Source organism: Polyangium jinanense, assembly GCF_028435365.1.
In genome coordinates, this window is record NZ_JAGTJJ010000018.1 from 1 (window position 1) to 57671 (window position 57671).

The window sequence follows — 57671 nt, forward strand, 5'->3', positions numbered from 1 at the left end:
TCTTGCCACGGCCTGTTCGATGAACTGCGCATCGCGCAGTTCATCGACCCCGAGTCCAGCGCTTGCGCTGGTCCGGGGTGAAGGGGGCGGACAGCCCCCTTCTGGGGTGCGGGGCAAAGCCCCGCGCCGTGGCAGCAACCTCTTAGGGGTTCTTCGGTGCCGTGGAGGCCTTTTCCACGTCGCGTCCCGTCGCGTGTTCGAGTCGCGTGCGGGCCACGAGGATCCCGACGCGCGCGTCCACGCGGCGCAAGCGCGCGCGCGTGAGCTCGGCCTCGGCGTCGACGAGCGCCACGCCCGTCGCACGCCCCGCACGGAAGAGCTCGTTCTGCACACGCAGCCCTTCCTCCGCCGCAGCGAGCCCACGATCGGCAGCGTCGATGTTCGCCTCCGCGCGCTTGAGCTCCGCGTAGGCCGACGCAACCTCGACCTTGAGCCCCTGGAGCAATTGCTCCTTCTGCGCGGCGATCTGCTCCACGCGCGACTTCGCCTCGGTCACGGCAGGGATCGCCGTGAGCGTGTCGTTGATGGTCCAGGAGAGCCTGACGCCCGCATTCCATGTGAACCGGAACTCGTCGGCCTGCGGGAAGACGCGCTGGTTCGGGTTCTGGTACTGCCCCTCGGCAAACCCGTCGACGCGCGGGAAGTAACCCGCACGCGCCAGCGAGACCTGCTTCTTCAGCGAGTACTCCGTCTCGTCGAGCGCGCGGATCTCCAGCCGCCGCGCAAGCGCCTCGTCCTGCAGCGCCGCGAGCTGCACCGTGCTCGGCTCCGCCGACGCATGCAGCACGTCGACGCCGATCGTGAGCGGCTTGCCAGCCGGGAGCATGAGCGAGATGCGGATCTGCTCCTCGGCAAGCGACGCGAGCGCATCCGCGTCGGCCTGCACCTGCTGCGCAGACGCGACCTGCGCTTCGAGGCGCAGCACATCGGCCTTCGAGATGAGGCCCGCCTGGAAGGTGAGGTTCGCGTCCTTGAGATGCGCCTCGGCCTGCGCCACGGCCTCTGTCGCGACGACAGCGCTGCCCTTGGCGCGGACCCAGTTGAAGAACGCGACCTTCGCGTCCGCGGCGATCGTCAACCCCTCGGCCTCGAGCTCGATCCGCTTCGCGCTCTCGGCGTGCGAGGCGGACGCGTAGCCCTGCGAGATACGCAGCACGTAGTCCGAGATCGGCAGCGCGATCGACGCCGTGAGCGAGTACGAGTTCAGGAGGACAGGGAACGAGAAGCCCGGCGTCTGCACCGCGGTGATCGGCGTGCCCGCGATGTCCGTGACGCAGTTGCCCGAGAGCGGGGGCGGGCACGGCCTCGACACGAGGGGCCCTTGCTGCACGGGGATCACCTGCGGGTTCGCCGGGTCCAGGTTCGTGCCGACATAGGCGGTCGACGGCGCGCCGAGCACGTTCTGGACCCGGGAGAGGCGCGTGTAGCCCGCGGCGACGGTGACCTGCGGCAGGTAGTTGAGGAGCGCCTGATCGACACGCGCCGCGGCGGCGCGGAGCTCGGCCTGCTTGACGCGGAGCGACGGGCGGGTGCGAAGCGCGATGCGCGCCGCCTCGTCCGGTGTCAGGCCTCCGGGCTGGGGCGCGAGGGCCTCGGCGATGCGATCGGCCGCGGGGGGAGGCGGCGCAGGCGCGGCCGCGGGGGCGGGGGCGGCCGGCGCGGGCGGCGCGGGCTCGCGCGCAGGTTGGGGTTGCGCGAGGGCCGCGGCGGGGGCGCCGAGCAGCAGGGCGAGCGTGCACGCCGTGAAGGCGCGGTGGGCTCTCCGGGGCGAGGACGAAGACGCGAAGCGGGAGACAGAGGACGTCATGTTGACCCGCCGGTCACTTATGGGCGCTCGCCTCTCCCGTCAAGCGCCCATGCACGACTTTACATTCGCGGCATCACGCCGGGGCCACGTGGATTCGTGACCCCCGGGTCGTGACGCTTCTTCAGCGCATGTACGCCGGCGTGGCCACGGCGCTGCGGCACTGCCAGTTGAAGCTTCGCATGTGCGGCGCGCGGCCGTTTTGCTTGAGCTTCGCCACGAGCCCGCCGACGGCGTTCGCGAGCGAAGCATCGTGCGAGTAGTGGTAGGCCATGGCCATGACGTACGCGGCTTCACCCCAGTGCTCGTTGTCCGGGTCTTCTTCGCCCCGGCCCGTTCCGCCTTCGCCCATGAAGTAGTAGGGCTTGCCCGAGCTGTCCATCCCTTCGCGCGCGATGGCGCGGCCGAGCTTCACGATCGACGCGTGCACCTGGTTCTCGCGCTGGCCACCGCGCTCGCTCGCGTAGAGATCGAGGCCGTCGGCGAGGATGGCGCTCATCCAGGGGCTGCAGCCGAAGTACCCATACCCCTCGCCATGCGCGCCGGCGTGATGGGCGAAGCAGCGGGCATTCGAATCGCCGTAGCCCTGCGGATACGTCGCCTGGACGTCGAGGTAGGCGTCGACCGCGTTATCGGCGAGCTCCTGGAAATGGGCGCTTTGATCGTCGGAGACCATCATCGCGTACGTCATGTCGAGCAGGTAGAAGCCCGCATGGCGCTCGGTCCAGAGGCCCGTGTCCTTCCCCTTGTACCGGGGCTTCCAGATGGAAGCCATTCGATCGGCCACGCTCTCCGCGGCCTCGCGGAAGCGATCGTCGCCGGTCAGGAGGTAATGGATCGCGAGGTTCTGGCTATAATGATACTTCGGATCGTTCGCCTTTTTGGGAATGCCGATCTCCAGGTTCTTCCCGCTGCCGGAGATGCCGGCGCGGTAAAGCGCGGTCTCGGCGTAAGCCGTGCGGAGCGTCTCGACGTCGCCCCGCCGCGCATAACCCCGGTAAAACGTGGTGCCGCGATCGTAGAGCCAGACCGCGGGGTCGCCCTTCTTCGGGAGGAACGCGTCGACGTCGTGTTTGTTGTAATCGCAGACCTTCGCCCAGCCGTCGTACGGCGAGCCTGCGGTCTCGGATTCCGGGGCGATCGTGCCCATCACGCCACTCTTCGCGAGCCGCTGGGGCGAAAGGAGCGCATACACGCGCGGCCCCAGCGTCCCGTCCGCGTTCACCAGCGTCTGCTGCACGGGGACCATCGAAAGCGCGCCGGCCTTCGAGCGCTCGCCCACGATCACGCGGAGCTCCGTCTCGCCGGCCACGGCCACGTCAACCTGGATCTGCACGCTCCGGAGGCTCCCGTCGGCATGACGGGCGAGGCCGCGGCGCGCGAGGGGCAGGTCGCGGCCCTCGTGCATCACGCGAACCATGGATTCCTCGAAGAGCTCGCCGGGGGCGAGGGGAATCGCGAAATTGACGCGCTGGGTGCCGGTGTGGCCCTGTGCAGGGACGAGGCGCACCGTCTCGGCGCGCGGCGACGAAAGCGCGCTCTCGGCTTCGTCGGTCTCCTCGGTCTCGGCGGTCGCGACGGTGTCTTCCGCGACGTCCTCGTCGCTCGCTTCGTCGTCGGCCGTATCGCTCGTGGAGTCCACGTCGCTCTCGGCGGCCTCGATCTCGTCATCCAGGACGACGTCTTCGGAGGCGACACACGAGGCCGTGGAGGCGGCGAGGAGGAGGGCGAGCATAGAAATGCAAGAATTGGAATGATAACGGTGCATGGGTGCGCCTTTCAAAGGAGGTGTGCGAATGGCCGAGCCGGGCCGACGCGGTCGCCGCGAGGACGAGGGCCAAACGAAGGATGCCGGTGCGCGCTGGAAGAGGCCGAATGAGGCCGGCGCGTCAATCGGTGTCGGTCATGGGCAATTGAATGACAGGCAGCCGGGACGTCGTCGAGATATTTAATGGGAATGGCACGACGCTGCGGGGCTGCGCATTACCATCCTCCAGCTTTATTTTGGAAAGCGGCCCCACGTGAGCGACGTGGTTTGCCGGCACTCGCGGCATTCGTGGCTGGCAGGCGTACCCGGCGCGCGCGGGAACCGTGCGAAAACTGCGCGGAATCCCACCGGACGCGCGCCAAGGCCCCCTCCGCCCGCCCGGAGTTCTGCTTGGCGCCCTCCCCAAGACCCCTCCGGACGCGCCGACCTCTCTTTGGTGCCCCTCCAAAGACACCTCCGGACGCGCCGCCCCCTCTTTGGCGCCCCTCCAAAGACCCCTCCGGACGCGCCGACCTCTCTTCGGTGCTCCTCCAAAGACACCTCCGGACGCGCCGACCTCTCTTTGGTGCTCCTCCAAAGACACCTCCGGACGCGCCGACCCCTCTTTGGTGCTCCTCCAAAGACACCTCCGGACGCGCCGACCCCTCTTTGGTGCTCCTCCAAAGACACCTCCGGACGCGCCGACCCCTCTTCGGCGCATTCGCGCCCCTTTTTCCGCCTCCGACATATCGCGCGATTCTGTTTGCGTTTTCGCTCACCCGACGACATCGAGAAGGCGAAGCCTTGGAGGTATCGATGCCCGTCCAGACCCATCGGCGCCCGGAGCTACGCGGGTCCGTCGTGAAGTTGCTCGAAACCCTCGTTCCCGCCGTGCGGGACGGAGGCGAGGTGCCCCTCCTCTCGATCGTCGAGAGCGTCGCAGGTGATCGATTGAAGCCCGAGGTCCGCAAGCAGCTCGAAGCCCGCGGCAACGCCGTCTTCCGCCGCGAGGGCGACGCGACGCGTTTCCTCAACGAAGGCCCCGCGCTGCGCATCCCCCTCAAACGATTCGACCTCCGCATCGCCGCCCGCGTCTCCGGCGATGCCCGCCTCGTCGAAGGCGGCGCCGCCCTGTCCTTCCGCGGCGCCGAGACCCTGAGCGCGAGCAAGTTCTTCTTCTCCGTGCGCCTCGAAGGCATCGAAGCCACCGATCAACGAATCGTCGTCGACATGGAGGGCGACTCCTTCGACCAGGTCTTCGAGCTGGTGTGACATCCGCGTCATAGCGGCGCCGGCTGGCACACCAGTTCTCGCCCAGCGCGAACCCTCCTTCACGGGCGTACGCGCCTCCCCCCCGAGTGCAACCCCGCATCCCGATTGAGGTTCCGTTTCATTCACGCGCAGTTGGCGCGCGAACCGGAAGTGGCGAGAATTCGACAAGGCTTGGCTTCTTATTTGCCAAGCGAAGCGCGGAGGCCTCATGCGAACCCATCTTCGACGCCCGCTCGCCTTGCTCCTCGTCTCCCTCGCCGGCGCCAGCATCGCCGCCGGATGCTCAGGCATCGACGACACCTTCGTCCCCAACAAGGACATCGCCGTCGCCGCCGTTTCGCCGCCTGCCATCTCCGGTGGCACCCTCGCCATCGCAGATGACGGCAAGACCGCCGTCGCCGCCGACCCGGACCGCGACGTGGTCTGGATCGTCGACCTCGAAGCCCGTGCCCTGAAAGCCAAGGTCACGCTCGAAGAAGGCGACGAGCCCGGGCGCGTGGCCATCGACAACGAAGGCCGCGCCCACGTGGCCCTCCGCTCGGGCGGCGCCGTGGCGTCGATCGACGTGGCCGGCGGCAAGCTGATCGAGCGTCGCCAGGTCTGCGCGACGCCGCGCGGCATCGCCTACGAGGCCGAAAACGACCGCCTCCACGTGGCCTGTCAGACGGGTGAGCTCGTGACGCTGCCCGCGGGCGGCGGCGCAGCGACGCGCGTGCTGAAGCTCGAGCGCGATCTGCGCGACGTGGTGGTGCAAGGCGACAAGCTGCTCGTGAGCCGCTTCCGCTCGGCCGAGGTGCTCGTCGTGGGCATCGACGGCAAGATCTGGCAGCGCGAGGCGCCGGCCAAGGTGAAGACCTTCGATCCGTTCACCGGCGGGGATTCGCACTTCGAGCCGGCCGTGGCGTGGCGCATGGTGTCGCGGCCGAGCGGCGGCGCGATCATGGTGCATCAGCGCGGGACGGCGAACGCGGTGGTGATCGAGCAGCCCGGCGGCTACGGCAGCGGCGGCGGCTGCGACGGGAGCATCGTGCAAACGACGGTGACCGAGGTGGAGCCCGGCGACGAGACGGTGCCCATCGTGATCCCGCCCCTCGGCGGCGCGTCGCTCTCCGGCTCGGCCCTGCCCGTCGACATCGCCGTCTCGCCGAACGAGAGCGACGTGACGATCGTCGCCGCCGGCAACAACGCGATCCTGCGGACGTCGCGGGCCTCGATCGCGGCCAACCAGTCGACGGGCTGCGATCCTTCGTTCGCCGAGCCGGTGCCCGGGCAGCCGATCGCGGCGCAATACTGGGCCGGCGGAGAGCTCGCCGTGCAGCTGCGCGAGCCCGCGGCGATCTACCTGCCGGGCACGGGACAGACGATCGAGCTGCCCGGCGAGAGCCGCCGCGACACGGGGCACGACGTGTTCCACCAGAGCGCGACGGGCTTCAACTCGCTCGCGTGCGCGTCCTGTCACCCGGAGGCGATGGATGACGCCCGGACCTGGAACTTCAACCCGATCGGTCCGCGCCGGACGCAGTCGATCCGCGGCGGCATCCTGGCGACGGCGCCGCTGCACTGGGACGGCGACATGGAAGACCTCGGCCACATCATGAGCGAGGTGTTCGTGAACCGCATGGGCGGCCAGCCGCTCGGCCCGCGTCAATCGCGGCTCGTCGGTCGCTGGATCGACGCGCAGCCGGTGCTGCCGAAGGCCGAGGTCGCCGACACGACGGCGGTGGAGCGCGGCAAGGAGCTCTACCTCGACGCGAAGGTCGGCTGCGCGACCTGCCACAACGGCGAGAAGCTGACGAACAACGACTGGGCCGACGTGGGCACGGGCAAGGCCTTCCAGGTGCCGACGCTGATGGGCATCGCGGACCGCGCGCCCTTCATGCACGACGGCTGCGCCGCGACGCTGCGTGACCGCTTCAACCCGGCCTGCGGCGGCGGCGACAAGCACGGCGTGACGTCGCACCTGACGCCGGCGCAGGTCGACGACCTCGTCGCGTACCTCGAGACGCTCTGAGAACAGTGGGGGCTCGGCCCTCACGTCTCACGCCCACGAAGCTCCGGATCCGGAGCACCTCCCGCCCCCTCCCCGCTCGCCCAACCCCCCCTCGGAACACCGCGACGAACGTCTTTCCGGCGACCATCGCGGCGCACGTTTGTCTCGCCCACAAATGAAAACGATTTTCATTGTCATTTTCATATCGGAGCGGTAGCCTGGGTTTCCATGAGCCGCTACACAGGTCCCCGCGTTCGCGTGATGCGCGCCCTCGGCTGCGATCTTCCGGGGTTTTCGCGCAAGAAAATCGATCGACGTCCGTACCCGCCAGGTCAACACGGGCAGGCGCGGCACAAACTCTCCGAGTACAAGCTCCGCTTGATCGAGAAGCAGAAGCTTCGCTTCGGTTATGGCGTCTCCGAGGTGCAGCTCCGGCGCCTCATGGTCGAAGCCGGGCGAAGCCAAGGCGCCCCCGGCGACAAGCTCGTCGAGCTGCTCGAACGACGCCTCGACAACGTGGTGTTCCGCGCTGGCTTCGCGCGCACGATCCCCGCAGCACGGCAGCTCGTCTGCCACGGCTTCGTGCACGTGAACGGGCGGCGCGTCGACATCGCCTCGTTCCGGGTCGACCAGGGGCACACGATTTCCCTCGTGCCCAGGGTCTGGAAAAACCCGCACGTGCTCTCCTCAGTCGCAGACGAGACGATGGAGCGCGCCTCGTGGCTCAACGTCGACAAGGCCGCGTTCAGCGCCACCGTGACGGCGCTGCCAGACGCCTCCTCGGCCTTGTTCCCCGTCGATGTGCAGCGGGTCGTGGAGTTCTATTCGCTCCGTCTCTGACGGGTGGGTTATGCGCGGGGCGTTGCCCCGCACCCCAGCAGGGGGCTGTCCGCCCCCTGCACCCCGGACCAGGCACGGCCTGGACCGAAAGCGGAAAAACCGCGCGATGCGCAGTTTTTCCGACGGCCCGTGGCAAGACCACGAACCTCCTCGCCAGCCAAGACAGCAGTGCTGCCGTACGTGCTGGGGACGTTTTCCCTGTCGACAGTGCGCATCGCGCACTGTCGCCCCGCGTCCAGGGCTTGCCCTGGTCCGGGTCGAGGGGTGGATAACCCCTCGTCGGGGTCCGGGGTGAAACCCCGGCGCGGCGCCCCCAAAACGCAAGTTTCTTGCGCATCCCGTCGGATCCTCGTCAGGAGCCGCGCGATTGGGTAGACTCCCGAGGCGTGAACGTCGAACAACGAATCGCGGCGCTGGAAGCGCTCCTTGAAAAGGTCCAGAAGAACGCCGCGTTGCCCCGGCCCGAGCGTGCCGGGATCGGCTCGCTCGCGGTGAAGCCGGGGGACGACGTGGTCGGCGCCCCGATCCCCACGCTCGCTGAGGCCGCGACGCCCATCGTCACGAAGAAGCCCGACATCGGCGACGACCTCTGGGACGAGGCGCCCGCGAAGGATGCGTCGCCCGCGAAGGGCGTGGCCATCGCAACTCCGCTGGGCACGCCGAAGACGCCTCCGGCCAAACCCGCGCCCGTCACCACGGCTGCCAAACCTGCCGCCGTGCCGGGTCCGAAGCCGATCGCGCCTGTCACCACGGCTGCCAAGCCGGCCGCCGTCACGCCGGCCGCCGCCAAGCCCGCGGCCATCCCTGGCCCGAAGCCGATCACGCCCGTCGCTACGGGCGCGAAGCCGGCCGCGACGACGCCCGCTCCCACGAAGCCGGCCGCGCTGCCCAAACTCACGACGCCCACCGCGACGCCCATCGCCACGAAGCCGGCCGTGCCGGTCGACGAGCTCAAGAGGACGCTGCCCGGTGTCGGCGAAGGCGAAGAGGCCGGCGACTCGCGTCCGCCGCCGCTCCAGGACTCCGACGCGATCACCGCGCCGCTTGCCCTGGCGCCGGAGCAGATCGAGGCCCTCATCGGGACCGGTCCCGCGGCTGCGAAGAAGCCGGAGACGAGCACGGGTTTGCCCTCTGCGATCGAGGAGGACGGCGACGGCGAAGATGCCGAGCCGACGAAGCTGTTCGAGCCCGCCTCGACGTCGAAGCCGAGCGCCGCGCTCGTCGCAGCGCTCGCGAAGTCGGCCGAGCCGGAGAAGAAGCCCGAGCCCGAGCAGGCACAGGAGCCCGTCCTCGAAGCGAAGCCCGAGCCGGAGGCTGTCGTCGAGATCGAGGCTGCCGCGCCCGAGAAGAAGCCCGAATCCGAGAGGAAGCCCGCGCCCGAGAAGAAGCCCGAGCCCGAGGCCGTCGTCGAGATCGAGGCTGCCGCGCCCGAGAAGAAGCCCGAGTCCGAGAAGAAGCCCGCGCCGGCCAAGAAGCCCGAGGTGGAGACCGAGGAGGCTTCGATCGAGCTCGGTGCCGCGGAGCTCGAGCCGAAGCCGGAGCCGGAGAAGAAGCCGGTCGCGAAGCCGCCGCTGCCGACGAAGAAGCCCGAGGTCGAGAAGAAGCCCGTCGCCGAGACCAAGCCGCCGGTGGAGAAGAAGCCGGTCGTCGTGGCGAAGGAGCCGGTCGAGACGAAGCCGGAGCCGGAGCCGAAGAAGGGTTTGCCCGGGTGGCTGCTCGTCGCCGCGGCTCTCTTGCTCATCGGCGCGGGTGCGTTCGTCGCGATGCAGAAGGGCTGGATCGGCGGCCTGCCCGGTGGGACGCAGCCCGGAAACACGGGCGGCTCCGTGACGCCGACGCCGACGCCCACGCCCACGGAGACGGTGAAGGCTGCGCCGACGCCCGCCACCGCGGAGACGGCGCCGGCGCCGTCGGACAGCGCTGTGGCCGCTCCGCCCGGGAGCGCGTCGGCCGCGCCCGCGGGCAGCGCTTCGGCCGCACCCGCGACGAGCGCCAGCGCCGCGCCGACCACGGAAGCTCCGCCGGCGAAGGATCCGGCGACGCTGCCGGCGACGCGCGGAATCCTCACCGTGAGCTCGAACAAGCAGGCGCTCGTGTTCTTGACCGGCAAGCTGGTCGGCAACACCGGCGAGGCGCTCGAGGTCGACTGCGGTCCGAAGTTCATCCGGCTCGCCGATATGGGCGAGACGAACCCGACGAAGGCCAAGTGGCTCACGCCGGGTCAGTCGGCCGTGATCAACTGCCAGAAGGCGAACACCGTCACCATCAACGTGCCGTGAAGGTCGCCGCGAGAGCGGCGCACCATCGAGGAAGCCTCGAGGCCCCACGCCTCGGGGCTTCTTCGTTTCGAACGCGGGTGGGGCAGAGCCGCAGATGGAATGGTAGGCTCCGCGCCGCATGGACGTGCAGCAAGATGGGCAAGCGGCCGAGGCGCAGGCGGACGCCCCGGAGACGAACGAGACGAACGAGACGAGCGCAACGAGCGCGCCTCGAGCGACGCCGGCGACGGACGGGGCGAGCGGCCCCTTCCCCACGCAAAGTCCGCTCGATGGATCCGCCCTGCCGGCCGTGACGGCGACGTCGCCGAGCGAGATCCCGGCGCTCGCGCGCAAGGCGCGTGAGGCGCAAAAGGCGTGGGCCGCGAAGACGGCGCGCGAGCGGGCGAGCGTGATCGCGCCCGTGAAGCAGCGCATCCTCGCGCGCGCCGAGGAGATCGCGAACCTCGTGCATCGCGAGTGCGGCAAGCCCGTCGAGGAGGCGGCGCTCGCGGAGGTGCTGCCGAACGCAGACCTCGTCGAGTACTGGACCGACGCGATCGAGGAGCTGCTCGAAGGCACGATGGTCGAGTTCGATCCGCTCGCGTATCCCGGGAAGCTCGGCCGGATCCACAAGGCGCCGCGCGGGCTCGTCGGGCTCATCACGCCGTGGAATTACCCCGTGGCGATCCCGCTGCGGACGATCGTGCCGGCACTGCTCGCGGGCAACGCGGTGCTGTTCAAGCCGAGTGAGATCACGCCGCGGGCCGGCGCGCTCGTGGCGTCGTTGTTCGAAGGGCTCCTGCCGGACGGGCTCCTTTCGCTCGTGCAAGGCGGCGGAGACGGGGGCGCGGCGGTCGTCGATGAAGCGGACATCGTGGTGTTCACGGGCAGCGTGGCGACGGGCAGGCGCGTGGCAGTGCGCTGCGCGGAGCGGCTGATCCCGTGCTCGCTCGAGCTCGGCGGGAAGGACGCGGCCATCGTGCTCGCGGACGCGCCGATCGAGCGGACGGCGAACGGCATCGTGTGGGGCGCGTTCACGAACGCGGGGCAAAACTGCGCGTCGATCGAGCGCGTGTACGTGGATCGGAAGATCGCGGACAAGCTCGTGCCGCGCCTCGTGGAGCTGACGAAGAAGCTCGAGCCGGGCCGCGATACGGCCGTGCTGACGACGTCGCGGCAGTGCGACATCGTGCGGCGTCACCTCGCCGAGGCCGAGGCCGCCGGCGCCGAGGTGCTCGCAGGCGGCGCGCCCGAAGCGGGATCCCTCGCGTTCGCGCCGACCGTCGTGAAGCTCGATCGCGAGGACACGCCGCTGCTCCGGGAAGAGACGTTCGGGCCGATCCTGCCGATCGTGCTCGTGGACGGCGCCGAGGACGCGATCACGCGGGTGAACGCGTCGACGTTCGGCCTGACGACGAGCGTGTGGACGCGGCGCGTGGGCGCGGCGCACGATCTCGCGCGGCGTCTCAAGACAGGCGTGGTGACGATCAACAACCACGGGTTCACGGCGGCCGTGGCCGCGGCGCCCTGGACGGGCACGGGCGAGAGCGGGTACGGCATCACGAACAGCCCGCACGCCTTGGCCGAATTGACGCGCCCGCAGTTCGTCCTCGAGGACCGCAACAAGGCCGCGCGCGAGCTCTGGTGGTACCCGTACACGCCGGTGCTGCGCAAGATTGCCTTCGCGATGGCGCGCGCCCGGGGCGGCGCGGGCTTGTTCGGCCGCATCGCGGCGGTCTTCGAGCTCGTCGCCGCACTGCCGAAGCGCCTGCTCGGAGGATGACCCGTGGAGGACTCTCGCCCGCTGATCCTGCTCTCGAACGACGACGGCTTCGCCGCGGAGAACCTGCGCGCGATGCACGAGGCGCTCGCCCGGCACGGTCGCGTGATCGTGTGCGCGCCCGAGGTGAACCAGAGCGCCACGAGCCACTCGCTCAGCCTGCACCGGATCCTACGGCTTCGTAAGGTCTCGGAGGACGTGTTCGCGATCGACGGGACGCCGGCGGACTGCGTCTACGTGGCGATGCACTCGAACGGCCGGGTCTTGCCGCGGAAGCCCGATCTCGTGGTGTCGGGGATGAACCACGGGCTCAACCTGGGCGTCGACGTGTTCTACTCGGGCACGGTCGCGGCCGCGCGCGAGGCAGCGATGCGCGGCGTTCCGGCGGTCGCGGTGTCGGCCGACGCGAAGGCCGATCGCGCCGCGGCCGCTGCGATCGGAGCGCGGATCGCGATGGAGACGCTCGCAACCTTCCGGCGCACGCCCACTCCGCGCGCGCCGCTCTTCAACGTGAACGTGCCGCCGGGGAATGCGTGGTCCGTTCGTCCCACGAAGCTCGGCGCGCGGCTCTACACGGAGAGCGTGATCTTCCGGGAGGATCCGCGCGGGCAGGAGTACCTGTGGATCGGCGGCGGCGGCGTGCGGCACGATCACGTGCACGGCTCGGACACCGAGGCCTTCGACGAGGGCGCGGTGGGAGTCACACCGCTCACGCTGGATCTCACGTCGCACGAGCACCGCGACCTCTGCGTGGCGACGTGCGCAGCCGTTTCCCTCGGAGAACGCGAAGGCTAGTCTTCTCCGCAATGACGACCACGTTCGATCCCGACAAGCTGCCCGGGGCGCATGCGCTCGCGTACCTGCAATCGAAGCTGCGGGACGTGCCCGACTTCCCGAAGCCCGGCATCCTGTTCAAGGACATCACGCCGCTGCTCGCGGATCCACGGGCGCTGCACATCACGATCGATCTGCTCGCGGAGCGATTCATCGGCGAGCGCATCGACATCGTCGTGGGCATCGAGTCGCGCGGGTTCATCTTCGGCGGCGCCGTCGCGACGCGGCTCAACGCAGGCTTCGTTCCCGTCCGCAAGCTCGGCAAGCTGCCCTGGAAGACAGATCGGCTGACGTACGCGCTCGAATACGGCGAGGCCGAGCTCGAGATGCACATGGATTCGATCCCGAAAGGCGCACGCGTGCTCGTAGTCGACGACGTGCTCGCCACAGGCGGCACGGCGAGCGCAGCAGCCGAGCTCGCGCGCAGGCAGGGCGGGACCGTCGAGGCATTCGCATTCGTCGTGGAGCTCGATTTCCTCGCAGGACGATCGCGGCTCGACAGCGAAAACACGCGGCCAGCCGTGTACTCACTCGTGCACGTCGACGGCTAGGCTGAGGGCCGCCGCGCCGGGGCGCTGCCCTGAGGCGCCGCCGCGCCGGGGCGCTGCCCCGGACCCCGCGGGGGCTATCCGCCCCTCGACCCGGACCAGGGCAAGCCCTGGACCTTTGGTGGAAGAACTGCGCTGCGCGCAGTTCTTCCAACGGGCCGGTGGGACGGCGTTGCCAGTTGAAATGGCAGCGCGGCTGTCTTGGTTGGCAGGGTCGTCGCTGGTCTTGACTCGGCCTGTTCGATGAACTGCGCGCAGCGCAGTTCATCGACCCCGGGTCCAGCGCTTGCGCTGGTCCGGGTCCAGGGGCGGACAGCCCCGGTGGGGCCTGGGGCAACGCCCCAGCGAAACGCCCCCAGCTACCGCCGCCCGATCGCCTCGAAGAACCGACCGAGGATCGCGCGACCTTCCACGAGCAGTGGGATCGACGTCCACTCGTTTCGCTGGTGCGCCTGCGCGTTCACGCCTGGGCCCCAGTTCACGGCGGGCACGGAGAGCGCGGCGAACCGCGCGACGTCGGTCCATGCCTGCTTTGCCTCCACGCCGGCTACGCCTGCGTCCTTGAGTGCGACGACGAGCGGGTGCGAGGCGTGCGGCGGCGCGGATGGGGAGAGGTCGGTCCACTCGATCTTTGCGCGGCCTGCGACGAGCGCTTCGATCTCGCGTTGCGCTTCGGCGATCGACGTGTCGGGCGAGAACCGGTGGTTCAGGTTGAGCGTGAATGCGTCGGGCACGACGTTCCGGCCGCGGCCGCCCTCGGCGAGGGTCGCGGACGTCACTGTGCGGTAGACGAGACCATCGAGGATCACCGTGCGCGGCTCGCGCGCGCCGAGCTCGGTGAGGAACGGGCCGGCCTTGTGGATCGCGTTCTCGCCTTGCCACGGCCGCGCGCTGTGCGCGGTGCGCCCCTCGAACGTGAGACGCGCGTGGATCGAGCCTGACGCGCCGAGGCTGAGCTTGTTGTCCGAAGGCTCCATGCAGACGGCGAGATCCACGGCCGTCGCCTCGGGATCGTCCGCGAGCACGCGGCCGAGCTCGTTCTCCGCGTATGGGCCTTCTTCACGTGCGTAGAAGATCAACGTGAGATCCGTGCCTGCGATCTCGCGCGCCCCGTGCTCCAGGAGATCGAGCATCAGCGCCAAGCCCGACTTCATGTCCGAAGCGCCGGGACCGTAGAGCTTGTCGCCCTCGACGCGCGGCGGACCATCGTGCGACGTGCGCACGACGTCGAGGTGCCCCGCGAGCGCGACACGCGGCCCGCCCGTGCCTCGCGTGACGGGCACGACGATCGAGTCGCCGTGACGGCGCGGCGGCGCGGCGAGCGACGCGCGGGAGACACGCTCCATCACCGCGTCGGCGATCAGGCGCTCCTCCCCGATCGGCGAGGGAATGTTGCAGAGCCAAAGAAGTGTCTCGACGAGCCTCGCCTCGACCCCGCTCATACCGCCACCGCGAAGTCCCGGAGCGCTGCGTTCAGCGACACCTTGCGATCGGTCGACTCGCTGCGCTTTCCGATAATGAGCGCGCACGGTACGCCGAACTCGCCCGCCGGAAAACGCTTCGGCCGCATGCCGGGGATGACGACGCTGCGCGCGGGGACGCGGCCGCGGTGCTCCACGACCTCGGAGCCCGTGACGTCGAGGATCGCCGTCGACGCCGTCAGCACGACACCCGCGCCGAGGACCGCCTCGCGCTCCACGATCACGCCTTCGACCACGATCACGCGCGACCCGACGAACACGCCGTCCTCGATGATCACCGGCTGCGCGCTCGGCGGCTCGAGCACGCCGCCGATCCCGACACCGCCCGCGAGATGGCAATCGCGGCCGATCTGCGCGCACGATCCCACGGTCGCCCACGTATCGACCATCGACCCCGCGCCCACGCGCGCGCCGATGTTCACGTAGCCCGGCATGAGGATCGCGCCCGGCTCGAGGAACGCGCCGTAGCGCACCGTGCCCGGCGGCACGACACGCACGCCCGCGGCTTCGAGGCCACGCTTGAGCGGGATCTTGTCGTGGAACTCGAGCGGCCCCGCCTCCATCACCGACATCTTCTGCACGGCGAAGTAGAGCAGGATGGCCTGCTTCACCCACGCGTGCGTCACCCAGTTGCCCTCGGAGACGGGCTCGGCGACGCGGAGAACGCCACGATCGAGCGCGTCGATCGTCTGCAGGACGGCGCGCTCGTGCTCGGGATCCTTCAGGAGCGAACGATCGGCGAAGGCGGCCGAGACGAGCGGCGCGAGGGAATCGGCGAGGTTCATCCCGGCCGACTTAGCACGGATTTCAGGGCGCCTCGCGCTCGCTCTCCATCGACACGATCCCCGCGGCCACGTCGATCGTGAGCCCGAGCTTCGCGCGACGTGCAGCCACACGGGCGATCCCGAGCGAGCCCGGCACTTCACCCCGCGCCGTCACGGACAGCACGATCCGCGTCGCCGGGGCATTTCGCGGCGCCGGGCTCAAGCGAACGAGGAGCCCGCCCCCGGACGAACGCGCGACGCCGAGCCGCGCCGTCACCGTCCCGCGCCGCGAGGCGATCGGCGCTGCGAGCTCCACGAGCCCGCCGAGCACGTGCCGATCTGCCACGAGCCACGAAGGCCGCGGCGCATCCACCGCGATCCGAACCACCCCCTCCTCGGCGGATCGATTCGCGCCGAACCGTTGCTCCAGCACGTCCACGAGATCGAGCTCCGTGGGCGTGGGCGCGACGGCCGCGGCGAAGAGCTCCGCGACCGCGAACGCGTCCCTTAGCTCCGCTCCATGCTTGCGAACGGCGGCTTCCAGCGCGAGGCGTCGCCGCGCATCGGAAAGCGAACCACCGTCAGAGAGGGCGGACGAAAGGGCAGCGACACACGCGCCTGCGTGCGCGCCGAGGGTACGGGCTTGCGCCTGGGCCTCTTCGTCGGAGGCGAACGATGCGACGAACGCTTGTTCGAGCGCGGAAAAGGACTCGCGGAGCGCCTCGCAGGCCGGGACCATCTCGGTCCTCGCTTGCGCGAGGGCGCGTGGCCCGATGCGGCGCGAGCCGAGCAAATCGGAAAAGCCTTCGAGCGCGGCGAGGCCCTCACGGACCGCGCCGCGCGCGATGGCGAGCGGGGTTTCTCCGCGCTCCGATCCGGTCACGCGCGAGGCGAAACCTCGTAGCCGGCGAAGAAGTAGGCGATCTCGCGGGCCGCGGACTCGGGCTTGTCCGAGCCGTGCACAGCGTTCTCGCCGACGCTCGCGGCGTACAGCTTGCGGATCGTGCCTTCGGCGGCGTTCGCGGGGTTCGTCGCGCCGATGACCTCGCGGTACTTCGCGATCGCGTCCTCGCGCTCGAGCGCCATGATGACGATCGGGCTGCGGGACATGAACGTGACGAGCTCGTCGAAGAAGCCGCGTCCACGGTGCTCCGCGTAGAAGCCTTCGGCCTCGGCGCGGCTGAGGTGGACCCGCTTCATCGCGCGAACGATGAAGCCCTCCTGTTCGAGGCGGGCGATGATCGCGCCCGTGTGGTTCTTCTCGACCGCATCGGGCTTGACGATGGAAAGAGTGCGCTCCAGAGCCATGAGGCGCCCCTACTAGAAGAAAGAGAGCGTGCGCGCAAGGAAAGCTCGCGCCGGACCGTCGTTATTGCCTCGGCGGTAGGGACGCGTCCCCCCATGGCTCGGCTCGCCCCCGTGCTGGACCCGACTCCACACGCCTGTCACACAAGGCTGCTAGAGGTGGGGCCCACGCATGCCGACGAACGTTCTCATCGTCGAGGACGAGCGCGACCTTCAGCGCGTCCTGTCCTACAACTTCAAGCAGGCGGGGTTCGACGTCGTCTCCGCGATGAACGGCGAGACTGCGCTCCGCGCGGTCAAAGAAGAGCCGTTCGACCTCGTGATCCTCGATCTCATGCTCCCCGACATGCCGGGCACCGAGGTGTGCAAACGCCTCAAGCAAAGCCCGGAGACGGCGAGCATCCCGGTCATCATGGTCACGGCCAAAGGCGAAGAGGTAGATCGCGTGGTCGGCTTCGAGCTCGGCGTCGATGACTATGTGGTCAAACCTTTCTCCGTGCGCGAGCTCATCCTGCGCGCACGCGCGATCCTTCGCCGCGCCGAGGGCACGCCGACGGAGGGCGCGAAGATCGACTTCGGCATCCTCCGCGTCGATCGCGCCGCGCACCGCGCCTGGGTGAACGGCGAGGAGATCTCCTTCACCGCGCTCGAGTTCAAGCTGCTCGTCGTGCTCTTCGATCGCCGTGGCCGCGTCATGACCCGCGACGTCCTGCTCGACGAGGTCTGGGGCTCGCACGTCGACGTCACGGCCCGCAACGTCGACACGCACGTCAAGCGCGTGCGCGAAAAACTCGGCCTCGCCGGTGACTACATCGAGACCGTGCGCGGCGTCGGATATCGCTTCCGCGCCGAGCCCGGCGAGCTCTCCGCGCCCTCGGACGAATGATCGGCCGCCTCGGCATCCGCGCGAAGCTCATCATCGCGTCGGTCGTGCTCATGCTCGCCGCGGGCTTCGCGATCGAGCGGTTCGGCACCCGCTCGCTCGAAACGCTCATGATCGAGCGCACGATGGTGCAGCTCACGGGCGAGCTTCGCCTCTGCGAGGACATCGTCCGCCGCCGCTGCGAGGCCGCGCCGTGCGCCGAGGGCGCCACGATCGATGCGCTCGCGGACGAGCTCGGCGCGCTCTCCGGCGGACGCGTCACGCTCATCGTCCCGGGCGGCGCCGTGCTCGGCGACTCCGAGCTCACGCCGGGCGAGATCTCGCGGACCGAAAACCACGCCTCGCGTGAGGAGGTCGCGTCTGCGCTCGCGACCGGCACCGGCAGCGCGTTCCGCTACAGCGGCACCCTCGGCCAGCGCATGATCTACGCCGCGCGGCGCTACCCGAAGCCCGAGCACGGCGTCTCCGTCGTCCGCATCGCCGTGCCGCTCACGGGCGTCGACTCCGCCATCGGCAGCGCGCGCCTCTTCTTGCTCGTGGGCATCGCCGTCGCGATCGCCGCGGCCGTGGCGATGAGCGCGTTCGGCACGTACTTGCTCACGCGCCCCGTCCGCAGCTTGACCGAGGCTGCGCTGGCGATGGCCGGCGGCAACCTCGCGATCCACGCGCCTGCGCAGGGCACCGACGAGACCGCGCAGCTCGGCCGCGCGTTGAACCGCCTCTCGAGCGAGCTGCTCGCCGCGATCGAAGAGCTCCGTGACGAGCGTGATCTCCTCGCCTCGATTCTCGACGGCATGAACGAGGGTGTGCTCGTCACCGACGGCGACGCGCGGATCGTCCTCGCGAACCGCGCGCTGCGCGGCATGACGCTCGTCGGCGAAGGCACGATCGGCAAGAGCGTCATCGAGGTCATCCGCAACGCCTCGCTCCAGGAGGCGCTCGATCGCGCCGCCGCGAGCAGCGAAGCCGTCGTGCGCGAGGTCGAGCTCTCGGGCCTGCTCCCGCGCAAGCTCCTCGTGCGTGTCTCCAAGCTCCCGACCCGCAAGGATCGTGATCGTCAGAGCACCAACGATCGTGGCCTCATCGCCGTCTTCCACGACGTCACGGATCTCCGGCGCCTGGAGACGATCCGCACCGACTTCGTGGCCAACGTCTCGCACGAGCTCCGCACCCCGGTCACGGCCATCAGCACCGCGGCCGAGACGCTCTTGGCTGGCGCGCTCGCCGAGCCCGAAGAAGCTGCCGAGTTCGTCGACGTCATCGATCGTCACGCCAAGCGCCTGCGGCAGCTCGTCGACGACCTGCTCGACCTCTCGAAGATCGAAAGCAAGAACTACCGCTTGAAGCTCGTCGAGCAGGACGTGATTCCCGCCGTCACGCACGTCGCGCGCCTGCTCGACGAGGCCGCGCGTCGCCGCAAGGTCGAGCTTCGTATCGAGCGGCCCGAGAGCCCGCTCCCGGCGCGTATCGATCGCCGCGCCATGGAGCAGGTCCTCATGAACCTGTGCGACAACGCCACGAAGTACGCGGGCGAAGGCGCGCACGTCGTCGTCGCCGCGCGCCCGAAAGCCGGTGGCGGCGTGGAGCTCAGCGTCAAGGACGACGGCCCCGGCATCCCGCCGGCGCACCTTGGCCGCATTTTCGAGCGCTTCTACCGCGTCGACGCGGGCCGCTCGCGCGACCTCGGGGGCACGGGCCTCGGCCTCAGTATCGTCAAGCACCTCGTGGAGCTCATGAACGGCACGATCGACGTGGAGAGCCAGCTCGGAAAAGGCTCGACGTTCACGGTGCGGCTCCCGCCCACGGGTGAACGGGCGTCGCGCGACCGCATCTAGCTTCCCAAAAAGAATCCGTTCGGGCTTTTGCTGCGCCCCCCGGCTCTGGCACATTTCGATCATGCTGAGCCGTAGAAGCTTCCTTCGCGCAACCGTCGTCACCTTGGGCGCCGCCTTCGTTCCTGGATGCGGCGATGATCCCTCGAGCACCGCGGGCAATCGCGAGCTCGTGGAGGGCAAGGGTTATTTCCCGCAATCCGTCGCCTCGGGGGATCCGCGCCCGAAGAGCGTCGTCGTCTGGACGCGCGTCGTCGACAGCGAAAAGGCTGGCTGGGACCTCGACGTCGAGCTCGAGGTCGCGCTCGACGCCGCATTCACGCAGCCCGTCTCCGAGCCCATCAAGCTCCGCGCCCTCGCCGCTTACGACAACTGCGTCAAGGCGCGCATCGTCGGTGACCCCGGCAAGACCTACTACTATCGATTCGTCTACGAGCGCGGCGGGATCTATTACGTCTCCCGTGTCGGTCGCACGAAGACGGCGCCCGAAGAGGACGCGGACGTGCCGGTGCGCTTCGCCTTCGTCTCCTGCCAGGACTTTATCGGGCGGTATTACAACACGCTCCTCGCGCTGGGGGACGAGGAGCTCGATTTCGTGGTGCACCTCGGCGATTACATTTACGAGACCACGGGCGACCCCTCGTTCCAGACGCCGGACGAGGCGCGCAAGGTCGTCTTCCACGACCCGGCCTCGGCGATCGAGCTCGGGGCGAATGGCGAAGAGAAGTTCTACGCGGCAAAATCGCTCGACAACTACCGCGACCTCTACCGGACGTATCGCTCCGACCTCGCGCTCCAGGCCATTCACGAAAAGTTCCCGATGATCCCGACCTGGGACGATCACGAATTCTCGAACGACTGCTGGGGCGCGAACGGCAATTACCTGAGCGGCCGCGCGGACGAGCTCGACGTCGCGCGCCGGAAGGCCGCGAACCAGGCCTGGTTCGAGTACCAGCCCGTCGACTATGCCGACGACCCCGAATTCAAGTACGACCCCGCCGCCGACTACCCGAACGACATCCGCATCTATCGTGATTTCACGTTCGGCAAGCACGTCCACCTGGTCGTGACCGACCTCCGGACCTACCGGCCCGATCACCTGATCCCCGAAGACGCCTTCCCCGGCGCTGTCATCTTCGATCAGGCCACGCTCACGGCCTCGCCCGGCGGCTTGCCTGGCCCCACGATCGCCACGCCTTACGTCGACATCGAGACGTACGCGGGCGGCCTTTACAAGGGCGTCCTCTCGCAAGCGGCGACGGCCGCGGACTATGACGCCACGAAGGTCACGGGCAACGTGAGTGTCGATTACATCAACGCCGTCGTCGCGCAGATCAACGGCGGCGCGAATCCGCCGGATCCGGCCATCCCGACGATCGACCCCACCGGCCTGCCGCGGGGCCTTTCGTATTTCGACCTCAACAAGGTCAGCTTCTACGCGCAGATCGGCACGCGTTATTTCGTCCACAAGGACGCGTTCGACGTCTTCAGCACGCTCCGCTACGCCGCGGATCCCAAGACCCAGGACGTCATGGGCGAGGCGCAGGAGACCTGGTTCCTCGAGACGCTCACGGGCTCCACGAAGACGTGGAAGGTGTGGGCGAACGAGTTCAACATCGTCCCGGTCCAGGTCGATCTGCGGCAGATCCCGGGCATTCCGGCGAACGTGCAGCGCCGCTTCTACATGGGCGTCGAGGGCTGGGACGGGTTTCGTGACAAACGGAACGAGCTCCTCGGCAAGATCGGCGGGCTCGGCAACGTCGTCGCATTGACCGGCGATTTGCATACGTTCATGGCCGGCACGCCCTGGGCCGAGCAGGATCCCACGAAAAAGATCGTCGAGTTCATGACGGGCGCCGTCTCCTCGACGCCCTTTCGCGACGAGCTCAGCTCGCAGGTGAAGTCCGATCCCGTCCTGAGCCAGGTCCCCGCGGCCCCGCTGCTCGCGCTCCAGATCGACGATCTCGTGCTCGACACCGAGACGAAGGTGAACCCGCACCTCGCCCACGCCGAAAGCAACACGCACGGTTATGCCGTCGCCGAGGTGAGCGGCGCGGAGATCGTGGTGACCATGCACTCGGTTCCCGGGAAGGAGGTCACCACGAGTTACGCGGGCAAGACGGCCGATTTCGTGGCCAAGATGCAAAAGACGCGCTTCAAGACGGTGGCCGGAGGCAGCGACCTCTTCAAGGAGATCGACGGCGCGTGGAAGCGCTGGGATGCGGAAACGCTGATGTGGGTGTGACGGTCACGGGAGCCGCTGCGCTGGGGCTTTGCCCCAGACCCCACGGGGGCTGTCCGCCCCTCGACCCGGACCAGCGCAAGCGCTGGACTCAGGGTCGATGAACTGCGCGATGCGCAGTTCATCGAGCAGGCCGGAGCAAGACCGGCGAGCGACCCCGGCTCCGGCTCCCCACGAGACGCAACAAGCGGCAGAGGACGTCGACGCCGCATGTTCCGCCGCCGGACAGGTGATATCGCCGGGCAAGGGCGCGTGGGACGGCGCCCGCCCGGCGACGCTCGCCCGGATGCGGGTCGGTCCCGGGGCGGAACACGGCCCGTGGAAGGTCGACGCTGCTTGTTCGGCAGCTCGACAAGGAACATCCGACGTTGAGGGTTCGTGTTTGGAGGTTCGACCTTCCCGGGGGAACACGCCCCGCCCCGTGCTCGGCGGCGAGACGATCGCGTCCCGACGCCGATGAGCCTCGTTCGGCTTCGTGCCAGAGGTCCCGCGGCGGGGACGTGGGTTGTCGGCGCGGAGAACAGGCGGGAACGAGGGTGGATGTCGTGTGTCAACGGCCGCCGGGGGTAATGATCCTATTTCGCAAGAATACAACGCGCCTCTCCAGCAGATCTGCATTTGTGGGATTGGGCTCCGCCAACACAGGAAACGCGTCTCGAAGGTCGCCACCGCGTCGCACCACGCGAATCCAGTCCTCCATCAGCTCGCAGTAGACTTCGAGCGCTTCCGTGGGCGATGCAGCTCTATCGGTAACCAGATACGCAGATGGCAAGTCGCCGGCGATGACCCAGAGCCATTCATCGATCGCACCGACGGGTCGAATTCGGAACAAGAACACTCCGACAATCCCGCCAATGCCCAAACCGAAGAACTCCTCCTCGATACCATCGCACCAGCCAAAACTCGTGACGTAACTACGAGCGGTTTCAAGCATTACCTGCAGTTCGCTCGTTTCAGCATCATCCTCCCCGCGCATTTCAGTTGTTGGCCGAATCGTCGAGCGGTCGACATGGCTGTTCATTTCGTTCCTTTCGTTTCGGCTCCCTGGGCTCCCCATCTCTTGAAGTCGCCTGCTTGGCTGTGCTGACGAACATGCTCACTGTGTGGCATGGGCTCTACGTTGTCCGTGCCATTTGAACCGCCATCGGCGAGCGGTTTCTTATGTGCGACGTCTTGGTTTCTGCCAGTCTTGGGGTCCTTTGGCCAGGGCTGCCCGGTTTCGGCATCCCACTGCTTGCGAAGCGTTTTACTTGGCACCCGTGGCGTAGCCTTTGCTGCATTCGCGCTGGCTGCCGGTACGCTCGCACTTCCCCCACCTCCATTCGCCGGCGGCTGCGTCGTCAGTCTTGGTGGTGGTGGTCGTCTTGGTCGTCGTCTTCGGCGCGGGCTGCGCCGCGGGCTTCGGCGTGGGCTGGGCCGCAGGTTTCGGCTGGCTCGCGCCCCCGCCGCTGCCGCTCCCCGTGGACAACGACTGCCCGTTTTTCCCGGCGGCGAGCCTCCTCTTGGCGTCCTTCCGGAAGTTGGGATGCCGCGCATGGCAAGGTCCTTGGCACTGGTTGCCTCGATCTTCCAGGAGCGCGGCGATCTCCTCGGGGCTGAGCCCCCAGAGGTTCTCCGCTTGCGCCACGGACTCGGGCGGTTTGTCCTCGTGGACCGGCGGCGGCGCGGGCGTGGGCGCCGTTTGCCCGATGAAACGCTGTTCCGGAGGCCTCTTTCCTGCCCGCCGAGTCGCGATGCGGACGGTCGTGCGTGTCGTGCCGCGCGGCTCCTCCGCTTTCTCGGCAGGCGCGGGAGCCGGGGCTTTCGCGATCAGCTTCTTCGGCAGAGGTGGTGGCGGCGGAGGTTTGTCGCAGGGCAGATCCTGATACGCGATCCCCAAAAGCTTCCGGCTCTCGGAGGGCGCGTGGGGGTCATAAAAGTAAACGGCCTTGACCGAGCGACTCTCCAGGAGCGCTCGATCGGCTGGAACGTCGTTCGAGGGACCCCGTCGCCGAGGTCATACCAGGCGCGCGCATGCGGTTCGACGCGGGGATGGCGCCGGCACACGCGAAACAGGTGCTTTCCGTCCGCCGTCGCTTGCGCCCACGCCTGCGTGTTCACGTGCGTCGCGCCGCACCCGAGGAGCAACGCCGGCACGCAAGCAGCAAAGAGAATGAGAAACCCGAGCCGAACGAAGCGCAGCGCGGCAGCCACGAGCATCCGTGCGGCCTCCGTGAGCAACCGAGGCGCGTTCGGAAAGCGAGATGGCGCGCGATGAGATGTCACGGCAAGGCCGCCAGCGCGACCGGGTCGGTGGTCTCGATGGGCGCCCGTAGGCGAGCCCGTTCCCGAATACGCGAGCGGGTCATGCGGCCCTCCCGATGACGGGCGTCGTCACGACCATCTTGCCGCCGAGAAGGACCTCCACGAGGACCTTCGCCACTGCGGCGAGGTGGATCGCGAAGGTGCCGGTGGGCGGCGAGCCCTTCGGGTTGGCGAAGCGGCGGAGCGTGTTCGCCGGGACGTCGAGCATGGCGGCGAGCGCGTTGAAGCTCCCGAACGCGCGGCGAAGCTTCCGGACCGCGACCCGGACCGCCTTCACCTCCTCGTCGGAGAGCTTCAGCGCGTCCGAGCGGCGGCGCCTCTCAGGCGTGGCGGGAGGATCGGGCGGGCAGGGCGGATCGTTCTTTTGGCCGTAGCTACCGGGCCATGACAGATCGTGCATGGGCGTGACCTCGTGACAGCGTGGTTGCGTCAAGTCGCCCCGGTGGTGTGTCTAGCGCCATCGGGGCGGCGTCTTTCGGACGACGCACATCCTACGCGGTCGCGGTCACGAATCGGTCGAATGACCGCAGTTTCGGCCAAATGACCGCACTACCCGTGGACGCGAACCACCTCTCACGCCCTCGCCCTCGGCGTTCGCTCCGACGCGAACACCGCTCGCATGCACGCGAATCCCTCTCACGCCCTCGGCCTCCTCGTTCGCTCCGACGCGAACACTGCTCGCGTGGACGCGAACCACCCTCGCGTGCACGCGAATCCCTCCCGCGCCCTCGCCCCTCCACGTTCGCTCCGACACGAACACTGCTCGCGTGGACGCGAACCACCCTTGCGTGCACGCGAATCCCTCCCGCGTGGACGTGAATCCCTCTCGCGCCCTCGCCCCTCCGCGTTCGCTACGACGCGAACCACCTCTCCCGTCCACGCGAATCACCTCTCCCGTCCACGCGAACCACCTCTCCCGTCCGAGCCCGAGAAAGCCGCTCCCGCTCCCGCAGACCCTTTTTTTCACCGCTCCACCCCTCTGTCACGGTCCTGTCACACAGCGCAGGTACGACGGCCCTGTGGGCACCCGCGTCACGCGTTCGCTCGCGGACGCCGTCGTCCCGAAGCTCCTCTTCCTCTGCGCGCTCTCGAGCGTCCTCGCCACGCTCGTGATCGCCGGCCTGCTCGCCGCGGAAGCCCTCGCGTTCGTCCGGACCCTCGGCACGTCCGCGGGTGGTGCAGGCGCCCTCGCGTCGCTCCTCGCGGGCACCGTCCTCGCCACGTTCGTCGCCGTCCTCGTCGCGCTCCCGATCGGCCTCGTCGCCGCGATCTACCTGAGCGAGTTCGCCGGACCACGCGCGCGCCGCGTCCTCGCGCCGGGGCTCGACGTGCTCGCCAGCCTGCCCACGGTCGTCCTCGGCTACCTCGCGATCGCCCTGCTCGGGCCTGCGTTCGCCGAGCACCACGTGCTCCTCTCGGGCGTGGCCCTCGGCGTGATGATGCTTCCGTACTTCGCGTCGCGGAGCGAGCGCGCCATCTCCGCCGTCCCGCACAACCTGCGCGAGGGCGCGTATGCGCTCGGCGCAGGAAAGATCGCGGTGAACCGCATCGTCCTCAAGGCAGCGCTCGGCGGGATCGGCGCCGCGCTGCTGCTCGCCGTCGCGCGTGCGCTCGGCGAGGTCATGATCCTGATGATCGTCACGGGCCACGCGTCACAAGGCGGGTGGGACGCGTGGGTCCTCGCAGCGTCGAGCCAGCCTGCCCGCGTGTCGCTCTCTGCCACGATCGAGGGCGCCCTTTTGCTCGTCGCCCTGGCCCTCGTGATCGCCGTGCCCACCGCGGTCGGCGCCGCGTCGTGGCTCGAAGAGTACGCGCCTCGCGGCCGGCTCATGTCGCGCGTCGAGCGGATCACCCGAACGCTCGCCGCGGCCCCGCCGATCGTCTACGGCCTGCTCGGGCTCGTGATCTTCGTGCATGTGCTCGGCCAAGGCGAGAGCACGCTCGCGGGCGCGGTGATGCTCGCGCTGCTCCTCTTGCCGCGGATGACCACGGCCTTCCGCGAGGCGCTCCGCGAGGTGCCCGCGTCGCTCCGGGAAGCCTGCCTCGCGCTCGGCGCCGATCGGCTGCACACGCTGCGCGAGGTCGTGTTGCCGGCGGCGACGCCCGGGATGTTTCGCGGCGCCCTCGGTTCGCTCGCTCGCGCCGCCATCGAGACGGCCCCGCTCGCGTGGATCGGCGCGGCTTCGCTCTCGGCGTTACCCTGGACGCTCCTTGGCGCGGCGTAGCGCCCGCGACGAACCCCATGGAAGCCCCTATGACCTCCGACCACCCGCACGACAGCGAGCCTCCGGTGAAGATGACAGCCGAGGATCTTCGCGCGTGGACCGACCGCGAGGAGGTCATCCGCGGGATCACGCTGCGCATCGCGGACAAGCGTGTCACGGCGTTGATGGGCCCCTCCGGCTGCGGCAAATCACCGCTCCTCCGGTGCTTGAACCGCATGCACGAGATCACGCCGGGCAGCCGCGTCGAGGGCCGCGTGCTGCTCGACGGCGTCGACATCTACGCCCCCGGCACGAGCCCCACGGAGGTCCGCCGCCGCGTCGGCATGATCTTCAAGAAGCCGAACCCGTTCCCGCACATGTCCGTGCGGGACAACATCCTCGCCGGCCTCCGCTTGAACGGCCTCCGCGCCGAAAGGCCCGACGAGCTCGTCGAGCGCTCGCTCCGCCAGGCCGCGCTCTGGGACGAGGTCGCGGACGACCTTGCTCGCCCCGGCACGAGCCTCTCGCGTGGCCAGCAGCAGCGCCTCTGCATCGCGCGCGCGCTCGCGCTTGGCCCCGAGGTCCTGCTCATGGACGAGCCGACGAGCGCGCTCGACCCCGTCGCCACGAGCCGCATCGAGGACCTCCTTCACGAATTGCGCGAGCACGTGGCCGTGGTCATCGTGACGCACAACATGCAGCAGGCCGCGCGGGTCAGCGACTACACGGCCTTCATCCACGAGGGAGATCTGGTAGAGTTCGATCGTACGGATCGGATCTTCACGAACCCGCGGGAAAAACGAACCGAGGACTACGTGACAGGGAAGTTCGGTTGAGCTGAAAGGATTTTTCGAGGTCGATGCCCCAGGGTCAGCACACGAGCCGCGTCTACGAGAACGAGCTGCGCACGCTGCGCGATCGGCTGCTCCTCATGGGCAGCCTCGTCGAGGAGATGATCGGCAAGGCGATGCAGGCCCTCGCCACGCGGGACACGGCCCTCGCGCGCTCGACCATGAAGATGGACCGGCGCATCAACCGGCTGGAGTGCGAGATCGACGACCTCTGCATGCGCATCCTCGCCATGCGTCAGCCCGTCGCCTCGGACCTGCGGTTCGTCACGAAGGCGCTGAAGATCGTCACCGACCTCGAACGCATCGGCGACCTCGGCGTGAACATCTGCGACCGCGTGGCCGAGCTCAACGAAGAGCCGCCGCTCGACGCCACGTTTGATCTCGTGGCCCTCGCCGACGAGGCGACGCTCGTCGTGCACGAGGCGCTCGACGCGCTCGTCGAGCGTGACGTCGACCGCGCGACGGAGCTGCTCACGCGGGACGAGGCGATCGACGAGCACTACAGCGAGATCTGGAAGCGCTTGCTCGAGCTCATGACCTCGGACCCGACCACGATTTACCGGGCCACGCGCATCCAATCGATCGCGAAGTACCTCGAACGTATCGGCGATCATGCGATGAACATCGCCGAGACGGTGGTTTTCCTGGTCACCGGCAAGGACATCCGGCACCGGAATCGGCGCTACGAAACCGGCGCCCCGCCGGCGAACGACGGCGCGGAAGTGAAGCCTGACTGAGGGCGTTTCGCGCCCCGTGTCTCGCGCAAAACTTGCTGAGAGCCCGGGAACTTGTGCTACGGCACGGCGCATGGCGAAGTCAACGCGCCCCGTCACGATCGAGAGGCCCTCGCCGGCCGACGAAAGGCCCGCCTGGTCCCGGGTCGGGATCGTCGCCGCGGTGGGCTTCGTGCTGGGCATCGCCTGGCCCAAGCTCGCGGGCGTGAAGGTCGGCCCCAACGTGCCGGGGGATCTCAAGGCCCAGGCCGAGGTCACCGCGCCCCCGACCGCGTCCGCCCAGGCCGCGCCCGCCGCGCCTCCGCCCACGGCCGCCCCCACGGCCGAGCCCGCCGCGGCGCCCCCGCCGAACAAGCAGACCGTGGTCGTCGGCCCGGGCAAGATCAGCCGTTGCTGGGACAAGAAGAACAAGAAGGTCACCGATTGCGGGGCCCTCCAGCTCGACCCCGTCGCGGTCCCCAAGCTCCAGGGCCTCGCCGAGTGCCCCTCGGCGGTCGGCCTCGCGGGCAAGCTCACGCTCGGCCTGGAGATCGATTTCGAGAAAAAAGAGGTCCACGTCGTCAAGAACAAGAAAGACAAGACGACGATCCCGACCTCGACCGTCACCGGCATCGTGCAGTGCGCCTCGCGCGCCTTCGCGAACCTCCCGCTCGAGGACGTCCCCAACAAGTACCGCCATTACACGGTGCAATACGGCCTCACGTTCTACCCGCCCGGAAAGGCGCCCGAGGAGGCCGAGGCCCCCGCCACCGGCGAGGGCGAAGACGCCGCCGGCAGCACCACGAGCGAGGCCGAGGCCAATGGCACAGGCACCGTGAGCTGGGATACGGCGCTCGTGCGCAAGGATCCCAAGGACGGCGAGGTCGTGGTGCGGCTCGTGCGCGGGACGAAGGTCAAGATCGTCGGCCGCCGGAACGATTGGTTCAAGATCGAGACCAACGGCAAGACCGGCTGGATCTACCGCGGCGCCATCGGACTCTGATTTTCCACGCGGATCTGGAAATCGAGCCCGCTCGGACGATAAGCTCGGGCCCGAGGCGTTCTCGGGTCGATGTCACACGCAAGCGCGCTCCCCTCGTCCACCACGCGACGCCCCCGCGTGAACTTCCTCCTCCGCGGCGCCCTCGCCGTGCTCGTCACCGGCGCCGCGGCGCTCGCGGCCTCGGCCGCTTGTCGATCTCTCCTGCCCGCTGAAAACGCGGTCGCGAAGGGCGTGCGCATCGGCGGCGCCGAGGCCGGTCCGGGGTCGCCGCGCGAGGTGGCCGAGAAGCAAGCACGCGCGCTGCTCGATCGGCGCGTGACGCTCGTCCTCGGCGAAGACGTCGCCCTCGAAACCTCGCTCGCCGAGCTTGGCGCGACCGTCGACGAGGAGCGGCTCGCGGCGCGGCTTTCGTCCGTGGGCCGCGAAGGAGACCTCTTCACGCGCCTCGCCGACGCGCTCACCGCGCGGCGCGGCGACGTCTCGGTCCCCGTCTTCGTCACGCTCCCGATCGAGCCCCTCGCCGCCGCGCTGGAGCGCCGCAAGGACGAGGCCGACACGCCGCCGCGTGGCGCGCGCCTCGATTTCGCCACGGGAAAACCCACGCCGCACGTCGCCGGAAAATACCTCGACCTGTATGCGGCCGCCTCGGCGATCGAGCGGGCCGCGCAGAACGGCGAGACGCGCGTGCCCGTCCCGACCTTCGAGATCCTGCCCGACGCGTCGAGCGAGGTCGTCGCGTCGATCGACGTCTCCCACGTCGTCACGAAATACGAGACCCGCTTCGGGTACCTCGGCGGACAGGCGAACCGCGCGCAAAACGTCGCGCGCGCCGCGGCCGGCATCGACGGCATCGTGCTCCTCCCGGGCGAGATCAAGAGCTTCAACACGGAGGTCGGCGCCCGCACGAAGGAGAATGGCTTCACCACGGCGCCCGAGATCTTCAAGGGCGAGATGCGCGAGGGCATCGGCGGCGGCACCTGCCAGGTCGCGAGCACGCTGCACGCCGCGGCGTATCTCGGCGGGTTCGAGATCACCGAGCGGATCAACCATTCCCGGCCGAGCGGCTACATTCCGATGGGCCTCGACGCCACGGTCGTCTACCCGCACGTCGACCTCAAGCTCAAGAACCCCTACACGTTCCCCGTCGTCGTGCATGCCGTCGCGGACAAAGGCATTCTCACGATCGAGATCCGCGGCAGCGGCACGCCCGCCGAGGTCGAGTGGTCGAGCGCGACGATCGGCGTCTCCCCCTACAAACGCAAGATCGAGGAGAGCGCGTATCTGACCGAGGGGCACGTCGTCCTGAAGCAAAAGGGCATTCGTGGCTACCAGATCAAGAAGACCCGCGTCGTGAAATCGGACGACGGCCGGGCGCGCGTCGAGGAGAAGACCGACGTCTATCCGCCGACCTTCGAGATCCTGATCGTCCCGCCCGGCCTCGATCCCGCGACGTTACCTCCGTTGCCCGGCGAAGAGGCCCAGCGGCAATCGAGCGGATAACCACGCCGCGATCCCGCACCGCTCTTTCGCTTCCAGCGCCGCCACTTTCGCCATCGCCAGCGTCGTATCGTACGCGACGCGCCGGAACCACACGACGCCCTGATCCATGTCGAGGATCGCGAACGCCGCGCGTGGATCCGAGTCCCGCGATTGTCCCACGCTCCCCGGGTTGATCAGGTAATGCGCCCCGTCGTCGAGCTTCACCATCTCGCCCGGCGCCGGCCCGAACGCGCCGTCCCGCGCGCGCCACGCCCCCGCGTGGTGCGTGTGCCCGAAGAGCCCGATCCGCGTGCCGTACCCGCCGTCCCGAAGCGCGCGCAGGCTCTTCTCCAGCCGCGACAAACTCGACAGATGCAGATCGTCGTTCGGCACCGGATGCAGCGCCGCGTGAAACAGCAAGAGCTCGGGCGACGCCTTCCGGAGGAGCGGCAGCGACGCGAGCCAATCGTGCGCCGGCCCGCCGAGCATCCGCTGCGTCCATCGCATCGCCTGCTGCGCCTTGTGGCCGAAATGCGCCGTGTCCCTGAGCCCGAGCGCGGCGCGATCGTGATTGCCCACGACGCACTTCGCCCCGGCCGAAGCGAGCATCCGCGCGCATTCGTTCGGGTTCGCCCCGTATCCCACGACGTCGCCGAGGCACAGGATCGTATCGACCCGCTCCACGTCGATCGCCGCGAGCACCGCGGAGAGCGCCTCGAGATTCGCGTGCACGTCCGAAAGGACCGCGTATCTCACGGCCGACCTGCCTTCCCCACCCCGCGCAGGGCCCGCTGCCCCACGCGCTTCGCCAGCGTCAGCACGAGCGGCCACGGGTCGTCCCAGGCGAACACGTCGAACACCTTCCGCCCGCGGTACGAGGCCACGAAGTCGCGGAGCGAGATGGCTCCCGAGGGCCCGTAATCGAGCAAAAACGCCCGCAGATCCTCCTCGACCGAGGCCCAGCGCAATCCCGGACGAACCGGCCCCGCGCTCGGCAGGGGCAGCCCCGCGAGCTCGGCATACGCGAAGAGCGGCAGGTTCACGCCCGACGCCGCGCCGAGCCGGTTCCACAGGTTGAACCGCGGATTCGCCTCCAGCAAAAAGAGCTCGCCCGTCTCCGCGTCTCGCTTGAAATCGAGCTTCACCACGCCCACGAGCCCGAGCGCCCGCACGACCTCGAGCCCGACCCGCGTCACCTCGTCATCTTCGACGATCTCGATGAACGTGCTCTCCCCCGAGCCCGCAGGGTACGTCCGGATCTTCTTGCCCACGTGATGCGCGACCGGCTCGCCGCGCGCATTCATCCACGCGTGGAAACTCGTGATGTGATCGTCGCCGCCGCGCACGTACCGCTGCACGACGAACGCCGTCCCCGACCGCTGCATCTGTTCGAGCCGTTTGTCGAGCTCCTCCGGCGTCCGCGCGAAAAGCGCTTTGCGGGGCAAACCGCCTTCCTCCCGAACGGCCGCGGACTTGCGGAACGACGTGTGGTTCACGGGCTTCAGGGCGCATGGCAGGGAAACGCGCGAAAGCACTTTTTCACGCGTCTTCGCCTCCTCGGACGTCACCGTCGCGGGCACGGGCAGGCCGAGCCGCCGCGCGAGCTTGGCGAAGCGCGCCTTGTCGACGAGGTCCTCGATACGCTCGGCCGGCGGCATCAAAAATCGGTAATGCTGCGCGAGCATCTCCCGGTGCCGCGAGACGCAGAGCAGCATGGAGTCCGTCCCGTAAAACAGCACGGGCCGCCCGCCCGTCCGCTCGGCCACGATCCGGAGATCCTCGGTCGTCTGGTCCGGGTTCGTCGCGGGATCCGAGATCACGGCCGTCTGCTCCACGTGCCGCGATCCGAACGTCGGATCCCCGGCGCGCGTCGAGGCCACGACGAACGGGATCTGCCGTTGGGACAGGCCCGCCTCGGCCGGCGCATTCCCGGAAAAACACCGGACCATGTTGAGATCCCCGCAAAGGACGGCCGGGACAAGCGATTCTTCGGGCATCATTCCCTCCCCTGTCGAATCAAGGTTCTTCTTCGGCGAACGCTTCCACCGGACGCCGCTTCGTCTCCGGATGCCCGCGCAGCCGTGCGATCTCGCGCGCGGCGCGCTCGGCATGATCGCGCAAGGCCTCCCGCAGCGTCCGCCGCGCCGCCCGGATCTCCACGATCGGCCGCGAATCGAGCGCCAGATCCAGCTTGTAACGCACGTCCCCGCCGAGAAAATCGTATTCACGCCGGCCCGCGTCGATCGCCATTCGAATGGCGAGCGCGTGCGCGGCGATCCCCGGGCGGAGCTTCGGCGGCAAATCGGCGCGCCGGCCGCTCTGATAAAAATACACCTTGTCGTTCCAGACCAGGTTGTACAGAGCCGCCACCGGCTCACCGCCGGCCCGCAGCACCGAAAGCTCGAGCGCGCCCCGTTCGAGCAGCGCGGGCATGACGGCGTCGTGAAACGCCGTGAATTTCGCCGAGGAAAACACCCCGCTCCGCTCGTCTTTTTGCCAGCGCGCCTCGTGCAAGGAGACGAGCGTCGCGCGGGCCTCGGAGAGCTCTTCCGGCGTACGCGCGACCGAGAGGACGAGCTCGCCCCGCCCGAAGCTCTCCAGATCCCGCATCGATCGCCGCACGAGGTACCGCCGCGACGAAGGCAACGCCGCGAGATACGCCTCGAACGACCCTGGCAACGTCACGTACGGACTCCGGCCGCGCTCCGTCAGGGTCACCATCAGATCCCTGCGCCCGAGGGCGTCCGCGAGCGCGAAGGGCGCGCGCTTGCTGCCATCCATCGCCGGGAGCACGACCTCGTCCCAGCCCCCCAAAAGGCCCCCCGCGAGCGCCCGCGCGGCCGCCTCCGCGACGGCCTCCTCCGCGCCCCGCTCGGCCACGAGCCCGATGTATTCGGAGACGATTTCGTCCGCCTCGTCCTCCCCCGACGGGAGCGATTCGAGCCGCCGGAACGGAAACCCTCGATGCCACACGCGCCGCGCGACGAGCGGCAAGAGGCCCACGAGCCGCTCCCCTTGCGTGATCCGTAGCGCACGGAGGCTTCTCCCGTCCGTCCCGCCGAACACGCGCCACCAGGCGAGAATCCACAAAGGGGAAAGCGTGGGCTCGTTGCAATCACTGCGATCGAGCAGCGCCTCCCAGTCACCCTGCATTGCCTCGAGCCCGGCGATATCGGAGACGACGGTGCAGCAGAGTTCCATGGCAAATGCCTCCCACGCCGCGCGGCCATTTCGAGCATCCCCCGAAAAACCGCGACCTTCGCCGTATGGAGATCCCGCGCGCGCCCCACGCGCGCCGCGCGAGCCACGTGTAGGCACGGACTGCGCCCCACCCTGCCTTCCGCCCACACCGATGTCCCCCGCTCGCTCGCTCCCCACTCGCTCGACCCGGGACGGCCCTCACGTACCTGCCGGACACTCGCCTCCGTCCGCCTTCCCAACGGCCCGGAAAATCCGCCGCGGCGCTCGCCCAACCGTGCGTCCGTCCGCGTCGACGAGGGCCCGACAAACTGCACGCTGCCGTGCGGCGCGAGCACATCGCCGCGCACAGGAGCGGTCTCGCGAGCTCGGGGGTTGTCCCGAAGAGCCCCGGCGCGTGCACTCGCCCCTTGACGCGGGCAGCACTTCCTTGTCCCATCGAGCCCCCCCGTAACCGGTCCGAGAGAGCCGTGGTCGACAACCTGAAGAAGCGAATATTCTCGCGTGATCGGCTCCCCGACGACATCCGGATCATCCTCCAGAATCAGGAGATGCGTGGCGAGCGGCTCGTCAACTACGTGAGGAGCGTCTTCTCCGCATTCTCCTTGGGCATGATGTTCGTGTCGTCGGAGGCGCAGGCTCCCGAGGCGCTGCGCACCTTCCGGCTCGTATTGGGCGCCTGGTTCGCCTACTCGGTGATCGTGTGGCTGCTGCTACGGCGGCGAGATCGCTACTTCAAGTGGCTCACGTACCTCAGCATTACGGTCGACATCTCGGCGGTTTGCCTCGGGATGATCGGCGGCCTGCAGAACCATTCGGGGGTCTACGAGGTCTACCGAGCCCCCACGGCGTGGCTCGTCCTCGCCGCCTTCAACGTGATGGCGGGGCTGCGCTACAGCGTCTTCGCGGGCCTCTACTCGTCGTTCCTCGGCGTGCTCTACGCCGCCGCGATGCTCGTCTACGTGCGCATGCGGCTCGATGTCCCCTGGGTGGACAAGGCCGTCTACCTCGGCCCGGGCCTGAACATCGACGAGTGTGTCATGGCCCTCGTGTTCAGCGCGACGAACGGCGTCTTCGCGGCCGTCATCGCCTGGAACTCGCGCAAGCTCATCCTGCAGGCGGCCACCGACTCGCTCGCGCGCGAGCGGGTCGAGCAGGACAAAGACCGGCTCGCCAAGTACTTCTCGAAGGACGTCGTCGACCTCGTGCTGAACAACCCCGAGAGCCTCGCCATCGGGGGACAGCGGATGACGGCCACGGTGCTCTTCGCCGACATCCGCAATTTCACGCAGCTCTCCACGATGATGCAGCCCGAGGAGATCGTGGAGCTCCTGAACCGCTACTTCTCGACGATGGTCGACATCGTCTTCAAGAACGGCGGCACCCTCGACAAGTTCCTCGGCGACGGCTTGATGGCCCTCTTCGGGGTCCCCTACCCGATCGACCACCCGGAAGAGAGCGCCGTCCGGACCGCGCTGGAAATGCTCGACGCCCTGCAGGTCATGAACCGCGAGCTCGAAGCCAAAGGCATGCTCCGCCTCGACATCGGCGTCGGCATCAATGCAGGCCCCGTCGTCGCCGGCAACATCGGCTCCTCGCAGCGCCACGAGTACACCGTCATCGGCGACACGGTGAACCTCGCCGCGCGCCTCGAAGCGCTCAACAAAGAAACACGCACGCAGATCCTCGTGTCCGCCACCGTGCACCACGCCGTCGAAAAAATCTTCCGCACGCGGCAGCTCGGGCCGCTGCGCATCCGCGGCAAACCCGAGCCCGTCGAGGTCTTCGCCATCATGCCCTCCGACGTCGTGCCCGAGCCGACGCGTATCTCGCTCCTCCCGCCCTCGACCACCTACCCGTGAACCTCCTCGACACCGCCTTCCCGAGTTACCTCGCGAAGCAGGCGGAGATCGACGCGGCCTGGGATCTCTGCGAAAAACGCCTCGCCGGGCTCCCGTCCCCGCTCGACACGCTCGCCACGCGATTCCTGCACGCCATCGCGGAAGGAACCCCCTCCCATCGCAGCTACTTCTCCGGCCCGCTCGCGCCGCCGCTGCTCTACATGCCGCTCTGGCTCGCCGATCGCCTCGCCTCCGAGGGCGCGCTCCCCGCGCGCGCGCAGGCCTCGATCGTGCCCATCCTCGCGGCCACCATGCAGGGCTACTTCTACGTGCGCATCCAGGACGATCTGCTCGACGATCCTGCACGCGCCGATCCCGAGCTCCTGCTCCTCGGCAACGCCTGTTTCGCCGGCATGGCCCTCGCCTACACGGAAGCCCTCGGCCCGCGCGCCCCGGCCTTCTTCCAGGCCTTTGATCGAGCCATCGCCGCCTTCTCCCGCCTCACGCTCGCCGAGCTGCGTGTCGTTCGTGGCGAAGGGCCCTACGCCGAGGCGCTCTTCGAAGAGCACGCCGGGAAGGTCGCCTTCGCGCGCGTGCCCCTGCTCGCCATCGCTGCACTCGCGGACGCGCTTCACCTCGAGGCCTCGATCACGACCCTCGTGGATCGCCTCGGCGTCACGTACGGCCTCGCGAACGACGTGCTCGGCTGGCCCCGTGATCTCCGCGCAGGTCACCGCACCCACCTGCTCGCCCAGGCGCACCTTTCACGCGCCGACCTGGATCACCTTGCCACGCTCGCGGACGAACACGCGAGGGCCGAGGCCCACGAGGCCCTCGCCGAGCGGCTCCGCGTGACGCTTTACGAGGGGATGCTCCTGCACCGTACGATCGAGCGAGCCATCGCGGAACAGGCGCGCGCCGCCGAGGACGCCCGAAAGCTCGGCCTCCACGGGTTCGACGTGTACACCGCGGATCGCCTCGCGTGGCTCGGCGCGCTCGACCGGGAGATCCTCGCGATGTCGATGAAGCGCGCGCTCGGGGCGCGATCCCGCTGATCAGCCACGCGCGAGCCGCGCCCTCGTCCGGACGAGGGCATCGAGGCAAAGCGCGGCCGTGATCGAGCGTGCCCCGTGCGCCGCGAACGCGAAGTCCTTGCCCGGCGTGCGGTAAAACGGCTCACGCGGAAACAGCCCATCGTAGTCCTGACGGGACGCGAGAAACGTCACGGCGGGCCAGGGATCAAAGGGCTCTTCTCGCCCACACGCGAGCACGCCGAGCTGGCACGCGGTCGCCATCACGCCCCCGAAGCCGCCGTCGGCCCGCCGCGAGGCCACGATCTGCCGCTCGATGTCGGTCACGAGCGCGCGCAGATGGGCGCGCGGCGCCGGCTCGCCCGGCGTTTCCTCGGCGACGTTCGCGAGCCGCGCGAGCAAGTACCGCGCGAACGGAGCGGGGTAGAAATGCACGGCCTTCGCCCCCTCCGCCTCCCAGACCCGCGCGATCCAGGCGAGCGTGCGATCGAAGTACCCCTCGGGCAGGGGCGCATGGGCCTCCGCGAGCCCGATCATCGCGTTCGCCGCCACCGCGACGCACCGCGATCCGAGCCACTTCGGCGCTCCCTCGGACATGGGCTCGTGCAGGTGCCGCTCGAGCCACACCGCCATCGCCCCATCCTCGGCCGTGTTGCGCACGAGCACCTCGATCGGCCAGGCGAGCGCCTGTGTCCGCGCGGCCCCGTCCACCGAGCGTGCGATGAGCTGAAGCGCGAGCCCTAGATCGTCTGCGTCCGGCGGGATGCCCGCGAAACCTTCGAAGTAGCGGAACCCGTCGACCCCGCGCTGCGCGACGAGCGCCTCGACACGCGGCGTGATGTCCTCGCCCGCCCCCGAGAGCGCGAGCAGGCAAAGCCCCACCGGGAACAGCCGCGCCACGTACGTCGCGTCGAACGGCCCTCCCCAGCGCTGGATCTCCCACGACTCGCGCAGCTCGGGGTCGGCGGCGAGGGCGTCCCGGGCGAGCGTGATGGCCCGGTCGAGCGCCTCGGCGGGGGTGGGTCCTCGGGGCGTGAACCCGAACAGGCGGGCGGCCCGCGACGCACGCGTGATCTGCGCGGTCGTCAACTCCACGAGGGCCCGCGTGTCCTCTCCGTCGAGCCCCTCGTGCACCTCGTTTGCCCAGGCGGCGCACGTCGCTTCGAGCGGCGCCGCGAGCCTCGGGTCTCCGACGAGCCGAAGCAGCGGCGTCCGGTCTGGCGCGGGTTTGGCCGCCTCGGCGATCGCCTGATCGAATGCGGGACCGAGCTCCCCTCTGCCCTGCGCGATCGAGCCGAGGAGCTGCGGCCGGGGCGCGCTCGCGCCGGCGAAGGTGAGCGAGCGGGCTTCGAGCGCGAGGCGAACGAGCCTCCCGAGGGCGCCTGCTGCGCGACAGAGGCCGGGCTCGTCCGGACGACCGACCAGGGCGGGCAGGAGGTGGGACAAACCGTAGTCTGCGAGCGGCGAGGACGGCAGGATCACGGCCGCGTCGCCGGCCTCCGCGAGGGCATCCCCCACGGCGACGATCACGGAATCGATGACCTCACCCATCGAGGCATCGATCGAGCGGCGGGCCCCCTCGCGTGATGCGAGCAGAAGCCATGCGGAGGGGGAAAACGGCGCCACCGCGTCCTCGGCCGGCATGGGATCGTGCGGCGCGGAAAAACCTGCCGCGGCGTGGATGGCTGCGGCGAGGAGCAGGAAGGTACGAACGAGGGGGGCGTGTGCTTCGGGCCTATGTTCGTCGGCGATGCGGCCGAGCAGCGTCGCCGCTGCGCGAAGCGCGGCTTCTTCGTGGCCGAGCGTCTGCAGGGAGGCCCTGGCCCGCTCGGCCTCGGCGCGAGGCAAACCCTTCCAGACAGGGTTCAGCGCATCCACGAAGCAAGGATCCGAAGAAGAACGTTGGGGCGCGTGGGGTCCGATGGACCGCCTCGCATGCGGGGCTGCGCGACGTCGCGCGTCCCCGCGCGACCGTTTTGGGAACCGCTCAGCTCGCGGCCTTGCGGTTGGCCATCTGGCTTTCGAGGCCCTGCGCCATCGCATTCACCTCATCGGGATTGGCGTTCTTGATGGCTTCGATCACTTCGGGAACGGCTTCGTATCCCTCGGCGGTCAGCGTGGCTTCGGGTGCCGCGAGCAACTTCTTCCGGAACTCCACATCCGTCAGCGCGCGACCGATGAGCTCTTCAACGCTCTTCTTCGACATGACAACACCTCACGTTTGCTCCGCGGCCCGAATCAATGCTGGACGCTGGAGATCGAATGTACAATCGGATACAGCGGGATCGACCCTGCTGTCAAGGAGTGGCGGGCGCGGATCTTTGCCCAGCAGGGCCTCCATGGTAGTCTGGGGCTTACGGGCCGTTGTGCCGGAGCTCATGAGCGACAAAGCGAAGCCCGAGCTCGAGCTCCTCATTCGGTCCCGACCCGGCGGCTCTGGATCCGCCACTGGATCCGGCGGTTCGAGCGGCGGCTTCGTCACGCGGCGGTACGTCGCGAACCAGGTCGCGCTTACGGTGAGGCCTCGCCGCATCCCGGAGGAGAGCTACGAAATCCAGGCGCAGTCGAGGAAGGATCGCAAGCTTTTTTACGTCATCCGGCAGCTCGAGGCCGACAAATACCTCTTCCTGAACGAAGAAGAGTATTTCCTCTGGCAGAAGATGGACGGTCTCCACACGCTGCGCGACGTCGCGACGGCGTACTTCCTCAAGTTCGGATCGTTCGACTTCCGCGTCATCCAACGGTTCCTCTCTCGCGCCCGCGAGAACAAGCTGATCGTCATTCCGCAGACCGATCTCGTCCGGCGCTCGCTCGCGGACGAGCCCGTGTCGATGCGCTCGCATTTTCTCACGAAGCTCCGCGGGCTCGACCTGCGTTTGCCGAACGTCGATCAAAAGCTCGCGGTCCTTTACCAGCGGATGCGTGTCTTCTTCACGCGCCCCGCGTTCGCGTGTTACGCGCTCCTGCTCGTGCTCGGCGGCGTGGCGTTCGTAAAGCAGTCGGGCCGCGGAGCGGGCGCCGAGGTCCTGCACGCGGGGCACGCGCTGCTCGTGCCCGTCTTCCTGCTCTTCCACGTCATGGCCGTCGTGGTGCACGAGCTCGCGCACGCGCTCGCGTGCAAGCACTTCGGCCGCGAAGTGAAGGCGTTTGGCTTCACCTTCATGAACCGGCTCATGCCGAGCGTGTATGCGGACGTGACGGACATGTGGATGTCGACCCGCAAGGCGCGTATGGCGGTGAGCTTCGCGGGCCCCCTCTCGGGCCTGCTCCTCGGCAGCGCGAGCGCGATCCTCGCGTGGATCCTGCCTGCCGGCATCCCCTCGTCGTTCTTCTGGTTCGTCGGGATCACGATCGTCGCGTTCTCGCTCGGCAGCCTCTACCCTTGCCTCTTCATCGAGTCCGACGGCTACCACATCCTGAGCGATTGGCTCCGCATGCCCGCCCTGCGCGAGCACAGCCGCCGTGTCCTGCGCGACAAGCTTCGCGATATCGTACGCGCCCGTAGAACGCGGCCCATGACGAGCGACGAACGCACGTACTTCCTGTATGGATTGGCTTCGGTCGTCAGTCTCACCGCCGTCGCCACCACGATCGTGGTGATCGCCGCGCACCGCCTGACGCGCTAATCCGAGGCCAGACCTGATGAAGTTCACCCCGCGACCGCTCCGCAAGGACCAAATCAAGGACTGCGCCCGCATGCTCCGGCGCGTCACCTTGTTCTCCGCCTGGTCCCCCGACGAGATCGAGGAGTTTGCCGCGCACGTCCAGCTCTTGCCCTTCCCCTCGCAGGAGGTCGTGCTCTGGGAGGGCGACGCCGGCGACGTGCTCTACATCATCGCCGAGGGCAGCGTCGTCGTGTCGCGCCGCCTGAAGGGCGACGTCGAGACCGTCATCTGCCGCTTGCACGCGGGCGACTTCTTCGGCGAGCTCGACGTCATCGACGACCAGTCGGCCTCGGCGAACGTGCAGACCGAGACGCAGTGCCTCTTCTACACGATCGATCGCGACACGCTCTACCGCGAGCTCGAGGCGAACCCGCGCGTCTATTCGAAGTTCCTGCTCGCCCTCCTCAAGGAGGTCGCCAAGCGCCTGCGCACCACGAACCAGCGGCTCATCGACGCGATCCTCTGGGGCATCGACGCGACGTCGCTCGACACGGGCTGATCGTTCAGAGACGAACGGTCCCGAGCGCGGACGAACGGCTGCTCGGCGCGCTCTCCTGCCCGCGCCGAAAGCGCAAGAGGAGGAACGTGATGAGCACGGTCGAGGCCGCGACCAGCACGCCCCCTTCGCTCGCCCAGAGCGGCGCGTGTTCGCCCGTGGTCGAGGCGCCGAAGAACGAGACCACGATTGCGTTCCACGCCGCGTGCATCACCACGGGTGGCCAGACGCTCCCCGTGTCGAGCCGGAGCCTCGCCGCGAAATAGCTTTGCCCGCACATGGACACGACGAAGAGCAGAAGCGCAAGGAGCGGCGACGGGCTCGGGTTGTAGTGCCCGCTCAGGATGAGCGGCGCGTGCCACAACCCCCACACGACGCCGGTCACGAGCGCCGGATACGGCACGCCCGCGTCGATGAGGCGCGGCAGGAGGTAGCCACGCCAGCCGATCTCCTCGCCGATCGCAAGCACCGCCATCGCGGCCGGGCCGATCGTGAGCGCGATGATGCACCCCGCGACGAACCGCTCGCCGGGTGTGCCCCCGGGGATGGGGAACCCGAGCGGGTGCACCGCCGCGGGCTCGAACGCGGCGATGCCCGTGCCCCACGCGAGCCCATACGCAGGCAAGGCGATCACCACCGGATAGATCAGCGCCGGCACCATGGACCACGCCACGCGTCGGTCGAAGCGGAACGATACGTCGCCAAACCCCTCGCGCAGGACGAACCGCGCGACCACGGACGCGAGGCAGGGGACCCATACGAATGGGAGGAACCTGCTCGGCGCGAGGCCGTGCAGCGCAATGTCCACCTGGAACGGCGCGCTCGCGAGGAGGAGAACCCCGAAGTAGATCGCGAGCCCTCTGCGCGCGCGCCGAACCTTGTCCATCGCCTCGTGCACCGACGGCGAGCTTATACGGGGTCGAGCCTCGCGGATAGGGACAAGGCAGACCTCGCGCGGTGTTCCGTCGCGGGCCGGGGCGTCGGCGTCCCGACACCTCTGTGGTATCGCGTGTTTGTCCGGCGCATCCGGGAAGGCGGCCCGGGGACGCATCGGCCTAGGGAATCGGGCCAAACCCGTACGAGGCGAGGATCCGCTGCCCCTCGGGCCCCGCGATGAAATCGAGCAGCGCCTCGGCATCTGCCCGTACCCGCGCGCGGGCCTTCGTGGTGACGGCAGCCCAGACTTCGGGCCTCGGCGCCCATTCTCCCTTTCCGCCATCGAGCACCTCGATCCCCGCCGCGCCGGGGACCTCCGTACGATAAACGATCGCCGCCGCGACCTCGCCCCGCTCGACGTAGGCGAGCACGGCCGCGACGTTCCCGCCGAGCACCACGCGCCCCTCGAGCGCCTTCCACACCCCGAGCTTCTCCAGCGCCTCGCGCGCGTAACGACCTGCCGGCACCGCGCCCGGCTCCCCGATCGCGATCTTCTCGCCCGACGGTAACGCCGTCCCGAGCGTCTGGAACGTGAGCTTCGGCCCGCCCTTCGGCCCGACGAGCACGAGCTCGTTCGTCGCCACCACACGCGCCCGTTTGGCGTCCACGTGCCCGCCGGCCGCGAGCCGGTCGATCGGATCGCGGGCCGCGACGATCACCAGATCGACCCCGGCGCCGCCCTCGATCTGCCGCGCGAGCTCGCCCGAGGCCCCGTACGTCGCGCTCACGCGGACGCCTGGATGCGTCGCGGCATACCCCTCGCTCAGCTTGGGGAACACCTTCCGCAGGCTCGTCGCCGCGGCGACCGTCACCTCCCCGCCCTCCGCGGGCTCGCGCTTGCAGCCTGCGACGACGAGTGCACCGAGGGCGAACGCGAGGACGAACGCCCTCCGGCCTAGGGCTCGCAAAGCCCCTGCTTCCACCGCGCGTACGACAGCAAAAAGAAGTTTTCGACCGCGGTCTCCATCTCCGGCGACAGCAAGAACATCGGATGGCAGGGCTCCTGGTCGCACATCTGACTCTCCTTGCCCTTGTCGATGTGGCGCCGCGCGGGCACGAGATCCATGAACGCGCCGGTCTCGTCGACCGTGCCGACGGCGATTTTCAGAATGTACGGAAAGAGCCGGTTTTTCTCGAACGTCGCGGCGGAGTCGCCGGAAAGCCAATTGCCGCCCATCCCCGCGAAATGGCACGCTTTGCAGGCGCCGGCCGCCGTCGGCTGATCGGGCAGGTTCACCATTCCGGTCGACTCCCAATCCTTCCACTGCATGCACGCGCCGAACTCCTCGAGCGCTTCGAGCAGCGTCGTGTCGCTCACCGGCCCACCGCCCCCGCCGCCGCCCGCGCCTCCCGCCCCGCCTTCGCCGCCCGCGCCGCCCGCGCCCGGATCCGGCTCGAACGTGGGATCACCGAAGAGCCCGCGCTCGTCGACCTCTTTCAGCAGCCATTCCGTGAGGAGGGTATCGTCCTCGACCGCGAGGGCCGGGCCGGTATGCTCGCCTTTCAGGCGGAGCAGGCTGTTGTCGGGGTGGGCGATGAGCGGCTTCGGGTACCCCTCGATCTTCGCGTACGACGAGCTCTCCTCGGCGCCGAGCCAGATGGGCGCGCTGTTCGCGCCTTGCGTGTGGCACGGCGTGCATTTGCTGGCGAGGATCGGGTAGACGTTCAGGTCGAAGAGCTCCTTCGCCGTGAAGTAATCGTCCGGCGGCCCGCCTGCGTCCCCCGAGCCGCCATTGCCGGGCGGCGTGGGCCCGAGGGTGCCGGTCGGCGGCGCGACGCAGCCATACGCCAGGATCAAGGCGAGGACGAACCACGCGGTCGCTTGTTTCATGTCACTCCCGCCGGGGATCATGGCCCGATCCCCGCGCGGGGGTCAACGAAAGAGGCCGAGCTGGAGCGACGAGCAGCCCGCGCCGTCCTTCGAGACGACGCCGGCGAACTGCTTCACGGGCGGATAAATGTACCCGAAGAGGATGCACATTTCGTTGAGCCCGAGGCCGTAGTGGACCTCGATGTCCCGCGTGTTGTCGAACAGGCACGCGTGGCGGATCGCGGTGACGCCTTCGAGATCGAGCGGCGGATCGTAGCTCCGGATGTCACTCGCGAGATCGTAGGCGCCGTCATCGTAGACGCGCTGCGCGGCGCCGTCCGCCGTCATGAAATCCACCGTGAAACCCTGCGCGAGGTCGTGCGTGTGGGGCATGAGCGAGACGACGTGCCCGCCGAACACGGTGCACGTCGTGCCGACGGTCTCGGTCGTGTGCGGCGGGATCGAGAAGTCCGAGATCTGCATGACGAACGGCGCGACCTCCTGGGTGAGCTCGTCCGCGGGCATCGTGAAGAAATCGTAGGCGAGCTCGATCCGCTGCGGCTCGGTTTTCGTGTTCAGGAAATGGATGCTCGTCGAGATCTCGCGCGTGGTGTCGAGCACATAGCCCATTCCCTCGGGAAACTGGATGGACTCCTCGCCGACCACCTGCGTGGAGTTGGCGAAGAGCACGTCGGGGATCCCGGCGCCCACGTTCGAGAAGGGATCCCCGGCGCCGGGATGGCAGTCGGGATACGGGTTCGGGCCGAGATCGGCCTCGAGGGGCTTGGCGACCATGTTCGAGTGGTGCAGGCCCGGCGTCGTGTAAAGGCGGCCGCCGTGCACCACCTTGTTCGTGATGTCGGGGATGGGCCACGACAGGCAAAACGAGACCTCCTCGCCGGGCGCGAGCGTGCGCGGCGGGGCGACGATACGAAAGCCGCTTTTCGGCGGGGGCGGGAGGTCGAGATCCTGGAGCGGCTCGCCGTAGGCGACGACGTTGTCCGCGTCGAGCTGCGCGGCGGGCTCGTAACGTCGAACGGGATCGACACAGGCGCCGCGGAAGAGGACCTCGCTGCCGAGACAGAGGGGCTCTCCTCCGCATCCGGACGAGAGCGCGGCAAGGGCGAGGAGGGGAGCGATGATTCGGGTACCCATGATCGCGCATGATCCCGCGGCTCCCCGAATTGATCCACTATTTCTGGATGAACAGAACGTTCGTCCGGGCCGTACCAAACGAAGGGCGGATCAGTAGCCCGCGTCGTGCATGGCGGCCGCGTTGATCTCGAGGGCGCGGGCGCGGCGGGCGGCGGGCGCGGCGGCGGCGGGCGCGGCGGCGGCGGTGCCTGCGCTCTTGCGCGCGGCGCTCACATTGCGTGCGGCGGCGAGGACGCGCTGTTTCTCTTTCTCGTCGCGGACAGAGGCGGCGACCGCGTTGAGGCGCTGTTCGGCCTGGGCGAGGGCCTTCGAGGCATCCTCGAAGCGGCCCGCGTTCACGTCCTGCGCGGCGGCGATCGAGATCTCCGAGGCCTCGTGCACGGCGGCGATCGTGCGAGCTCGAGCATTCTCGTGGTGAGCGACGACGGCGGGATCGTCGGTCAGATCGAACCGGGCCACGACCTCCTGCACGCGCGGCAAACCCTGCTCCGCCGGATCGCGGAAATGCAGGCGCACACTCGCGAGGGGGCGTGCGCCGCTCGCGGTCGGATCATCGACGCGTACACGCACGGCCATTTCGCGGTGCTGGCCGCCGAACATGGCGCCGAGGGGCACGCGCATCCCGCCGCCCGCGACGGGCATGGCGCGGGCGCCGGCGACGGAGAGGATCGTGACGCCCGGCGCGGGGACGATCTCCACGACGGCGTCGGTGGCGCGCGTGCCGGCGAAGAGGCGCGTCTCCTCGGCGAGCACGTTCGCCATGTCCTCGGGCGAGGCGAGGTGATGCATGCGACCGCTCGATCGCACGGCGAGCGTGTTCAAGGTGCGCTCGTCGTAGTCGAGGCCGACGCCGAGGGCGGTGACCTGGATGCCGCGCTCGGCGCCGGTCTCCGCGATTGCGCCGAGCAATTCGGGCGAGGTGGGGCCGACGGTGGCGACGCCGTCGGAGATGAGGACGACGCGACGAACGGGGTGCGACGCGGGTGCGGACGCGACGCGCAGCTCGGCGAGGCGCAGGCCATCGAAAAGGTTGGTCCCGCCCGCCGCGCTGAGGTGGTCGATCACGGCGTGCATGGTTGTGCGCGCATCGGGGTCGAGGGGAAAGGGCGCAATGCGGTCCTCGGCGGTGTCCGAGAAGGCCTGGATGGAGACGATGTCGCCGTCGGGCAGGCTGTCGACCATGCGATGCGCGGCGGCGCGCGCATGCTGCATCTTGGGGCCGGACATGGAGCCGGATGTATCGATGACGAGCGCGAGCGCGCTCTTCGCGCGGGCGATCTTGGCGGCCGTGGGCACGTCGACCCACACGCCGAGCAAGGTCTCGCGCTGGCTGCGAAGAATGAAATCACTCGCGGGGGCGGCGCCGATCCACGAGGCATTTTCGCGGGGCGCGTCGCTCGCGGCGCCCTGTGGGGCGTCGCCTCCGGAGGCCACGACGAGCGTCGTCGGCTCGGACTTCTTTGGCGCGGATGCGGCGCCGCTCTCGTGCGCCGGGCTCGCGGCGGGGGCTTGCGGGGCGGCGGTGGCGCACCCGGCGAGCAGGGTGGCCGTGAACAAAGCAATCAGCTTCGGTAGCATCGTCGGCTCCTCGTTGGGCGCGCGCCTCACGGGAGTGGCCAGCTCCTCGGGCGCGGCGGCCCGACCTCTTACGGACGAGAGCGGCGAACGATCTTCCGGATGTGAAGAAGTGTCAGGTGGAGGGAAGCCAAGGAAGCCGCGGTTCAGCGTCGTGCGGCCCGGATCACGGCTCCTCGTTCGTCCCGGTCGCCTCGTCCTCGCTCGTCCCTTCGCTCGGCTTCTCGCCTTTCAGGAAGAACGATTCCACGAAATCACGTTGCCCCGGGAAAAGCGCGCCGAGCGATCGGTGCACGCGCTCGAGCTCCAATCGCAATCGGCCCTTCGCGACGAGCTCCTCGGAGCGTTCCTTCGACCAGCCCATCTGCGCGCCGTCGTTCGCCTCGATTGCCTTCTGCGCGCGCTCGGCGGCATCCTTCAGCTTGCCCACGAGGGCCCCGCGGGCGTCATCGGGGAGGAGGGGGACGGCGGGTGAAGAGGCCATGCGGGTCATCCGGCATGAGGCGCGCCAGGGGTTTGGAGGGCACGCGGGTCATCCGGCATGAGGCGCGCCATGGGTTTGGGGAGCATGCGTGTCATCCGGCATGAGGCGCGCCAGGGGTTTGGGGGGCACGCGGGTCATCTGGCATGAGGCGCGCGAGGGGTTTGGGGAGCACGCGGGTCATCCGGCATGAGGCGCGCGAGGGGTTTGGGGAGCACGCGGGTCATTGGACAGGACACGTCCGGGGGGTTCTGGGGGTCTTCGGGACATGGTCGAGGAGGAGGGCGAGGGGGGTGGAGCGTCGGCCGCGTGGCGGATGGTGATGGTGCACCCGAACCACGTTGACGTATTTCCAGAGCTCTGATCGCATCTCGCTCATGGCGTTCTACCGCGTGCGCCCCCTCCTCCCCTTCGGGCTCCTCGGCTGCGCGACGTTGGCGCTCGTGCCGCTCGGCTGCGGGGCCAAGATCACCTATCCGGCGGCGAGCGAGGGCCCACGTGTGCCGGGTGCCACCGCCGAGCGCCTGCGAGCGTGCGTGGATGAGTTCGGTGGTGATCTTCGCGGGGGATATTACGTGTTCGACTACACGGTGAAGGTCGACGAGGAGGGCCGCGTGGTCGATGTGGCGTCGAAGGGCGTGCCCCATGCGGATCTCGCGGGGTGCACGCGGCTCGCGCTGCGCGCCATGACGGTGCCGGAGGACCTCCTCAGGCTGCGCAAGCTGCGCCTGTCCGAGTCGCCCGCTCCTGCGAATGGGCAGGCGGCGGGCGAGCGTGGGCTCGTTGGGCACCCCGGGGTGCTCGTGGCGGTGGCGATCGCCCTCGCCGACCTCGTCATCGAAGTGGGTCCTGTCATCATCGTGATGGCCGCCGAGCTGGAGCTCAGCAAGGATATTGCGGAGACGATTCAGAAGAGGCCGAGGTGGGAGGAGAGCTGTAATAAAAGGAGGACGGACTGTCTCGGGACCGATCTCGCGGATCAGTCCGGCGATATCGAAGGGTCCTCGATGTGCGAGTACTGCCGTCGGGTCTGCAATGCACAGAGGGGCCAATGGCCAGAGCAAGTCGATGGCAGATCATGTGAATATTGGCTACCTAAATGGAAGCGCTAGAACGACAATGAAGACGCAGCAAGAAGACACGGGGGCGCAGTTCTCGGCTCTCGCGAAAGCCATCGATCAAGCGTGGCTCCAGACGCACAAGGGTGACTTCACCGACGCCGTGCGCGAGTACCAACGGGTCGAGGCGGAGTTCGTGGCGCGAATGAACGACAACGCGCCTTTCGTGCTCGAAACGAGGCGACGCATTGCGGAAGCAATTCTGAGTGCAGCGCATAGCCATCACCCCTCCTTCGACGTCTGCCGGGAGGCCTGGAACAATCTCGTTCGCTTCGGCTTCACGAACTTTCACACGAGATGCATGCACTCCTGGTTTTACGCGGATTGCTGCGCGTACGACGAGCAGCCCGAGGAGGGGCTCGCCGTGCTCGAGCCTCTCCTCGCCGAGATCGAACGACTGCGCGAAGAAGCCAGGGCGACGCAGCGCCCTACGGGTTTCTACGAAAACGAGATCGAGCACCTGGGGGACCTCCGGGACGAGCTCCTTGCCCAGCAAAGGGGAGAGCTCAGCCCGGGCCGAATCACGCGGCGTATGGACGAGGCGTACCAGCCGACCCCGGAAGAAGTGAGAATCGACGAGCTCTACGATACATTCTGGGAGGCACGCCGCGCCGTCTTCAATACGTACGCAAGATCGTGGGACCGGAGCTTCGCCGACGTCGCCGCCGACTACCGACGGGTGGAGGCGGATATCGTAGCGCGCGCAGGCGAAGCCGAGGCCTTCCAGCCCTTCGTGCTCGAAGTGAGGCAAGTAGTTGCCGAAAATATTCTCACGGCAGCCTGTGGCCTCGAACAACCCTTCGAGGTCTGCCGGGATGCCTGGAACGAGCTGGTTCACCTGGGCTTCAGGGACTTCGGAGAACAATGCAGGATGACAGATATGTACGCAAAGTCCTGCGGGCTCAACCGGAAGCCCGAGGAGGGCCTCGCCGTGGTCGAACCGCTGCTCGCGGAGCTCGAGCAGCGGCTCGATGCGGAGCTCGAGCGACGGCGCGAAGCGCACGCGAAAAGCGAACCACCCACGCACGAGGAGCCGTCCCCGAGCTTCTACCGCGATTGGATCAAGTCCCTGGGCGAGCTCCGGGACAAGCTCGAAGCACAACGCAAGGGCCCGTGAGCGCGACCGCGCGTGAACGACGGCGCCCGTGGGCTTGACGTCTCGCGAGGGTTTGTCGTACCGTCGCCCCATGATCCCTGGAAAAACCGTCCAACTCCCGACCGAGCTGCTCGCACGTTATGACCGCTTCGCGGAACACGAGAACGAGGCGCGGCAGCGCGCCGGCCTGGGCCCGATCTCCGGGCTCGATCTCCTCCACGTCGTCGCGGCGCGCTTCGCCGGGCTCCCGACACCGCATGACGTCGACCTCGACGCGATTCGTGCCCGGGAGGGGTTGTCCGCGGACATGTGGACCCCGCCGAACCCGCCGGTCGGGAAGCCCCCCACGTGAGCCTTGCTCTGGCGTCCGCAGTTTTGCACGGGGTGGCTTGCGTGCTCTGCCTCGTGTACGCGTATGCCCGGCGAGCCTCCCCGGAGCGACAAGCAGCGTACGTCCTCGCTTTGGTTTGGTGTACGTGGTTCGGGCTGTCCGTTCTGCACGACTTCATCGTGCGCGCGATCCCGTCGCCCGAGATCGAACCTGTCTTGAGCCGCAAAACACTCGTCCTCCTGAACGTAGAACGCTCCATCTATCTCGCGTGGCCCGCTGGGATCCTCGCGTGGGTTCGCTGGACGTTCCGACGTAGCAACCCTTGGCCGATCGTGCTCGCGTGGCTTGCAGCATCGATCCTCCCCATCGTCGTTCACCCAGCGCTCAAAGGTCGCGCATGGTTTCCGTACGCCGGCGCCATCCACCTCGCCGCGCTCGGCGGTGAAATAACCGCTTTCGTGTCATGGGCTCGCCTTCGTGAGCCGCCGCGTCCATGGCATTCGGTCGCGATCGTCGCGATCCCGATGTGCGCTTTTCCTGCGATTCCGTTCTTCGCTTCCGACGAGGCCCGGGCGGGGTACCTCCTGTGGGTGCTCCGTGGGCTCGTCGCCCTTCATTTGGCATGTATCGCTGTTCTCGGAGGGGATTTATGGAATCAACTCTCACGTGGATCTTCGCGCTCGTGATGGCGAGCTTGGCCCTCGCAGTGCCGATCTTTTTGCAGCGACGCGCGGACGCAAAAATCCGCGCGCTCTCGGACGACCGCTCCCGCATCCTCGACCGGGAACGCGAGCTCGCATCTCGCTTCCTGGCCGAACAAAAGGCGCATGCAGCGGCGCGCGCAGAGCTCGCCGCCATCGAGGAAGACCGGGCGCAGCTCCTCGCAGATCTCGATCACCGGCATCGTCGCATCGCGGACGCGCTCACGCGGATCGCCGCAGCCGTCGAGCACCAGGAGAGCGAGCTCGAACGCTACGCCGCAGCGGGCGCAGAGAGCATTCTCTCCCGCTTCCCGGACCTGCCCAACCACCCCGACCGCGGGCTCGGCGGGACGCTCGGCGCTCTCATGACGGTTCAAAGCTACTGCAACGCGGCCCTCTTGCGGCAAATCCGCCACGCCGAAGAGACGATGACCGAAGAGGAGCTTTTGGTGAACGTGATCCCGTTTGCCCCCGGATCAGGAAGGCGCGCGGCCGCGGAAAGTGGCGCACCGAGCCTCGGGCCGACCTCGGACCAGCCGAGCTCCCCGACCGTGGAATCACTCCCCGCGTTCACGCCCCCGGCGTCGACGCCCGCGAGCGCCTGAACCCAGGAGCGCGAGCGCGAGGAGCCCGACGGCCGCAGGAAGCCCCTTTGAATCGGACTGTCCGGCCAGGCCGCACGAGCATCCCTCCCCTGCCCCGGGATCGCGTCCGCCGCCGCTTCCGCTTCCGCCGCCGCTTCCGCCTCCGCTTCCGCCTCCGCCGCCGCTTCCGCCTCCGAAATCGATCACGACCTCGGCCTTCGAGACGACGAACGGCGGCGATGCGCCCACCGATTCATAGATGGCGAGTAGCTCCTGCCCGCTCGAATCCGTGACGTTGGCCTCCGCCAGATGCTCGACGTATTTTCGCGTGATCGGTTGATACAGCACCCGCGCGGAAAGCTTCCTCTCTCCCGTCACCCCCGCCGGCGCCGTCACCGTGAACGTCGCCTCGTCCCAGGAGCGTACGCCTCCCGCGCCGTCTCCGTAATCGATCTCGCCCGTCGGTCGCGTCGTGGTCGTCGGGACGAACCCCTTCGGCGGAATGCGTGTATCCGAAAGGATCATGTCATGCCGCGCGAGATCCTCCCCCGGCTCGGCCGCCGATCCATTCCAGCGCCCATGCTGCGCGCGGTACACCCGCGTCGGCGGCGACGCCTCGATCTCCCCGTTCGCCGCGTCGTACCCGCCCAGCAGAAACGTCTCCTCTCCCGTCGAATCGACGAGCGCGAGCGCAATCCACGCGCGGCGGCCCTCCGCATACCCCGTCGGGAACTTGTGCCCGCTGAGGTTCTCCACGCGCACCGTGACCCCAAAAGGCTCGCCGGGCGCAGCCGAGGCGGGCGTGCTCGTGATGTCGATGTTTGCGGCCGCGGCGAGCGTCTCCTCCGTACGCGCGAGGGCCAGCGCGAAGGCGTCCGGGAACGCCGCGGCGCGCGCGGGGTCCTTGGCCATGACGGCGCGAATGCCGAAGAGGTTTCCGCCGGCAAACACGTGATCCCGCGGGTCCGTGCGAAGCGGCGCGATGGGGACGGTCGCGACGGGGAATCGTCCCGACGTGCGGCGGGTATGGCAATCGACGCAGCTTTGCCCGCCCGGCTGGGCATAGGCGCTCTGCGTCCATTCTTCGTACGTGGTATCCAGCGGAAACGCGAGGGCCGTCTCCACGCCGTCCGCGTCACGCAATCGCCGCCCAGGGTTCGTCACCTGGTGGCATTGCCCGCAAAACGCCGAGCTCGAAAGCGCGACATCCTCGGCCGTCCCGTGCACCTCTGCCACGCTGTCGGCATAAGGGCCCCGTTTGTCGAGGTTGTCGTCGTACACGATCTGCGCATCGCCGCGGTAATACGGCGCCTCGGGCGGGCCCGAGGGCACGGCGCGGTGGCAGGTGTCGCAGCCGACGCCTTGCATGTCGACGGCATCGAACGCGCTCCCGTCCGGCGGGGTCGCGTGTCCCCGGACGAACGCGATCGGAGAATGGCAACGCAAGCAAAACGTGCCCACGCCGGGTTCGTCCTGGTTCGCGATCGAAAGCGCCGCGCGAAAGATGGGATCTCGCGCAGCGTTTCCCATCATGGTGCCGGCCCACCCGTCGTGCGGGAGGTACGTGCGGTCTCCGTCGTGACCACCGCCATGGCATAACGCGCAGCCGTCGGCCCCCTCGAACAGGCTGCCCTGGCCGAGCTCTCCGGGCTTCGTGCCCGCGAGGTCCTCGAAGCCAGCGGACGCGGAGGCGGGGAGCACGAGCGGGAGGAGGGCGGCGAGCGCGACGCGGGCGAACCCTCGGAGGTCCGGCATGCCGTGCTTTGTAGCACGGGCTCGGCTTGTGATAGCGTCGGCGATCATGCGTCACGCCCGGACGACCTCGTTTGCCTTTCTGTCCATCGTCACGCTCGCCGCTTCGATCTTCGGGGTCGCGACCACGGAGTCCGGGTGCGCCAGCGCGACGCCTTGCGAGATCAACAGCGACTGCATCGAGGGCGCGTGCATCGCCGGCGAGTGCAAGCGCGAGTGCGCCGACACCGAGCGCGACTGCGAGGCCGGATTCCGGTGTTATGCCGGGCAGTGTTTGCCCGACGAGGGCCAGGGCGGCGCCGGGCCCGGCACCGGCGGTATGGGCGGCGTGGGCGGCATGGGCGGCATGGGCGGCGCCGGCGGAATGGGCGGCGCGACGAGCTCGAGCGCTTCATCCGGCGCGAGCTCGTCCTCGAGCAGCAGCGCATCGTCGAGCAGCGCTTCGAGCGGCTCCGGGGGCGGGGGCGGCGGGCCGACGAAGGGCGAGCTCGATCTTTGCGCGGCCGACGGCGAATGCGAGGCGGGGCTCACGTGCGAGCCGATGTGGAAGAACGGGCCGAAGCGCTGCACGCGCGCCTGCATCGCGGACGGCGGCTGCCCGAGCGGGATGCGCTGCAGCGCCGTGGGCGCCGAGAAATATTGCACGACGAGCGACGTGGGGAAGGCGTGCGCGAACGCCTCGACCTGCAATTTCGGCTGCCTCGAAGGCCCGGGGTATTGCACGGTGGCGTGCGCGACGGGATCGGATTGCCCGAACGGATACGGGTGCATGCCCGTCGGCAACCCGCCCACGAAGGTTTGTGTGAAGGCCGAGGCGTATTGCGAATCCGGAAACACGTCCGCCTGTATCGTGCCCGCCGCGTGTGATACGAGCTCGCTGCTCGTCGGGGCCTGCACGCTCGCGTGCACGACGAACGCCGATTGCCCGCAGCGGGCCTCGCTGCTCGCGCCCTGGACCTGCTCGAACGGCCTCTGCACGCGGCCGCCCGACGTGTACGGTCCGATGCCCGGCGGGAGCGTGCCCACGGAATGGCATTGTGATCCGTTCGGCAACGCCGTGAACCTCTGCAACGACGCCCAGCACATGAACTTCCAGGCGTTCACGATCCCGCCCCCGCCGGCCGTGAACTGCGCCTCGTCCGTCACGTTCCAGGGCCAGGCCGGCGACGCGTGCGTGAATTCGTGCCGGTATCAGGGCGCCTGCGCCTTTGGTTATTCCTGTACGGCCGTGGGCAACATCCAGGGCGGGCGCATCGGCCTCTGCCTGCCCACGGGCGCGGGCGAGGTGGGCGCAGCCTGCGCGAACGACACGCAATGCGTGTTCGGGCATTGCAATAGCGGCAAATGCAGCCGCGATTGCACGGCCGACGGCGTCTGTCCGAATGGAACGACGTGCACCAACGCTGGCGGTGCCTCGCCGAACGTGGAGGGGATGCCGTTCCGGAGGTGCCTGTGAGCGTTGGGCCGCCCCTCGGCGCGCCCCGCTCGCGCGTGACCGTCGGACGTCGAACCTTTGGACGTCCAACGTTTGGATGCCCGAGCGATCAGAGCGTGTCGCGCGCGTCGGGATCGATCCTGCGGATCGCGTCGCGGATCACGTCCGGGATGGGGGCGGGCCGGTTCGTGCTCGAGGCAACCAGCACCACGACGGCGCTCCCGGTCGCCACGATGGCCTGCTGGGACGTCGAGGTCACGCGGTAGTCCATGGTCAGGCTCGTGCGGCCGAGGCGGGTCGTCCTGCCCTCGACGCGCACCGTGTCGGGCCAGAAGACAGGGCGGAGGAAGTCGGCGGTGGTCGAGGCGAGCACAGCCTTCTGCGTCGCGTCGCTCGACATGTCGACGCCGATCAAGCGCAGGTAGGCGAGCCGTGCCTCCTCGAACCAGGCGAAGTAGCGCGTGTTGTTGACGTGCCCGATCACGTCGAGATCGCCCCAGAGCACGGAGATCTCCTGGCAAACGGAGAACCGCGTGCCCGCCGCGGGAGCGGGGGGCGCGAAGGTCGTGGAGCTGCGCCCGGTGGGCTTCTCGAAGCGATCGGTAGAAGACAAGGCGACCTCGTGGATCAGATGCCGGGTTCGCCTGCCGTCAGCGCCCCCCGCGAGTAGAGAGAGCGTGGCTGCGTAGTTTCCGCGGCGTCAAGCCTGTGGCATGCTCCGCCGCAGGGAGTAGCGAGGACCATGCTCGGACGACGTCGTTGGATCGGGACTGTGGCCGGCCTTTGTTTGCTGTCGGCGCTCGGGGTGGGATGCGGCAAGAAGGAAAACGGTGGCGTGGGCCCAGAGCCTGCCTCGAACGAGTGGAAGGTGGGCGCCTACCTCAGCCTCTCCGGCGCCGAGACGCAGTTCGGTAAGGACACGCAGGAGGGCACCGAGCTCGCGGTCGAGGAGATCAACGCGAAGGGCGGCGTGAAGGGCAAGAAGGTCCGCGTGCTCTTCGAGGACGACAAGTCGAACCCGCAGGAGGCCTCGAACAAGGTCCTGCAGCTCATCAACCGCGACAAGGTCGTCGCGCTGCTCGGCGAGGTCGCGTCGTCGCGCTCCAAGGCCGCCGGCATCGTGGCGAACAAGAACAAGATCCCGATGATCTCGCCCTCGTCGACGAACCCGGACGTGACGAAGGTCGGCCCGTTCGTCTTCCGCGTCTGCTTCACGGACGACGTGCAGGGCCAGATGGGCGCGCGGTTCGTCAAGAACAAGCTGAACAAGAACAAGTTCGCGCTGCTCTACGCCTCGGACGACCTCTACTCGTCGGGGCTCGCGAACGAGTTCAAGAACGAGGCGAAGAAGCTCGGCATGACCATCGTGGCCGAGAAGAGCTTCCTCAAGAGCGAGACGAACTTCACGACGTACCTGAACGAGATCAAGAGCGCCGAGCCCGAGGTGATCTACGCGCCGGTCTACTACAACGCGATGGTGCCGATCGCGCGGCAGGCGAAGGCCGCGGGGATCCCGGGGAACATGTTCGTCGGCGGCGACGGCTGGCACTCGGACTCGCTCGTGACCGACGCGGGCGAGGAGATGGAGGGCGCGTACTTCACGAACCACTTCTCCCCGGACATGCCGTCGCCGAGCTCGCAGACGTTCGTGAAGAAGTACGTGGAGAAGTACAAGCGCGAGCCGAGCGCACTCGCGGCGCAAGGCTACGACTCGGCGATGCTGCTCTTCGACGCGATGGGCCGCGCGAAGGGCGATACGCCCGAGGCCATCCGCGACGCGATCGCCGAGACGAAGGATTTCCCGGGCGCGACGGGCTCGATCACCATCGACGCGAACCGCAACGCCGAGAAGCCCATCGTGATCGTGCAGGTCAAGGGCAAGAAGTTCACGTACTTCGACACCGTCTCCGTGAAGTGATCAGAACCAGGCGGTCGCGCCGAGCGTGATCGAGGTCTGGGCGCGGGCATTCGGGACGAAAGGATCGTCCGGCGTGCCCGCGCCACGCACGGCGCCGCGGAAAAACACGTCGCCCGCGGCGGCGTCGTGGCGGAGTTCCAGCATGACGGCGAGGTCGTCGCGCGGGCGGACGTCGACCGTGAAGGTGCCGGAGGCCATCCAAGGGACGGGCCAGAAGATCGCGGACGCCTCGCCGCGCGCGCTCCTCGCGCGCCATTCGCGGAAGACGTCGCCCCGCGCCCCGAGGTGGACCGGCCCCACGGCGCGCAAACGGGCGTAAAGCGCAGCCGCGGCCCAGCCGCTCCGGCCGAAGTGGTTCACCTCGAAGCCGACGTCGCCGTGCAGGGCGAGCGTGAGGCGATCGAACCACGTGGCGCGGGCCCAGGCGTCGACGAGATGGCGAAACGGTCGTCCCTCGGGCGCGCCCTCGCCGCGCTCGACGCCGCCGAAATAAAGAAGAGCCCCGGACAAACGCTCGTTTTCGTACGCGAGCTGCGCGGAGACGGACTTTTCGGTGTTGTTGTCGACGACGCTGTTCCAGCCATTGTAGGCGGCGAGCGTGAGCTTGAAGCGTGGGGAGAGCGGGTACGTGGCGCGCACGCCGGTGTGGTAAAACGGCAGGCCGAAGAAGAGGTTCGAGCGCGAAAAATGGCCGTTGTCCTTGACGGCCATGCCCTCGATGCCAATGGGCGAGAGGAAGAGCCCGGCTTTCACGGTGAGGCCGCGGTCGATCGGAATGCGATACCCGACGTGCGCCTCCTGGAGGTATTTCCAGGTCGTCTCCGCATTACTTGCGGAGGTGCCGGGCGCGCCGGGAAGCGAGGGTTCGGCGAGGTAATACGTGTTCGGCGTGTGGCCGATCTGCAAGACGATCCGCGCGCTCGCCGCGCCACGCTCCCAGTCGCCGCCGAGCGCGACGTTGGCGAGCGTGAACGAGGCGTGCCGGTTGTCGAAGCCTCGATAATGGGTGATGCCATTCGACGGCGCGCCGAGGTTGTACTGGAAAAACCCCTCGACGTATCCCGTGGGCGCGAAACGACCGAGGTCGGGGCCGGAGGCGGCGGCGGGATGTGCGGCCAGGACAACCGCGAGAAGGGCGCCGGCGCCGCGCAGGTTCACGAAGGCACCACGAGCTCACGCTTGGCGGCGCGCGCCGCCTCGGCTTCGGCGAGGGCCTCCTCTTCGGCACGCGCGTCTCGATCGTTCGTCGCTTCGAGGGGCGTGTCCTCAGGCGTCCGTTCGAGCGCGGTAAGCGCGCCCGGTGCGACGGTCTCCATCCAACGTCGCATCGGCGCGTACGTGCGGAGCTCGCGCTTGATCCGCGGGATCTCTCCAGCGCCGGCCGTCTCCGGGTTCGTCGCGGCACGCACGACATCGACGAGCAATTCGTCGCGCGCGGAGAGCGGCAGATCGAGCCCCGCCCGCGTGGCGAGCTCCGCGGCGCTCCTTAGATCTCCCTGCCGGATGCGCGAGAGCAGCCGCACGCGGAAGAGGGCGCGGCTCTTGTACGGGTACGCCGGGGGCAACGAGGCGAGCTCGGCTTCGGCCTCCGCGTGTCGATCCATGGCCGCGAGGAGGAAGGCGCGCTCGCTGATCAGATCGGGCAGGAGGATGTCGGAGGCCGAGATGCGGATCGCGTACTTCACGAGCCGCGCGAGGCCACGATCGCAGCGATCGAGGGCGCCCCGAAGATCGCTCTGCTTCTCGGCGAGGAGCGCGAGCGCGTGCTCGGCCTGCGCGGCGAGGATCGGGAGGCGGCTCGACGTGAGTCGTTCGAGCGCCGCGCCGCCCTCGGCAAAATTCCCCTTGGCGACGAGGTTCAGCGCGGCGAAGAGACCCTGCGATTCCTTGCGCGCCCGGAGGAACCAGTAGACACGGGTGCCGATCAGCACGGCGAAGACCACGAGGAAGATCAGGCCGAACGGGAGGATCGGATCCATCGGCTCTTCGGGGACGTCTTCGTAGCCGCCCCCGCTCCCCGCGCCCGAGGGCGCGAGCGCGTTATAAACGGCGACAAACACGGCCACGAGCGCGGCCCAGAGCACGACGACCCGGCCGACCTTGCGTACGGCCTTCCTGGGCGCGGCGTTCTTCTCGGCCGCCTTGCGCGCCTCCGCGACGGCCTTTTTCGCGGCCTCGGTGGCCTCGGCCGCGGGCAGCTCGCCGGTCTTCTCCGGGCGTGCACCGCCCACCTCGACGAACGGCGCGGCCTCGGGCACGACCTGCGCGATCCAGTCGGCGAGCGGCGGCTCTTCGCTGTCCGCGTCACGCTTCGCGCCCTTGCGATACACGCTCGTCGCGGTCGTCTCCAGCATGCGCTGGAAGGCCCGGACGATCGTGCGCTCACGGCGATCGGTGGCGTCGAAGAGCAATTC

General features: G+C 68.7%; 49 protein-coding genes (1 of these 49 running past the window's edge). 25 read left to right on the forward strand and 24 right to left on the reverse strand.

The genetic code is table 11. The features are described 5' to 3' along the window. Nucleotides 1–142: 142 nt before the first annotated feature. On the reverse strand, nt 143–1807 hold the full coding sequence (locus tag KEG57_RS26365; protein WP_272427235.1) for a TolC family protein: 1665 nt from the start codon (nt 1805–1807) through the stop codon (nt 143–145). A 121-nt stretch (nt 1808–1928) separates the two neighbouring features. Then, nucleotides 1929–3539, reverse strand: coding sequence for a hypothetical protein (locus KEG57_RS26370; RefSeq protein ID WP_272427233.1), 1611 nt, complete (start codon nt 3537–3539; stop codon nt 1929–1931). 828 nt (nt 3540–4367) lie between these two features. Here KEG57_RS26370 and KEG57_RS26375 point away from each other — a divergent pair. The 7 genes from KEG57_RS26375 (at nt 4368) to KEG57_RS26405 (ending at nt 13076) form a co-directional block, all read left to right on the forward strand. Beyond that, nucleotides 4368–4823, forward strand: a complete 456-nt coding sequence (locus KEG57_RS26375) for a hypothetical protein (protein WP_272427232.1) — start codon at nt 4368–4370, stop codon at nt 4821–4823. 208 nt (nt 4824–5031) lie between these two features. Next, nucleotides 5032–6834 carry a c-type cytochrome gene (locus tag KEG57_RS26380; RefSeq protein WP_272427230.1) on the forward strand — a complete coding sequence of 601 codons (1803 nt, stop codon included), beginning with the start codon at nt 5032–5034 and terminating at the stop codon, nt 6832–6834. A gap of 207 nt (nt 6835–7041) precedes the next feature. Next, on the forward strand, nt 7042–7653 hold the full coding sequence (gene rpsD, locus KEG57_RS26385; protein WP_272427229.1) for a 30S ribosomal protein S4: 612 nt from the start codon (nt 7042–7044) through the stop codon (nt 7651–7653). 386 nt (nt 7654–8039) lie between these two features. Then, nucleotides 8040–9932, forward strand: coding sequence for a hypothetical protein (locus tag KEG57_RS26390; RefSeq protein ID WP_272427227.1), 1893 nt, complete (start codon nt 8040–8042; stop codon nt 9930–9932). A gap of 118 nt (nt 9933–10050) precedes the next feature. After that, nucleotides 10051–11694: an aldehyde dehydrogenase family protein gene (locus KEG57_RS26395; protein WP_272427225.1), complete on the forward strand. Its 1644-nt coding sequence runs from the start codon at nt 10051–10053 to the stop codon at nt 11692–11694. Between the two features lie 3 nt (nt 11695–11697). Next, entirely contained in the window at nt 11698–12486 is a 789-nt protein-coding gene (gene surE / locus KEG57_RS26400) for a 5'/3'-nucleotidase SurE (protein ID WP_272427223.1), read from the forward strand. Nucleotides 12487–12497: 11 nt separating this feature from the next. Further along, complete coding sequence (locus KEG57_RS26405; RefSeq protein ID WP_272427221.1) at nt 12498–13076, forward strand: adenine phosphoribosyltransferase; 579 nt, start codon at nt 12498–12500, stop codon at nt 13074–13076. 356 nt (nt 13077–13432) lie between these two features. Here KEG57_RS26405 and dapE read toward each other — a convergent pair whose 3' ends face one another. The 4 genes from dapE to ndk are packed head-to-tail and all read right to left on the reverse strand — an operon-like array spanning nt 13433 to nt 16626. After that, nucleotides 13433–14515 carry a succinyl-diaminopimelate desuccinylase gene (gene dapE, locus KEG57_RS26410; RefSeq protein ID WP_272427220.1) on the reverse strand — a complete coding sequence of 361 codons (1083 nt, stop codon included), beginning with the start codon at nt 14513–14515 and terminating at the stop codon, nt 13433–13435. Beyond that, on the reverse strand, nt 14512–15339 hold the full coding sequence (locus KEG57_RS26415) for a 2,3,4,5-tetrahydropyridine-2,6-dicarboxylate N-succinyltransferase (protein WP_272427219.1): 828 nt from the start codon (nt 15337–15339) through the stop codon (nt 14512–14514). Before KEG57_RS26415 ends, dapE begins: the two co-directional genes overlap by 4 nt. Nucleotides 15340–15361: 22 nt before the next feature. Then, the gene (locus tag KEG57_RS26420; protein ID WP_272427218.1) at nt 15362–16201 is read right to left on the reverse strand and encodes a hypothetical protein; all 840 of its coding nucleotides are present in this window, start codon (nt 16199–16201) and stop codon (nt 15362–15364) included. Next, a complete protein-coding gene (gene ndk / locus KEG57_RS26425) occupies nt 16198–16626 on the reverse strand; it encodes a nucleoside-diphosphate kinase (protein WP_272427217.1) in 429 nt (142 codons plus the stop codon). The genes KEG57_RS26420 and ndk overlap by 4 nt, the downstream gene beginning before the upstream one ends. Nucleotides 16627–16795: 169 nt before the next feature. On the opposite strand from ndk, the gene KEG57_RS26430 reads away from it, so the two are divergent. The 3 genes from KEG57_RS26430 (at nt 16796) to KEG57_RS26440 (ending at nt 21583) form a co-directional block, all read left to right on the forward strand. Continuing rightward, nucleotides 16796–17509, forward strand: a complete 714-nt coding sequence (locus KEG57_RS26430) for a response regulator (RefSeq protein WP_272427216.1) — start codon at nt 16796–16798, stop codon at nt 17507–17509. Continuing rightward, the gene (locus tag KEG57_RS26435) at nt 17506–19341 is read left to right on the forward strand and encodes a HAMP domain-containing sensor histidine kinase (RefSeq protein WP_272427213.1); all 1836 of its coding nucleotides are present in this window, start codon (nt 17506–17508) and stop codon (nt 19339–19341) included. Before KEG57_RS26430 ends, KEG57_RS26435 begins: the two co-directional genes overlap by 4 nt. 61 nt (nt 19342–19402) lie before the next feature. Continuing rightward, nucleotides 19403–21583, forward strand: coding sequence for an alkaline phosphatase D family protein (locus tag KEG57_RS26440; RefSeq protein WP_272427211.1), 2181 nt, complete (start codon nt 19403–19405; stop codon nt 21581–21583). Between the two features lie 547 nt (nt 21584–22130). Here KEG57_RS26440 and KEG57_RS26445 read toward each other — a convergent pair. The 3 genes from KEG57_RS26445 to KEG57_RS26455 all read right to left on the reverse strand — a co-directional run bounded on the left by KEG57_RS26445 (nt 22131) and on the right by KEG57_RS26455 (nt 24284). Beyond that, nucleotides 22131–22601: a hypothetical protein gene (locus tag KEG57_RS26445; protein ID WP_272427209.1), complete on the reverse strand. Its 471-nt coding sequence runs from the start codon at nt 22599–22601 to the stop codon at nt 22131–22133. 225 nt (nt 22602–22826) lie between these two features. Next, nucleotides 22827–23459 carry a hypothetical protein gene (locus KEG57_RS26450; protein WP_272427207.1) on the reverse strand — a complete coding sequence of 211 codons (633 nt, stop codon included), beginning with the start codon at nt 23457–23459 and terminating at the stop codon, nt 22827–22829. A gap of 465 nt (nt 23460–23924) precedes the next feature. Next, entirely contained in the window at nt 23925–24284 is a 360-nt protein-coding gene (locus tag KEG57_RS26455) for a hypothetical protein (RefSeq protein ID WP_272427206.1), read from the reverse strand. Between the two features lie 619 nt (nt 24285–24903). On the opposite strand from KEG57_RS26455, the gene KEG57_RS26460 reads away from it, so the two are divergent. From KEG57_RS26460 to KEG57_RS26480, 5 genes are all read left to right on the forward strand, one after another. Beyond that, the gene (locus tag KEG57_RS26460) at nt 24904–26109 is read left to right on the forward strand and encodes an ABC transporter permease subunit (protein ID WP_272458873.1); all 1206 of its coding nucleotides are present in this window, start codon (nt 24904–24906) and stop codon (nt 26107–26109) included. A 29-nt stretch (nt 26110–26138) separates the two neighbouring features. Beyond that, complete coding sequence (locus tag KEG57_RS26465; protein ID WP_308215643.1) at nt 26139–26924, forward strand: phosphate ABC transporter ATP-binding protein; 786 nt, start codon at nt 26139–26141, stop codon at nt 26922–26924. A 23-nt stretch (nt 26925–26947) separates the two neighbouring features. Next, nucleotides 26948–27676, forward strand: coding sequence for a phosphate signaling complex protein PhoU (gene phoU, locus KEG57_RS26470; RefSeq protein WP_272427204.1), 729 nt, complete (start codon nt 26948–26950; stop codon nt 27674–27676). Nucleotides 27677–27746: 70 nt separating this feature from the next. Then, nucleotides 27747–28655: an SH3 domain-containing protein gene (locus tag KEG57_RS26475; RefSeq protein ID WP_272427203.1), complete on the forward strand. Its 909-nt coding sequence runs from the start codon at nt 27747–27749 to the stop codon at nt 28653–28655. Nucleotides 28656–28772: 117 nt separating this feature from the next. After that, a complete protein-coding gene (locus KEG57_RS26480; protein WP_272427201.1) occupies nt 28773–30155 on the forward strand; it encodes a VanW family protein in 1383 nt (460 codons plus the stop codon). On the opposite strand, the gene KEG57_RS26485 is transcribed toward KEG57_RS26480, so the two are convergent. The 3 genes from KEG57_RS26485 to KEG57_RS26495 are packed head-to-tail and all read right to left on the reverse strand — an operon-like array spanning nt 30108 to nt 33335. Then, nucleotides 30108–30890, reverse strand: a complete 783-nt coding sequence (locus KEG57_RS26485) for a metallophosphoesterase family protein (protein WP_272427200.1) — start codon at nt 30888–30890, stop codon at nt 30108–30110. The genes KEG57_RS26480 and KEG57_RS26485 overlap by 48 nt on opposite strands. Continuing rightward, nucleotides 30887–32134 (reverse strand): carboxylate--amine ligase, encoded by a 1248-nt coding sequence (locus KEG57_RS26490; RefSeq protein WP_272458874.1) that lies wholly within the window; start codon nt 32132–32134, stop codon nt 30887–30889. Before KEG57_RS26490 ends, KEG57_RS26485 begins: the two co-directional genes overlap by 4 nt. Nucleotides 32135–32150: 16 nt before the next feature. Further along, nucleotides 32151–33335, reverse strand: coding sequence for a GNAT family N-acetyltransferase (locus tag KEG57_RS26495; protein WP_272427197.1), 1185 nt, complete (start codon nt 33333–33335; stop codon nt 32151–32153). Nucleotides 33336–33802: 467 nt separating this feature from the next. On the opposite strand from KEG57_RS26495, the gene KEG57_RS55715 reads away from it, so the two are divergent. Together KEG57_RS55715 and KEG57_RS26505 are read left to right on the forward strand one after the other, a co-directional pair. Beyond that, a complete protein-coding gene (locus KEG57_RS55715; protein WP_272427195.1) occupies nt 33803–35194 on the forward strand; it encodes an adenylate/guanylate cyclase domain-containing protein in 1392 nt (463 codons plus the stop codon). Then, nucleotides 35191–36228 carry a hypothetical protein gene (locus tag KEG57_RS26505; protein WP_272427193.1) on the forward strand — a complete coding sequence of 346 codons (1038 nt, stop codon included), beginning with the start codon at nt 35191–35193 and terminating at the stop codon, nt 36226–36228. The genes KEG57_RS55715 and KEG57_RS26505 overlap by 4 nt, the downstream gene beginning before the upstream one ends. Here the strand turns inward: KEG57_RS26505 and KEG57_RS26510 are convergent, their stop codons facing one another. Together KEG57_RS26510 and KEG57_RS26515 are read right to left on the reverse strand one after the other, a co-directional pair. Further along, nucleotides 36229–38082, reverse strand: a complete 1854-nt coding sequence (locus KEG57_RS26510; RefSeq protein WP_272427192.1) for a prenyltransferase/squalene oxidase repeat-containing protein — start codon at nt 38080–38082, stop codon at nt 36229–36231. 109 nt (nt 38083–38191) lie between these two features. Further along, nucleotides 38192–38410 (reverse strand): Franean1_4349 family RiPP, encoded by a 219-nt coding sequence (locus KEG57_RS26515; RefSeq protein WP_272427190.1) that lies wholly within the window; start codon nt 38408–38410, stop codon nt 38192–38194. Nucleotides 38411–38582: 172 nt separating this feature from the next. Between KEG57_RS26515 and KEG57_RS26520 the strand changes: the two genes are divergently transcribed. Next, nucleotides 38583–39830, forward strand: coding sequence for a metalloprotease (locus KEG57_RS26520; RefSeq protein WP_272427189.1), 1248 nt, complete (start codon nt 38583–38585; stop codon nt 39828–39830). Nucleotides 39831–39846: 16 nt separating this feature from the next. Beyond that, the gene (locus tag KEG57_RS26525; RefSeq protein WP_272427188.1) at nt 39847–40368 is read left to right on the forward strand and encodes a cyclic nucleotide-binding domain-containing protein; all 522 of its coding nucleotides are present in this window, start codon (nt 39847–39849) and stop codon (nt 40366–40368) included. A 4-nt stretch (nt 40369–40372) separates the two neighbouring features. Here the strand turns inward: KEG57_RS26525 and KEG57_RS55720 are convergent, their stop codons facing one another. The 6 genes from KEG57_RS55720 to KEG57_RS26555 form a co-directional block, all read right to left on the reverse strand. Further along, the gene (locus KEG57_RS55720) at nt 40373–41263 is read right to left on the reverse strand and encodes a type II CAAX endopeptidase family protein (RefSeq protein WP_272427187.1); all 891 of its coding nucleotides are present in this window, start codon (nt 41261–41263) and stop codon (nt 40373–40375) included. Between the two features lie 157 nt (nt 41264–41420). Next, a complete protein-coding gene (gene modA / locus KEG57_RS26535) occupies nt 41421–42209 on the reverse strand; it encodes a molybdate ABC transporter substrate-binding protein (protein ID WP_272427186.1) in 789 nt (262 codons plus the stop codon). Further along, nucleotides 42197–43132 (reverse strand): hypothetical protein, encoded by a 936-nt coding sequence (locus KEG57_RS26540; protein ID WP_272458875.1) that lies wholly within the window; start codon nt 43130–43132, stop codon nt 42197–42199. The genes modA and KEG57_RS26540 overlap by 13 nt, the downstream gene beginning before the upstream one ends. A gap of 42 nt (nt 43133–43174) precedes the next feature. Continuing rightward, entirely contained in the window at nt 43175–44266 is a 1092-nt protein-coding gene (locus KEG57_RS26545) for a hypothetical protein (RefSeq protein ID WP_272458876.1), read from the reverse strand. A gap of 90 nt (nt 44267–44356) precedes the next feature. Next, complete coding sequence (locus KEG57_RS26550) at nt 44357–45844, reverse strand: vWA domain-containing protein (RefSeq protein WP_272458877.1); 1488 nt, start codon at nt 45842–45844, stop codon at nt 44357–44359. Between the two features lie 163 nt (nt 45845–46007). Further along, nucleotides 46008–46325, reverse strand: coding sequence for a hypothetical protein (locus tag KEG57_RS26555; protein WP_272427182.1), 318 nt, complete (start codon nt 46323–46325; stop codon nt 46008–46010). 374 nt (nt 46326–46699) lie between these two features. On the opposite strand from KEG57_RS26555, the gene KEG57_RS26560 reads away from it, so the two are divergent. The 4 genes from KEG57_RS26560 (at nt 46700) to KEG57_RS26575 (ending at nt 50173) form a co-directional block, all read left to right on the forward strand. Further along, on the forward strand, nt 46700–47434 hold the full coding sequence (locus tag KEG57_RS26560; RefSeq protein WP_272458878.1) for a hypothetical protein: 735 nt from the start codon (nt 46700–46702) through the stop codon (nt 47432–47434). After that, the gene (locus KEG57_RS26565; protein ID WP_272458879.1) at nt 47391–48557 is read left to right on the forward strand and encodes a YlcI/YnfO family protein; all 1167 of its coding nucleotides are present in this window, start codon (nt 47391–47393) and stop codon (nt 48555–48557) included. Before KEG57_RS26560 ends, KEG57_RS26565 begins: the two co-directional genes overlap by 44 nt. Before the next feature lie 70 nt (nt 48558–48627). Continuing rightward, the gene (locus KEG57_RS26570; RefSeq protein ID WP_272458880.1) at nt 48628–48888 is read left to right on the forward strand and encodes a hypothetical protein; all 261 of its coding nucleotides are present in this window, start codon (nt 48628–48630) and stop codon (nt 48886–48888) included. 628 nt (nt 48889–49516) lie between these two features. Continuing rightward, complete coding sequence (locus KEG57_RS26575; protein ID WP_272458881.1) at nt 49517–50173, forward strand: hypothetical protein; 657 nt, start codon at nt 49517–49519, stop codon at nt 50171–50173. Here the strand turns inward: KEG57_RS26575 and KEG57_RS26580 are convergent. After that, nucleotides 50126–51907, reverse strand: a complete 1782-nt coding sequence (locus KEG57_RS26580) for a hypothetical protein (RefSeq protein ID WP_272458882.1) — start codon at nt 51905–51907, stop codon at nt 50126–50128. The two genes, KEG57_RS26575 and KEG57_RS26580, sit on opposite strands and share 48 nt — an antisense overlap. A 46-nt stretch (nt 51908–51953) precedes the next feature. Here KEG57_RS26580 and KEG57_RS26585 point away from each other — a divergent pair, with 46 nt between their 5' ends. Further along, on the forward strand, nt 51954–53360 hold the full coding sequence (locus KEG57_RS26585) for a hypothetical protein (RefSeq protein WP_272458883.1): 1407 nt from the start codon (nt 51954–51956) through the stop codon (nt 53358–53360). 88 nt (nt 53361–53448) lie between these two features. Here KEG57_RS26585 and KEG57_RS26590 read toward each other — a convergent pair whose 3' ends face one another. Further along, nucleotides 53449–53952 carry an acyl-CoA thioesterase gene (locus KEG57_RS26590; RefSeq protein ID WP_272427169.1) on the reverse strand — a complete coding sequence of 168 codons (504 nt, stop codon included), beginning with the start codon at nt 53950–53952 and terminating at the stop codon, nt 53449–53451. Nucleotides 53953–54111: 159 nt separating this feature from the next. Here KEG57_RS26590 and KEG57_RS26595 point away from each other — a divergent pair, with 159 nt between their 5' ends. Next, a complete protein-coding gene (locus KEG57_RS26595; RefSeq protein WP_272427168.1) occupies nt 54112–55257 on the forward strand; it encodes an ABC transporter substrate-binding protein in 1146 nt (381 codons plus the stop codon). On the opposite strand, the gene KEG57_RS26600 is transcribed toward KEG57_RS26595, so the two are convergent. Continuing rightward, complete coding sequence (locus tag KEG57_RS26600; RefSeq protein WP_272458884.1) at nt 55258–56415, reverse strand: outer membrane beta-barrel protein; 1158 nt, start codon at nt 56413–56415, stop codon at nt 55258–55260. Beyond that, nucleotides 56412–57671: the 3' portion of a hypothetical protein gene (locus tag KEG57_RS26605; RefSeq protein ID WP_272458885.1), read on the reverse strand. Its footprint extends 666 nt past the window's final position; the window shows 1260 of its 1926 coding nt (coding positions 667–1926); its start codon lies off the right edge, out of view; it ends in the stop codon at nt 56412–56414. The genes KEG57_RS26600 and KEG57_RS26605 overlap by 4 nt, the downstream gene beginning before the upstream one ends.

Coding starts and splice junctions, on each gene's coding strand:
- KEG57_RS26365 (WP_272427235.1), bottom strand. CDS start 1,807: ATGACGTCCTCTGTCTCCCGCTTCGCGTCTTCGTCCTCGCCCCGGAGA.
- KEG57_RS26370 (WP_272427233.1), bottom strand. CDS start 3,539: ATGCTCGCCCTCCTCCTCGCCGCCTCCACGGCCTCGTGTGTCGCCTCC.
- KEG57_RS26375 (WP_272427232.1), top strand. CDS start 4,368: ATGCCCGTCCAGACCCATCGGCGCCCGGAGCTACGCGGGTCCGTCGTG.
- KEG57_RS26380 (WP_272427230.1), top strand. CDS start 5,032: ATGCGAACCCATCTTCGACGCCCGCTCGCCTTGCTCCTCGTCTCCCTC.
- rpsD (WP_272427229.1), top strand. CDS start 7,042: ATGAGCCGCTACACAGGTCCCCGCGTTCGCGTGATGCGCGCCCTCGGC.
- KEG57_RS26395 (WP_272427225.1), top strand. CDS start 10,051: ATGGACGTGCAGCAAGATGGGCAAGCGGCCGAGGCGCAGGCGGACGCC.
- KEG57_RS26405 (WP_272427221.1), top strand. CDS start 12,498: ATGACGACCACGTTCGATCCCGACAAGCTGCCCGGGGCGCATGCGCTC.
- dapE (WP_272427220.1), bottom strand. CDS start 14,515: ATGAGCGGGGTCGAGGCGAGGCTCGTCGAGACACTTCTTTGGCTCTGC.
- KEG57_RS26415 (WP_272427219.1), bottom strand. CDS start 15,339: ATGAACCTCGCCGATTCCCTCGCGCCGCTCGTCTCGGCCGCCTTCGCC.
- ndk (WP_272427217.1), bottom strand. CDS start 16,626: ATGGCTCTGGAGCGCACTCTTTCCATCGTCAAGCCCGATGCGGTCGAG.
- KEG57_RS26430 (WP_272427216.1), top strand. CDS start 16,796: ATGCCGACGAACGTTCTCATCGTCGAGGACGAGCGCGACCTTCAGCGC.
- KEG57_RS26435 (WP_272427213.1), top strand. CDS start 17,506: ATGATCGGCCGCCTCGGCATCCGCGCGAAGCTCATCATCGCGTCGGTC.
- KEG57_RS26440 (WP_272427211.1), top strand. CDS start 19,403: ATGCTGAGCCGTAGAAGCTTCCTTCGCGCAACCGTCGTCACCTTGGGC.
- KEG57_RS26445 (WP_272427209.1), bottom strand. CDS start 22,601: ATGAACAGCCATGTCGACCGCTCGACGATTCGGCCAACAACTGAAATG.
- KEG57_RS26455 (WP_272427206.1), bottom strand. CDS start 24,284: ATGCACGATCTGTCATGGCCCGGTAGCTACGGCCAAAAGAACGATCCG.
- KEG57_RS26465 (WP_308215643.1), top strand. CDS start 26,139: ATGACCTCCGACCACCCGCACGACAGCGAGCCTCCGGTGAAGATGACA.
- phoU (WP_272427204.1), top strand. CDS start 26,948: ATGCCCCAGGGTCAGCACACGAGCCGCGTCTACGAGAACGAGCTGCGC.
- KEG57_RS26475 (WP_272427203.1), top strand. CDS start 27,747: ATGGCGAAGTCAACGCGCCCCGTCACGATCGAGAGGCCCTCGCCGGCC.
- KEG57_RS26490 (WP_272458874.1), bottom strand. CDS start 32,134: ATGATGCCCGAAGAATCGCTTGTCCCGGCCGTCCTTTGCGGGGATCTC.
- KEG57_RS26495 (WP_272427197.1), bottom strand. CDS start 33,335: ATGGAACTCTGCTGCACCGTCGTCTCCGATATCGCCGGGCTCGAGGCA.
- KEG57_RS26515 (WP_272427190.1), bottom strand. CDS start 38,410: ATGTCGAAGAAGAGCGTTGAAGAGCTCATCGGTCGCGCGCTGACGGAT.
- KEG57_RS26520 (WP_272427189.1), top strand. CDS start 38,583: ATGAGCGACAAAGCGAAGCCCGAGCTCGAGCTCCTCATTCGGTCCCGA.
- KEG57_RS26525 (WP_272427188.1), top strand. CDS start 39,847: ATGAAGTTCACCCCGCGACCGCTCCGCAAGGACCAAATCAAGGACTGC.
- KEG57_RS26540 (WP_272458875.1), bottom strand. CDS start 43,132: ATGAAACAAGCGACCGCGTGGTTCGTCCTCGCCTTGATCCTGGCGTAT.
- KEG57_RS26545 (WP_272458876.1), bottom strand. CDS start 44,266: ATGGGTACCCGAATCATCGCTCCCCTCCTCGCCCTTGCCGCGCTCTCG.
- KEG57_RS26550 (WP_272458877.1), bottom strand. CDS start 45,844: ATGCTACCGAAGCTGATTGCTTTGTTCACGGCCACCCTGCTCGCCGGG.
- KEG57_RS26555 (WP_272427182.1), bottom strand. CDS start 46,325: ATGGCCTCTTCACCCGCCGTCCCCCTCCTCCCCGATGACGCCCGCGGG.
- KEG57_RS26560 (WP_272458878.1), top strand. CDS start 46,700: ATGGCGTTCTACCGCGTGCGCCCCCTCCTCCCCTTCGGGCTCCTCGGC.
- KEG57_RS26565 (WP_272458879.1), top strand. CDS start 47,391: ATGGCAGATCATGTGAATATTGGCTACCTAAATGGAAGCGCTAGAACG.
- KEG57_RS26570 (WP_272458880.1), top strand. CDS start 48,628: ATGATCCCTGGAAAAACCGTCCAACTCCCGACCGAGCTGCTCGCACGT.
- KEG57_RS26575 (WP_272458881.1), top strand. CDS start 49,517: ATGGAATCAACTCTCACGTGGATCTTCGCGCTCGTGATGGCGAGCTTG.
- KEG57_RS26580 (WP_272458882.1), bottom strand. CDS start 51,907: ATGCCGGACCTCCGAGGGTTCGCCCGCGTCGCGCTCGCCGCCCTCCTC.
- KEG57_RS26585 (WP_272458883.1), top strand. CDS start 51,954: ATGCGTCACGCCCGGACGACCTCGTTTGCCTTTCTGTCCATCGTCACG.